Annotated in this window: 38 protein-coding genes (1 of these 38 running past the window's edge); 24 read left to right on the top strand and 14 right to left on the bottom strand. The window is 43.9% G+C overall.

Features of this window, described 5'->3' with window-relative positions:
• The 3 genes from QUF61_RS03975 to QUF61_RS03965 form a co-directional block, all read right to left on the bottom strand.
• Nucleotides 1-4,021: the 5' portion of a response regulator gene (locus tag QUF61_RS03975; RefSeq protein WP_289680582.1), read on the bottom strand. Its footprint begins 98 nt before the window's first position; 4,021 of the gene's 4,119 nt are visible here — the first part of the coding sequence; the start codon lies at nt 4,019-4,021; its stop codon lies off the left edge, out of view.
• A gap of 146 nt (nt 4,022-4,167) precedes the next feature.
• On the bottom strand, nt 4,168-5,154 hold the full coding sequence (locus tag QUF61_RS03970; protein WP_289680581.1) for an ABC transporter substrate-binding protein: 987 nt from the start codon (nt 5,152-5,154) through the stop codon (nt 4,168-4,170).
• A 715-nt stretch (nt 5,155-5,869) separates the two neighbouring features.
• Complete coding sequence (locus QUF61_RS03965; RefSeq protein ID WP_289680579.1) at nt 5,870-7,507, bottom strand: ATP-binding protein; 1,638 nt, start codon at nt 7,505-7,507, stop codon at nt 5,870-5,872.
• Between the two features lie 759 nt (nt 7,508-8,266).
• Here QUF61_RS03965 and QUF61_RS03960 point away from each other — a divergent pair.
• The 4 genes from QUF61_RS03960 to QUF61_RS03945 all read left to right on the top strand — a co-directional run bounded on the left by QUF61_RS03960 (nt 8,267) and on the right by QUF61_RS03945 (nt 13,297).
• On the top strand, nt 8,267-9,646 hold the full coding sequence (locus tag QUF61_RS03960; protein ID WP_289680617.1) for a ribulose-bisphosphate carboxylase: 1,380 nt from the start codon (nt 8,267-8,269) through the stop codon (nt 9,644-9,646).
• 85 nt (nt 9,647-9,731) lie between these two features.
• Nucleotides 9,732-10,541 (top strand): CbbQ/NirQ/NorQ/GpvN family protein, encoded by an 810-nt coding sequence (locus QUF61_RS03955; protein ID WP_289680578.1) that lies wholly within the window; start codon nt 9,732-9,734, stop codon nt 10,539-10,541.
• 96 nt (nt 10,542-10,637) lie between these two features.
• A complete protein-coding gene (locus tag QUF61_RS03950; RefSeq protein ID WP_289680576.1) occupies nt 10,638-12,890 on the top strand; it encodes a nitric oxide reductase activation protein NorD in 2,253 nt (750 codons plus the stop codon).
• A complete protein-coding gene (locus tag QUF61_RS03945; RefSeq protein WP_289680574.1) occupies nt 12,887-13,297 on the top strand; it encodes a hypothetical protein in 411 nt (136 codons plus the stop codon). Before QUF61_RS03950 ends, QUF61_RS03945 begins: the two co-directional genes overlap by 4 nt.
• A gap of 152 nt (nt 13,298-13,449) precedes the next feature.
• On the opposite strand, the gene QUF61_RS03940 is transcribed toward QUF61_RS03945, so the two are convergent.
• Entirely contained in the window at nt 13,450-14,838 is a 1,389-nt protein-coding gene (locus QUF61_RS03940) for a sensor histidine kinase (protein WP_289680572.1), read from the bottom strand.
• Nucleotides 14,835-15,365 carry an SCO family protein gene (locus QUF61_RS03935; protein WP_289680571.1) on the bottom strand — a complete coding sequence of 177 codons (531 nt, stop codon included), beginning with the start codon at nt 15,363-15,365 and terminating at the stop codon, nt 14,835-14,837. The genes QUF61_RS03940 and QUF61_RS03935 overlap by 4 nt, the downstream gene beginning before the upstream one ends.
• Here QUF61_RS03935 and QUF61_RS03930 point away from each other — a divergent pair.
• Nucleotides 15,346-15,657, top strand: coding sequence for a hypothetical protein (locus QUF61_RS03930; protein WP_177428394.1), 312 nt, complete (start codon nt 15,346-15,348; stop codon nt 15,655-15,657). The two genes, QUF61_RS03935 and QUF61_RS03930, sit on opposite strands and share 20 nt — an antisense overlap.
• Nucleotides 15,658-15,686: 29 nt before the next feature.
• On the opposite strand, the gene QUF61_RS03925 is transcribed toward QUF61_RS03930, so the two are convergent.
• The 5 genes from QUF61_RS03925 to QUF61_RS03905 all read right to left on the bottom strand — a co-directional run bounded on the left by QUF61_RS03925 (nt 15,687) and on the right by QUF61_RS03905 (nt 27,900).
• Nucleotides 15,687-17,285 carry an AAA-like domain-containing protein gene (locus QUF61_RS03925; protein WP_289680568.1) on the bottom strand — a complete coding sequence of 533 codons (1,599 nt, stop codon included), beginning with the start codon at nt 17,283-17,285 and terminating at the stop codon, nt 15,687-15,689.
• Nucleotides 17,286-17,496: 211 nt separating this feature from the next.
• Nucleotides 17,497-19,092: a DEAD/DEAH box helicase family protein gene (locus QUF61_RS03920; RefSeq protein WP_289680566.1), complete on the bottom strand. Its 1,596-nt coding sequence runs from the start codon at nt 19,090-19,092 to the stop codon at nt 17,497-17,499.
• Nucleotides 19,093-19,421: 329 nt separating this feature from the next.
• Nucleotides 19,422-21,752, bottom strand: coding sequence for a two-partner secretion domain-containing protein (locus QUF61_RS03915; protein WP_289680564.1), 2,331 nt, complete (start codon nt 21,750-21,752; stop codon nt 19,422-19,424).
• Nucleotides 21,753-21,934: 182 nt separating this feature from the next.
• Nucleotides 21,935-26,857, bottom strand: a complete 4,923-nt coding sequence (locus QUF61_RS03910; protein WP_289680563.1) for an FG-GAP-like repeat-containing protein — start codon at nt 26,855-26,857, stop codon at nt 21,935-21,937.
• Nucleotides 26,858-27,066: 209 nt separating this feature from the next.
• Nucleotides 27,067-27,900, bottom strand: coding sequence for an ABC transporter permease (locus tag QUF61_RS03905; RefSeq protein ID WP_289680561.1), 834 nt, complete (start codon nt 27,898-27,900; stop codon nt 27,067-27,069).
• 416 nt (nt 27,901-28,316) lie between these two features.
• On the opposite strand from QUF61_RS03905, the gene QUF61_RS03900 reads away from it, so the two are divergent.
• From QUF61_RS03900 to smpB, 5 genes are all read left to right on the top strand, one after another.
• Nucleotides 28,317-29,147 carry an MORN repeat-containing protein gene (locus QUF61_RS03900; protein ID WP_289680559.1) on the top strand — a complete coding sequence of 277 codons (831 nt, stop codon included), beginning with the start codon at nt 28,317-28,319 and terminating at the stop codon, nt 29,145-29,147.
• A complete protein-coding gene (rsxB, locus tag QUF61_RS03895; protein ID WP_289680558.1) occupies nt 29,147-29,725 on the top strand; it encodes an electron transport complex subunit RsxB in 579 nt (192 codons plus the stop codon). Before QUF61_RS03900 ends, rsxB begins: the two co-directional genes overlap by 1 nt.
• Nucleotides 29,722-31,308, top strand: a complete 1,587-nt coding sequence (gene rsxC, locus QUF61_RS03890) for an electron transport complex subunit RsxC (protein ID WP_289680557.1) — start codon at nt 29,722-29,724, stop codon at nt 31,306-31,308. The genes rsxB and rsxC overlap by 4 nt, the downstream gene beginning before the upstream one ends.
• Complete coding sequence (radC, locus tag QUF61_RS03885) at nt 31,308-31,982, top strand: RadC family protein (RefSeq protein ID WP_289680555.1); 675 nt, start codon at nt 31,308-31,310, stop codon at nt 31,980-31,982. The genes rsxC and radC overlap by 1 nt, the downstream gene beginning before the upstream one ends.
• 105 nt (nt 31,983-32,087) lie before the next feature.
• Nucleotides 32,088-32,567, top strand: a complete 480-nt coding sequence (gene smpB, locus QUF61_RS03880; RefSeq protein WP_289680553.1) for an SsrA-binding protein SmpB — start codon at nt 32,088-32,090, stop codon at nt 32,565-32,567.
• A 284-nt stretch (nt 32,568-32,851) separates the two neighbouring features.
• On the opposite strand, the gene QUF61_RS03875 is transcribed toward smpB, so the two are convergent.
• Nucleotides 32,852-33,271, bottom strand: coding sequence for a hypothetical protein (locus tag QUF61_RS03875; protein WP_289680552.1), 420 nt, complete (start codon nt 33,269-33,271; stop codon nt 32,852-32,854).
• A 44-nt stretch (nt 33,272-33,315) separates the two neighbouring features.
• Complete coding sequence (locus QUF61_RS03870; RefSeq protein ID WP_103919849.1) at nt 33,316-33,840, bottom strand: Smr/MutS family protein; 525 nt, start codon at nt 33,838-33,840, stop codon at nt 33,316-33,318.
• A 112-nt stretch (nt 33,841-33,952) separates the two neighbouring features.
• Between QUF61_RS03870 and QUF61_RS03865 the strand changes: the two genes are divergently transcribed.
• The 6 genes from QUF61_RS03865 (at nt 33,953) to QUF61_RS03840 (ending at nt 40,227) form a co-directional block, all read left to right on the top strand.
• Nucleotides 33,953-35,014 carry an ABC transporter substrate-binding protein gene (locus tag QUF61_RS03865; protein ID WP_289680551.1) on the top strand — a complete coding sequence of 354 codons (1,062 nt, stop codon included), beginning with the start codon at nt 33,953-33,955 and terminating at the stop codon, nt 35,012-35,014.
• Between the two features lie 9 nt (nt 35,015-35,023).
• The gene (locus QUF61_RS03860; protein WP_289680549.1) at nt 35,024-35,614 is read left to right on the top strand and encodes a histidine phosphatase family protein; all 591 of its coding nucleotides are present in this window, start codon (nt 35,024-35,026) and stop codon (nt 35,612-35,614) included.
• Nucleotides 35,611-36,960, top strand: coding sequence for an aminopeptidase P N-terminal domain-containing protein (locus tag QUF61_RS03855; protein ID WP_289680547.1), 1,350 nt, complete (start codon nt 35,611-35,613; stop codon nt 36,958-36,960). The genes QUF61_RS03860 and QUF61_RS03855 overlap by 4 nt, the downstream gene beginning before the upstream one ends.
• Nucleotides 36,961-37,539: a Uma2 family endonuclease gene (locus QUF61_RS03850; RefSeq protein ID WP_103919846.1), complete on the top strand. Its 579-nt coding sequence runs from the start codon at nt 36,961-36,963 to the stop codon at nt 37,537-37,539.
• A gap of 186 nt (nt 37,540-37,725) precedes the next feature.
• On the top strand, nt 37,726-39,750 hold the full coding sequence (gene gspD, locus QUF61_RS03845; protein WP_289680543.1) for a type II secretion system secretin GspD: 2,025 nt from the start codon (nt 37,726-37,728) through the stop codon (nt 39,748-39,750).
• An 18-nt stretch (nt 39,751-39,768) separates the two neighbouring features.
• Complete coding sequence (locus QUF61_RS03840) at nt 39,769-40,227, top strand: hypothetical protein (protein ID WP_103921295.1); 459 nt, start codon at nt 39,769-39,771, stop codon at nt 40,225-40,227.
• 503 nt (nt 40,228-40,730) lie between these two features.
• Here QUF61_RS03840 and QUF61_RS03835 read toward each other — a convergent pair.
• Nucleotides 40,731-41,003 (bottom strand): hypothetical protein, encoded by a 273-nt coding sequence (locus QUF61_RS03835; protein ID WP_103921293.1) that lies wholly within the window; start codon nt 41,001-41,003, stop codon nt 40,731-40,733.
• 90 nt (nt 41,004-41,093) lie between these two features.
• Between QUF61_RS03835 and QUF61_RS03830 the strand changes: the two genes are divergently transcribed.
• The 5 genes from QUF61_RS03830 to QUF61_RS03810 all read left to right on the top strand — a co-directional run bounded on the left by QUF61_RS03830 (nt 41,094) and on the right by QUF61_RS03810 (nt 53,756).
• Nucleotides 41,094-42,092 (top strand): DUF58 domain-containing protein, encoded by a 999-nt coding sequence (locus tag QUF61_RS03830; protein ID WP_146066826.1) that lies wholly within the window; start codon nt 41,094-41,096, stop codon nt 42,090-42,092.
• Nucleotides 42,093-43,001: 909 nt separating this feature from the next.
• A complete protein-coding gene (lpdA, locus tag QUF61_RS03825) occupies nt 43,002-44,738 on the top strand; it encodes a dihydrolipoyl dehydrogenase (RefSeq protein WP_289680537.1) in 1,737 nt (578 codons plus the stop codon).
• 50 nt (nt 44,739-44,788) lie between these two features.
• Entirely contained in the window at nt 44,789-45,484 is a 696-nt protein-coding gene (locus QUF61_RS03820; protein WP_103921290.1) for a YbhB/YbcL family Raf kinase inhibitor-like protein, read from the top strand.
• Between the two features lie 63 nt (nt 45,485-45,547).
• Nucleotides 45,548-48,328, top strand: coding sequence for a PAS domain S-box protein (locus QUF61_RS03815; protein ID WP_289680533.1), 2,781 nt, complete (start codon nt 45,548-45,550; stop codon nt 48,326-48,328).
• Between the two features lie 115 nt (nt 48,329-48,443).
• Nucleotides 48,444-53,756: an AAA family ATPase gene (locus QUF61_RS03810; RefSeq protein WP_289680532.1), complete on the top strand. Its 5,313-nt coding sequence runs from the start codon at nt 48,444-48,446 to the stop codon at nt 53,754-53,756.
• Nucleotides 53,757-53,922: 166 nt separating this feature from the next.
• On the opposite strand, the gene QUF61_RS03805 is transcribed toward QUF61_RS03810, so the two are convergent.
• Nucleotides 53,923-54,819, bottom strand: coding sequence for a TIGR01777 family oxidoreductase (locus tag QUF61_RS03805; protein ID WP_289680530.1), 897 nt, complete (start codon nt 54,817-54,819; stop codon nt 53,923-53,925).
• 377 nt (nt 54,820-55,196) lie between these two features.
• Here QUF61_RS03805 and QUF61_RS03800 point away from each other — a divergent pair, with 377 nt between their 5' ends.
• The 3 genes from QUF61_RS03800 to purN are packed head-to-tail and all read left to right on the top strand — an operon-like array spanning nt 55,197 to nt 57,430.
• Complete coding sequence (locus tag QUF61_RS03800) at nt 55,197-55,769, top strand: hypothetical protein (protein WP_289680528.1); 573 nt, start codon at nt 55,197-55,199, stop codon at nt 55,767-55,769.
• A gap of 30 nt (nt 55,770-55,799) precedes the next feature.
• Nucleotides 55,800-56,840, top strand: coding sequence for a phosphoribosylformylglycinamidine cyclo-ligase (gene purM, locus QUF61_RS03795; protein WP_289680527.1), 1,041 nt, complete (start codon nt 55,800-55,802; stop codon nt 56,838-56,840).
• Nucleotides 56,840-57,430 (top strand): phosphoribosylglycinamide formyltransferase, encoded by a 591-nt coding sequence (purN, locus tag QUF61_RS03790; RefSeq protein WP_103921284.1) that lies wholly within the window; start codon nt 56,840-56,842, stop codon nt 57,428-57,430. Before purM ends, purN begins: the two co-directional genes overlap by 1 nt.
• Nucleotides 57,431-57,671: the final 241 nt, after the last annotated feature.

Raw genomic sequence — 57,671 nt, 5'->3', positions numbered from 1 at the left:
GATCCCCTTTCATGGCTTTTGCCGTCAGCGCAATGATCGGCAGTTTACGAAACTTTGTTTGTTTGCGGATTTCCTGCATGGCTTTGTAGCCATCCATTTCCGGCATCATAATATCCATCAGGATAATATCAATATCTGAATTTTTTTCCAGTTTTTCCAGGGCTTCAATGCCATTGCTTGCTGCTAAAGCCTGCATGCCTTTTTGTTCCAGCACGGTTGCCAGGGCAAACACATTGCGCATGTCATCATCGACCATTAACACCTTTTTACTGGTGAAAATCGACTCTTTATCATGGATATTGCGCAGCATTTGGCGCTGACTCTGGGGGAGTTGTGACTCAACCTGATGCAGGAATAAAGTCACTTCATCCAGTAGCCGCTCTGGAGAATGCGCAGTTTTTACGGTGAGGTGCTCGGCAATCTCTTCCAGGCGTGTTTTTTCGACTTCATTTAAGCTGTCAGTACTATAGATAATAACGGGGAGTTGTGCCAGTTTTTCATTTTTGCTCAGGTTTTCCAGCAGTTCGAGACCGGCTAATTTTTTATTGCTGATATCCAGAATGAGGCTGTCATAATCCTGCTGCTGTAAATGCTGCAAGGCCTCATCACTGTCATTGGCATGTTCAATAATAATATCATCACTATCCACAGTTTGTAATATGGCTTGCCGGTGCTGCTCATTATCACTGATGATAAGCAGGTGTTTGGCGGATTTGCTAATAAAGTGCTCTATCTTCTGAAAGGCTTCGCCCATTTCCGTCATGCTGACAGGTTTCAGGGAGTAACCGATAGCACCCATGCGTCGTGCATCCCGTTGTTGATCTGAACCGGATACAAAATGCACGGGAATATGCCGGGTTTCGGGATTTAGTTTGATGCGTTCCATCACTGTCCAACCGTCCACCTGTGGCAGTGCCACATCCAGAATAACTGCACTGGGTTGTTGACTTTCAGCCAGTTGCAGGCCTTCGCCGCCATCTAAGGCTACCAGACACTTAAAGCCTTGCTCTCGCGCCAGATCTAAAAGGATTTTGGCAAACTTGGGATCATCTTCAATAATCAGCAGTGATTTGTCATCTTCCCCCAGCTTGTCTCTATCATCCTGAATTTCAGGTATTGCCATTTTAGTTTCATTATCTCTTGTCTCAAGTGCCACTGGCTCAGGAGGGGAGGCAGGTTTGGCAGCCGATACCGTTGAGATAGACGCATCAGCAGATAAGTTAGGTATTGCTTGCGTAGTGGCTGGTTGATTGTCAGGTGCAAGCAGTTTTGCATTCAGTTTTAAGGGCAGATATATCGTAAAGCAGGCACCTTCATTTTCTTCACTGTGCAGGTGGAATTTACCCCCCATTAATTCAACCAGTTGGCGGGCAATTGATAAACCCAGACCCGTACCGCCAAAGTTGCGACTGGTAGAGCCATCAGCCTGATGAAATGGCTCGAAAATGATTTTTTGTTTTTCCGGCGAAATGCCAATACCATTATCCGTCACACTGAAAGCAATACTTTGTTGTGGTGTCAGCGTACATCCCGATAAATCATCATTAGCATCCGGCTGGTGCATGCTCATAATTACGCTGCCTTGCCGGGTGAATTTGAATGCGTTAGACAAAAGATTATTGATGATTTGTTGCAGGCGTTGTGCATCTGTCATGATGTGGGGGGGGAGATTATCTGCCTGACGGATTTCAAAACCCAATGCCTTGTCATCTGCAACATGACGGAATTTTTGTTCCAGTGAGGCTGCAAAATCACCTAACTGTACTGTTTCTACGTGTAATTCAATACGTCCAGCTTCAATTTTAGACAGATCCAGAATCTCATTAATCAAAGTCAGTAAGTCAGAACCAGAACTGTGGATGGTATTGGCGCATTCCACTTGTTTTTCAGTTAAATTACTGTCTTTGTTATTTGCCAGCATTTGCGCCAGGATTAACAGACTGTTCAGTGGTGTACGCAACTCATGCGACATATTGGCGAGAAACTCAGACTTGTACTTACTTGCCAGCGCCAGTTCTTCAGCTTTAGTCTCAATTGCCGTGCGTGCTTTTTCCAACTTGTCATTTTGTTTACGAATGGCGCTGCGTTGTTGTTCCAGTTCGTGGGTGCGTTCTTCCAGCTCTTCGTTGGATTGGCGTAGTTCTTCCTGTTGGGTCTGTAATTCTTCGGTTTGTGATTGTAATTCTTCATTAGCCTGATGCAGTTCTTCTTGTTGTGCCTGTAAATCTCCGTTGGCCTTCTGCAAGTCAGCCTGTTGCTGCTCCAGCGCGACAGTCTGTTGTTGTAGTTGATTGGTTTGAATCTGGGTTTTTTCCAACAACGCCTGCATTTGCATACGGGATTCTGCCGTATTAATGGCAATGGCAATATTAGGCAGAATTTGTTTGAAAAATTCCAGTTGCAGTTCAGTGAAGGCTTCAAATGAAGCGATTTCTATCACCCCTTTTAATTGGCCTTCATAAAGAAAAGGTGCAACCAGAATTTCTTTGGCGCTGGATTTACCAAGACCGGAGCGCACGGCAATATAATTATCAGGGGCGTGGGTAATCACAAACAGCTTGCGCTCTAATCCGGCTTGACCGACCAGACCTTCTCCAAGATGAAACATATGCTCGCCACTTTTACGCCACACGTAAGCGTGACTGGCAATCATTTTCAAAACATCGGTTTTATCTTCACTCGTTTCCTGTAAATAAACCGCACCAACCTGTGCGTCTAAGTAAGGCACCAGAAAGTTGATAATATTTTCGGCTAAATGAATCAGGTTTTGTTCGCCGCTAATCGACTCATTTAACTGTGTTTGTCCACTTTTCAGCCAGGATTGCCGATCATTTTCTTTAGTGGTCTGGCTAAGTTTGGATGCGGTGTCATCCAGGGCATTTTTAATCTCGCCAAAGTCCCCGGCAAACTCCCGCTCCACCTTGATATCCATATTGCCTTGTGACAAGTGATCCAGCACCCGGCTGGTTTCACTGATCACGCCTTGCAGTTCTTCCGCCATTTCGTTGGAGGCTTGTTTAATATCAGTAAAGTCCCCTGGAAATTCATGCTCAATACGTACCGCCATGTTACCGCCAGCCAATTGTCCAAATGCCTGCCGGGTTTCAATGATCAACGTTTGCAGATTGTCTGCCATTTCATTGGTGGCGCTTTTAATTTTGGCAAAATCACCGGGGAAATCCGTTTTGATGCGCGCATTCATATTACCCTGGGAAAAACGTCCAAATACTTTGCTCAGTTCCGAGATGGTCAGTTGCAGGCGCTCAGCCATGTCGTTCATAGCATTAAGCAGTGTACCAATTTCATCTCGTCGGGTATGCATGGCGGCGCGCGCAGTCAGATCGCCTTCTGCAATCTGATTGGCGGTTTTCAGCGCAGTTTCCAGTGGACGGCTGATACTGCGTCCCATGCCTAATAACATAATCAACAGCGCAGTGCCAACTAATACGGTAATGCCGCTGACAATCCAGCCAGCCTGGAGGCGGGTGGTGGAGGCTTGTTTGCGCAAATGCTCCATTTCCTGGCGATGCAGATTCACCTCTTCCCGTAAGTTGCTGAGTGCCTGATTGAATAATTCACGCCCCGGCCCAAGCAGCAGGTTTTGTCCGTCACTTTTACTGAATTCCTGGCTCAGTTGCAGTACTTCTGCATATTTTTCCTGGAATCTCTGCCAATTTTCTTGAAATTCCATTAAGGCTTGCGGCAATCCGGTGTTGGCATAATTGGCGCTGACCTGTTCAAGCTGGATTTTACTTATTCCTTCAAGTTCTTTGATTTCCATTTCCAGATTTTGCATGAGCTCAAAATCTGAGGTGCTGGTATGCACAATTAGGCGCGACCAGATTTCCCAGGTGGCTTTTTCCAGTTCATTGGCCTGCACAATCGGCTCTGCTTGTTCATTGACCAGTTTATGTGACAATTTGGCAATGTCTTGGATATAAAAAAAACCGAGCGCGCCAATGATTACCAGACATACGGTAGCAGCCACCGCGCTGAAAGAGAGCTTGGTTTGAATTCGCATGATTATTTCCTTAGTTTAAGGTAAATTTGAAATAAGATTTTTTATCCAAAAATACTTAAATCTAGCGTGTACTATCAATAAATAGCGTGAGATTTTGGCGGCTTTCATCGCATTAAGCGATGAATGAAGCCTAAATTGAACTCAGATTAATTTGCTGATTCTGCGGTAACTGCTTTTTGATAAAACCTGGGTTCAATAAACCGGTTGAGATCAACTTTATCAAGAATATTACTGTCAATGGAAATATCAACGATGGTTTGAAAATCTGCTTTATCAGGCTTGAGATCACTGAAAGAAATACGATCACTGGGGTTTTGTAAACCACTGATAATATCTTTTTTATTATATGGCCAGTATTTTTTAGCCGTCATTTGCGCCACGGCTTTGGAGCCATTTTCCAGTTTGTCCTGGTCGATAAACTGTCCTGCACGGATCAGGCTTGCCACCCACTCTTCCACGGCTGCCGGGGATTGCTGCAATACTTCTTCACGCACCACGACAATACATTCCACATGATTGGGCACAATATCTTTAGTCAGTTTCATGATTTCTCCCAGCCCCTGGTTTTGCGCTTTAGTGCCAAAAGGCTCAGCAACAATAAAAGCATCGATAACACCAATATGCATGGCTTTAATCATATCAGGCGGCGCAATAATGCGGGTTTTAATATCCTTTAAAGATAAACCGTCATTGCTTAGATATTGATTCAGTAAGGCGGTATGCGTGGAAATCCGGTATGGAATAGCAACTTTTTTACCTTTTAAGTCCGCTGCGGAGTGGATATTCGCACCTTTTTTTATGGTGATCGCAGAGCCATCGCGGTGTGCCAGCAAAATAGCCCGAATATTGGAGCCTTTGTTAAAAGTATCCATAGCCAGCGGTGACAAAATAAATGCGGCATCAATCACCTCGGCTTTTAAGGCTCCGGTCATTGCACCCCAGGATTTAAATAATTTGGGTTTAATATCCACCTGTTGAAAGTTTTTATTGTCTTGTACGTGTGAGACGAGCAGCGTTAAATGATCCAGGATTGGCAGGTAGCCCACTTTAAGTGTAGTTTTAGCCGATACCGCAGTTGTCGTTGCAAGCAACATGAACGCACAGAGCGCGTTGAAGTATGTTGTAATTTTCATGTTGATTTCCCTTCTTAAAATAGTTGGAGTTGTATTGCTATTTTTAACCTGAGTTTGAGCTAAGCTCCTAAGCTTCTTCCAACACTTATATTATTTATTTTCCATGCACAAGGTTAAAACCTTCGCCTTTCAGGCGAACAGATTTATCTCTGATGTTTAACGGTAAAACTTAAAATATGGGTTTTAGCGCTAACACCCCAAAGGGGTATTTTAATATAGCCTGGGGCAGCGCCCCACTACCATTAACTTAAGAAAATATTCAGCCAGCCCCAAAGGGGTATAATATACCAGCCCAGGGCAACGCCCTGGGTGTGTAATGTGATGATACCAGGGCTCTAATTCAACAAAACAACCTACCTGGGGCGCTGCCCCAGGCTGGTATGTTTATCCCTTTCAGGGATATACTTGCTCACCCAATGAGAATAAAGCAATAATTTTTAACCAAAAGTCTTAAGTTAATGGCAGTGGGGCAGCGCCCCAGGGTAGAAAATGACACGTTTATGCCCTGAAAGGGCAGGTTAAAATGATTGCAATATTTTAATCTGCCCTTTTAGGGCGTGAATGGCACGGATACAATTCCAGGGGTGTTACCCCTGGCTATATTAATGCGCCCCGTTGGGGCTAAACAACAGGGCTTGTCCACCCTGTATCTCGGCTTTCAGCCGCCAAACGCTCTAACCCACCCGTCTTTTAGCGGGTGGTTGTTTAGTATTTATTATTTTGTTTCAGGTGTTTCAGGTGTTTCAGTTTGCTGCAAAGGCAGGGTGACGCTGAAGGTGCTGCCTTCTCTCAGTTTACTTTCTACCGTGATCTGCCCTTCCAGCATTTGTGTTAAATGTTTGGCAATTGCCAAGCCCAGACCAGTACCACCATACTTGCGCGTGGCAGAATTATCGACCTGGGTAAAGCTTTGAAATATCCGATTGACCTGCTCCTCATCCATGCCAATACCCGTATCACTGATCTGAAAACTGATCCAGTTTTCTTCTTGTTGTAAGACTTTCTGTATATTGACGGTAATTTTTCCCTGCTCGGTAAACTTATAAGCATTACTCAATAAATTAAGTAATATCTGACGAATTTTGGTGATGTCGCTGTACATACTTATCAATGTGTCATCAATAAACACATCGAATTTGTTACAGTGATTTTTTGCCAAGGGTTTGGCAAGTTCGAAGACTTCATTTAGCAAACTCTGGATACTGAATAGGCTATTGGATACGGGAACTTTCCCTGCTTCAATTTTAGAAATATCCAGCACATCATCGATCAGCCCCAATAAATGTTGACCCGCATTTTGAATTTTCTCAAGATCTTCCAGATAAGGTGAATCTTCTGTTGCATTGCCAGCCAGTTCTGTGGCTTCGCTGACATCTTCAATTAACATATCGCTATAGCCAATAATTGCATTTAGCGGTGTGCGTAATTCATGGCTCATATTGGCCATGAATTGGCTTTTAGCCTGGTTTGCTTCTTCTGCCGTTTTTTTAGCGTTGCATAATGTCTGTTCAGCTTCTTTACGCTCAGTAATATCCTTAAAAGTAATCACCGCGCCAACAACATTGTCATTTTGTATCATCGGCATAACCATGTATTCAACCGGAAAACTGCTGCCATCTTTACGCCAGAAGACCTCATCATCAACGTGATAACTTTGCTGGTTTTGCATTGCCAGGTAAATCTGGCATTCGGTGCTGAAGTAAGGCTTTCCCTGGATATGGCTATGATGAATCAAAGCATGTTGATTGTTATTGATCATATCCTCACAGTTAAACCCCAGCATTCGAGTCGCTGCGGGATTGACAAAAGTGGTGTTGCCTTGCAAATCTATGCCACAAATACCTTCTCCGGCAGAATCCAAAATCAGTGCATTTTGTTTGCTTAAATTTTCCAGCTTAATATGCGCTTGTTCTAATTCAGTATTTTTATGTTGTAGCTCAGTCAGACGCAGGTGTTCTTGCTCTATAAAACGTAAATAGATTTTAACGCGACCAATGAGTTGGGCGGTATCGATAGGTTTGGTGAGATAATCAACAGCCCCGGATTGAAAACCTTTTTGGCGAAATTCTTCAGATTTATAAGCCGCTGTCAGAAAAACAATAGGCACATGACTGGTCTGGCTCCAGGAATGGATATGCTGCGCTGTTTCAAAGCCATCCATATCTGGCATTTGTATATCCAGAATAATCAAATCCACAGGATTACCTAGTATCAGCCGCAGAGCTTCCTGACCAGAATCTGCCTCCAGAATATGAAGGTTATTAATATGTTCTTCCAGTAAGGTTCTTAAGGTAAATAAGTTGTTTTTATTGTCGTCCACCAGCAGAATAGTGGGTCTGAAAGCCAATGACATTCAATCGCTCTCTTTGATAATTGCAAATAAAATACCCCTTTCGGAGCCTACTTACATAATAAGCTTTGTAGGTTTTGAATGCTATAGGAGAATCTGAAAAACTAACGGTATTAAAGATAACTATTTAGACTCTGATTATTTTTTGCCGCAGAATATGCGGAAAACACAGAAAAGCATACCCGTTCATCTGGCATTCTGCCAGCCCTGGAGTGGGTGGCTTTCAGCCGCCCGTGCCGACTGGAGGTCGGTGCTTCGAGGGGGAGACTAAACGCTTAGCATTTTGATCCATAGGAGTGAGGATGAAATAAGTGCAGGAACTGGGCGCAGGATTTTTATTTATTTTCAAGGCGTGAAAACAGGCGCATAGCAAGCTATGTAACTGTTTTCACAATACAGAAAATGGAGAAAAAGACCAGTTTCTGAAGTTATAAAATTCTCACTCCTATAGATTCAGCGGATAGCATCATTATCGAAAATCACCGGGGCATAACTCATTGATATTTCGTAAGCCCAAATCAACTCTTGGAACTGCCTTTTAAAATGGGCAAATGGTGAGGATACATTTTATATATTTATAATAAGATGAGTGTAAGTCATTGCTTGTAAAGAAGATTAGAATTAAATGTTTCCCTAATGCAGGCAGAAAATGTATACTCATATCTCCTACGGAAATACTAATTGATTTTTATTTGGTTTTATTTGGATTAAAACCAGGTATTTCTGCAATTTTTTATAATTAAAGGACTTCTTATGGCATTATTGGATCAAACGGGTCGTTATTCCGACCTGAGCTTGAATGAAGAAAATTTGCTGGCTGATGGTAAACACATATTGGTTGCATACCATATGGAACCTGCTGAAGGTTATGGTTACCTGGAAGCTGCAGCCCACTTTGCGGCAGAATCTTCCACCGGTACCAATGTAGAAGTCTCTACCACGGATGACTTTACCAAAGGCGTTGATGCACTGGTTTACTTCATTGATGAAGCCAAAGGCATCATGAAGATTGCATATCCTATCGACTTGTTCGATCGCAATGTGATTGATGGCCGCACCATGCTGGTTTCATTTTTGACCCTGTGTATTGGTAACAACCAGGGTATGGGTGATATTAAAAATTCTCAAATGCGAGATTTTTATGTTCCACCTAAGTTGATGCGCTTATTTGACGGCCCTGCCATGGATATCTCTGATATGTGGCGTATGCTGGGTCGTCCAGTTGAAAATGGTGGTTACATCGCCGGTACGATTATTAAGCCTAAGCTGGGCCTGCGCCCTGAACCCTTTGCGGAAGCGGCTTATCAATTCTGGCTGGGTGGCGACTTCATTAAAAATGATGAGCCTCAAGGTAACCAGGTTTTCTGTCCCATGAAAAAGGTTATTCCTTTAGTGGTCGATGCGATGAACCGCGCACAGGATGAAACCGGTGAAACCAAGCTGTTCTCAGCTAACATCACTGCTGATGACCATCATGAAATGTGCGCCCGCGCTGACTACATCCTGGAAGCCTTCGGTGAAAACGCCTCTCAGGTTGCTTTCCTGGTTGACGGTTATGTTGGTGGCCCTGGCATGGTGACCACAGCACGCCGTAATTACCCTGGTCAGTACTTGCATTATCATCGTGCAGGCCACGGTGCAGTGACTTCGCCTTCTTCAAAACGTGGTTATACCGCATTTGTATTGGCTAAGATGTCTCGTCTACAAGGTGCTTCCGGTATCCATGTAGGTACTATGGGTTATGGCAAAATGGAAGGTGATGCTTCCGATAAAGTCATCGCTTACATGATTGAACGTGATGAGTGTCAGGGACCTTTCTACTATCAGAAATGGTATGGCATGAAACCAACCACACCCATTATCTCTGGTGGCATGAATGCGTTGCGCCTGCCTGGCTTCTTTGAGAACCTGGGTCATGGTAACGTTATCAACACTTCCGGTGGTGGTTCTTACGGTCATATTGACAGCCCGGCAGCTGGTGCAGCCTCATTAAAACAGGCTTATGATTGCTGGAAAACAGGTGCTGATCCTATCGAATACGCGAAAGAACATAAAGAGTTTGCACGCGCTTTCGAATCATTTGAGCATGATGCTGATGCCTTGTTCCCAGGTTGGAGAGACAAACTGGGCGTTCACAAGTAAGCTGAATCTTCAGTGAAAAAAAAGCCCCTGATTCAGGGGCTTTTTTTTCAGCCTTTCAATTTCCAAGCACCTGGTGAGAACAGTCATGAGCGACTTTGATATTGCACAATATAAAATTACCGATGAACCTTATTATGAGCAGCAGTCCAACGAAGTAAGCCTGTATGAAGCGGCTTATAAACGCCGTCTCCCTGTCATGATCAAAGGCCCGACAGGTTGTGGTAAATCCCGTTTTATTGAGCATATGGCGTGGAAACTGCAAAAACCATTGATTACAGTGGCCTGTAATGAAGATATGACCGCATCCGACCTAATTGGTCGTTACCTGCTCGACTCAGACGGCACCCGTTGGCTGGATGGCCCATTAACCGTAGCGGCTCGGATGGGCGCTATCTGTTATCTGGATGAAATTGTTGAAGCACGTCAAGATACAACGGTTGTAATCCACCCACTCACCGATCACCGTCGCACCATGCCATTGGATAAAAAAGGGGAACTGATCGAGGCGCATCCTGATTTTCAACTGGTCATCTCCTATAATCCAGGCTATCAAAGCCTGATGAAAGATCTTAAACAATCCACCAAACAGCGTTTTGTCGCTATGGATTTTGAATATCCCGAAACCAAAGTGGAAGTGGAAATTGTTGCCAAAGAAGCCGATCTGGATAATGAGACCGCAGCAAAACTGGTGAAAATTGGTAAAACAGCAAGAAATCTGAAAGGTCATGGCCTGGATGAAGGGATTTCAACCCGCTTGCTGGTTTATGCAGCCAACCTTATGTCCGAGGGTGTTGAGCCTGCCGCCGCCTGCAAAATGGCGCTGGTTAGACCGATTACGGATGATGTGGATATTCGCAGCACCTTGGATCATGCGGTTGATACGATTTTCGCATAAAAGACATTAAGCCGCTATGCTTTGTCCAATCTTGCAGGGTCAAAACTGTGTGTTTGTCCTTCTTTCAATACCGTTTGTTTGGCAGGTAATAAGCAAATGACTCCAGAAGAAATTCAGGTTTATCGTGATCAACTGCAATGCAGCTTTGCTCAACTCGAAAATATTTTTGAAGATTGTATTAACGATGCGCTGCGGCAATTAAGCCCTCAGGGGGTTAAGGACTATCTTAAAGGTGCCTCCCTGATTTGTATGATTGGCAGGGGCTTTGAGCCGGTGCTGGTTTATCTTGAAGAAATGCCCACGGTTGCTCATCAGGTTGGTGAAGACGCTTTGACCCTGGTTTCACAGACGGTCTGGGATATGTCGCGCTCCCCCAATGGCAAGGCGATTCCACTGTTTCTGGATAGCATTGCAGAAGCTGCGCGCAGACTGGGTTCAGAAGATAGCTTCAAGCATTATATCGAACTCATTGTGGAAATGATGAATGACACCAGTCGTTCTATCCATAATAACCAGAATGCAACCATCCCCAGTCCGGGGCTGCCTGAATTACTCAAACAAATTCCCTATCTGCTTAGCCAGCTATCGCTTGAAGGCCTGAAAAACTGGATGGCCTACGGTGTGCGCAATTATTATATGCGCCCGGATTATCAGGCCAGCTATTTCTGCCTGCAATCTGCGGACAGTAAAGCCATGTTGCAACGTGAGCGTCATGGCACTCTATTTATGGATAACGAGCGTAAGCTTGACGCTTACCTGAAAGCACTGTGGGATGAAACCGAACAGTTTGTGCCTTATTCCCTGGGTTTTGATGAACTGCGCAAACCCCGGCCTTATTATGATAATGTGGGCATTCGTCTGCCTGATGTCTACGACGATAAAAATAACGTGCCAGGCATTGATCGCTACCGCGCAACCATTGCCCATATGGCGGCGCATCGGCGCTGGACCAGCCCCATTATTGCCGACAATTTCAGCCCTTTCCAACGGGTTGGTGTGGAGCTGCTGGAAGACTCGCGGGTTGAATATCTGGCCATGCAGCAATACCCCGGCTTGCGCAATATCCTTAAGGCATTACACCCCGCCCCCATAGAAGGGGATTGTGAACCCCAAAAAGAATCCTGTATTCTGCATCGTCTGGCTATGCTTTCCCGCGCCATTTTAGATGCGGATCATGGTTATCAAAATCCAGTTATCAAAGAATTTGTCGAACGTTTTTATGCCGCCATGCAACAGGGCGAGTCAAGCCCCAAGGAAATGGCTTCCATCGCCATCTCTTTTATTGCAAAAACCCGGCTGCAATCGGATCAATCCCCCAATATCCGGTTTGAAAATACTGAAGTGGATTATCGTGATGACAATCGGCACATGTGGATTTTTATTGAAGAAAATGATGAAGCAGAAGATTATGATGCCACCCGCGAAACCAAAGAACAAGACATTGAAGTCGATGGTTTGCCCCCCCGGCATTATAAGGAGTGGGATTATCGCTCCAGCAGCTATCGCCCTGACTGGGTTAGTTTATATGAATCTCTGCACCCTTCCGGCTCAGCGGCAGATATTGACAAATTACTGGAAAAAAACAGCGCCCTTGCCAAAAGGTTGAAACAAATTCTTGATACCTTAAAACCACAGCAATATGTGCGGGTGCGTTATCAGGAAGAAGGCAGCGAACTGGATTTGGATGTTGCCATCCGCTCTTTGATTGATTACAAAGCAGGCTCACAACCTGATCCACGCATTAATATGAGTCATAAGCATGATGGGCGTGATATCGCAGTCATGTTATTACTGGATTTGTCACAATCATTAAATGATATTCCTGACGGCTGTCAGCAAACCATTCTGGAATTAAGCCAGGAAGCGGTTTCCTTGCTGGCCTGGGCAATTGAGCATTTAGGTGATAAATTTGCCATTGCAGGGTTTTCATCCAATACCCGACATGAAGTCCGTTATCAGCATATCAAAGGCTTCACTGAGCGCTGGGATGATGCCGTCAAGGCGCGGCTCGCTGCAATTCAGGCAGGTTATTCAACCCGTATGGGCGCTGCCATGCGCCATGCTGCGCACTACCTCGAAAAACAAAAGGCCGATAAAAAGCTATTACTGGTTTTAACCGACGGCGAGCCTGCCGATATTGATACGGATGATGAGCAGATTTTGATTCAGGATACGCATAAGGCTGTGCAGGAACTTGATCAGGACGGTATTTTTACCTATTGCATTAATCTTGATCCCCGTGCTGACGACTATGTGAAAGATATTTTTGGTGGACAATATTCAGTCATCGATCATGTTGATCGCCTGCCGGAAAAATTACCCAAACTGTTTATGAGTCTGACTAAATGATGGCAAACTCGATTAAAGTCACTTTTCGTTTTTCATTTAAAGGTATCAATTATCAACCCGCCAGCATTTTAGATCTGGATAAGTTAATGGATACCACGGGCCATATTCCCGCCCTTGATTATTTTGTTGCAAATAACAATGATATCGACACCTATTCATATCTGTTTGAAGTCATGCAAGTGTCAGATATCGAGTTTAGTGAAGCGCAGGGAGTGGCAGTAGAATTCTGTCATAAGCATGACTTTGATATACCGGGTTTTGAAGAAAAATGGCGCAAACAGCAAATTATCAATAAATTACAGCTTATCGTGCAGCAATATTTTGATACTGACAAGCAGACAGAAAATAAATCCCTTATGGATGCGCTTTTGGCAGCTTATACGCTGGGTTTGGAAACCAATGGGTGAAGATAGTTGCTTTATTCCGCTTATTTTAAGCTGAACCCAACGTAAGGTTTTTTAATAAAAACCACTTAAATTCAGTACACACTATCAATAACTTGGCCTGAGGTGGAAGCGGTTTTTTGTGCGATTAGTGCAAAAAGAAGCTTACGCCGAACTCAGCTTATCTTACCCACAGGCAACCATACAGAAAAGCAACTCCCCTTACCCACTTCGCTGCTGACTTCAATGCGCCCGCCCATTAAACGCGCAAAACGCTCACTGATAACCAGCCCCAGACCCGTGCCACCATATTGATTACTGGTTGAGGCATCAGCCTGGACAAAGGCATGGAAGAGTTTTTGTAATTGTTGTTCGCTGATACCAATGCCTTCATCAGTGACAATGAGATTAATCCAGGTTTCATTATCTTGTTGTTGCATACTGACATCGAGATCAATATTACCGTTTTTACAAAATTTGCTGGCATTGCTGAGCAGGTTTAATAATATCTGGCGCAATTTTGTAGTGTCAGTATTCACTTCACCTAAATCATCTTCCATGATCAAGTTAAACTGGTTATGATTTTTATGGATGAGTGGCTCAGCTGTGACTGCAACTTCTTCGATTAAAGCTGGAAGATTAAACACCTGTGGTGCAATCTCCATTTTCCCTGCTTCAATTTTGGAAATATCTAAGATGTCGTTAATCAGGCTTAATAGGTGATTGCCAGCCACATGAATTTTTTCCAGATCGGTAACGTCTTCCTGCCGCGCTTCTTCTTCAGCAGTTTCTCGCAGCATTTCACTGTAGCCAATAATCGCATTCAGCGGTGTACGTAGTTCATGGCTCATATTGGCGATAAACTGGCTTTTGGCTTTATTAGCCGCCACTTCTCTTTCTTTTTCTTTTTTCAGTGCGATTTTTGATTGTTCAATCTCCTGGTTTTTTAATTCCAGTGTATCGCTAAATTGAATATTTTTGATAAACTGTTGACGCAAGGACTGAATCATATAGATGTAGACGGAAACAGCCAGTACGACAAATGCGGCATGTAACAGGGTGATGCTGAAACCTTCACCGTAGTTGTAAACTTTAATCGGCATATCCAATAGCGTAATGTCATACACTTGGCAGTAACTGAAAACCGCGTGATGCACAGTTGTTGTGATAGCACCAGCAAGCAGAGGGATGAAGTCTTTGTAGCGAATCAGAAATGCCAGCGCGATAAAGACATGAAAATGCATCTCAATACGCCCTAAATGCTGCTGGATAAAAATGGCTGAGAACAACATCAGGGAAATGCCCACAATAATGCGAAAAACCACAGTACCGCGATAAAGCATATAAGCCAGCGTGGCAATCAACATCACCAGCCCACCACCGACAAAACCCAAGGTATACAGGCCATAAGCATAGGCCATGATAGTTGAGGCAGTAAACCAGTGTAAAAACAATAATATCAGCATCATTTTATCAACGTGCTGATAATCCTCAAGAAAAGCTTGGGTCAGGCGTTCTGAAAATGAAATACGTGGTTTTTTTGTAAAATGTTGTTTTATTATCATGAATTCATATCGTTATATAAGCCTTGTCTCAACTTATCAGTGTTCCAGTAAATCACTTTAATTTTCCAGTCATTATTGTATTTTTCTAATAAATAAAGCTGCTCACTATGCAGAATATCATTACTTTTGTCCATTGTTTTTATTGCAGTTACACCAAGGTTTGACTTTAGATTTTCCAATATTTGGTCAGTTAAATTAACCCCCTGGAAATGGGGATGAAAATTTTTTGCATAAGCCTGTATTGCAACTTGGGAGGCACCCGGATGTAAATTGATAAAAACCACTTGCAAAGCAACTTGCTGAGAATAATTCTGATAGATTTCAGTCAGGTTTTGTAAAGTCCGTGGGCAAACTTCGTTACAACCGGGATAACCAAAAAATACCAGCACAAAATGTGCTTCGCGTTCTAAAACAAATGGTAGTTGTGCAATTTTACCGCTATGTAAGGGAATCAAAGGCAGAACAAACAATAGGCTGAAACTCAGTAAAATCAGCAGTCCACCCAAAGTGGCGCGTGTTTTAGGCATATTTAACCTCAAAATCTGCACCGATACTGCACAAATCATTTTCATGGACGGCACACTGGAGCGTTTACAAACGCTGTTGCAACTCTCGGATGAATTTGAACAAACCATGAGTGGCAATCTGGTCGGTACGATAGCACCGGGCATCATCAACATCGCCGGGGTGTTGTTGCTGCATACTGGCTTTGGCATGGGATTGTATTATCTGAGCAGCGCGGGGCAATTGGGGTATACGCTGTATCCTCTGGCGAAACATCAGGATAAGGCGTTGGTGGAGGAAAAGCACAAAGAATAAAGCCAATAAATGGATAAACTTTTTGTGCTTCACATCCCCCAAATGCTGATTGAGCGCTGCCCCACATGACGGGCTGGGTCTTGCCAGATTTTATCGTCCCAGGCTATGCCGGGGCGGCGGTCAAAAATCAGTAAATGCGCTTCATCCGCGCCACACTGCTCGGCATAAGCAGCGGTTTGTTTTAAGCCGTCTACAACCGTGCTTTCCAGTGACTGGTAAAGGATTTTTAACTCAAACACAATGCGCTGCACTGCGCCATAATAACCGTCTTCTTCACTGATGGGCCATTCAATGAATAAATCTGTGCGTTTGCGGCCCAGGCCATATTCCCGGTTGATACGTCCGCCGCCGTTAATAATGCGTTGTAAAAATGCCTGGAGCAACAACTGTGGCCCGGCTTCCTTGTAATCAAAGCGTTCTATCCAGGCATCGGCATTTTCCCGAAAAAATTGCTGGAAAGCGCTCAAGAGTTTGGGTATGTCGATATGACGCTGCGGAGTGAGATACCAGGATTGTTCATGAGCAATGGTAATCTGCCGTGTCCAGGTTAATTCTCTGGGAATAACTTCCTGATAAATGCGATTAGAAATACGCAGTTGTGGACGAGATTCTATGAGACCTAAATCAACCACATATTGTACATCATCAGTTGGAATGGTATCTCCTGTAACCTTACCAGATAATAGCGCAGAAATTACACTATGTACTCTTGCTTCTTTAAGTTTATCAGTTAGCTGATCAAGGTGGGTAGCACGCGATTGAATCAAGTTTTCTTTTGCTTGCCAATAATCTTCCAAAGTAATAGGCACATTGCGGTCACGTAAGCGTTTATTATCCCAAGTTAATTCATAACCCAGGGCATTTACTAACCAGGGTTGTCCGTGGGTATCTTCCCATAACTGAGGAAAAATAGTTTCATCCAATATTTGCCCTGTTTCTGCCGTATGTTGCAGCCATAAATCCCGTACTTCGGATTCAGTCAAATTACCTAAACGTAACGATTTGGCTTTAATATTAAATGCACTACCACCAGTAATAATTTCTTGGTGTTGGGTATGTATCCGATAATCACGCACATCACGAACCCCACAAAGAATAATCGCTTGTGGAAAAGCAGTTGGGCGTTGGGCATAACCTGCGCGGATTTGGCGTAATAAAGAAATTAAAGTATCACCAACTAAAGCATCAACTTCATCTAAAAACAATACAGTGGGTTTTTCTGATTGTTTTGTCCAGTGTTCTAATAATGAACTCAGCAAATCATCAGTATTGATTTTCCCATGATACGCCTCTAACCAGGATAATAAATCTTGATTATCTAAATAAAGACTTGCTGCGCGGGAAATAACACTGGCAATTGTATTGATACCGCGTGTCACTTCATTTCTAGCTATTTGTGCTGCTTCAATATTGGCATATAAAGCATGATAGTTAGCTTGTTTATTGAGATGAAACATCAGTTCTAATAAACAAGTGGTTTTTCCAGTCTGGCGTGGAGCATGTAATACAAAATAACGTTCTTGTGCAATCAATGCTTCTATATTATCAACATCAATCCTTTGCAGAGGATCAATTGTATAGTGTTTGCTGGGAACCGAAGGCCCGGCATTGTTAAAAAACTTTTCCATGATGAGTTAACTCTATACTGGATTTATTATCTTTCTCAAGTATAACCTGTTGCATTATATGGGGTTTATTTATTTTTACAGGTTTATATACCGTTAAATGACGAGACTTCATTGACTACCGTTTACGAAAATATCAGTGCTGGTTTGCCAAAAGACAGGATAAAGCCCTGGTGGCGGATAAGCCAAAAGATAAATAAATGGATATGTTTTTTCACATCCCCCAAACGCTGATTGAGCGCTGCCCCACATGACGGGCTGGGTCTTGCCAGATTTTATCGTCCCAGGCTATGCCGGGGCGGCGGTCAAAAATCAGTAAATGCGCTTCATCCGCGCCACACTGCTCGGCATAAGCAGCGGTTTGTTTTAAGCCGTCTACAACCGTGCTTTCCAGTGATTGGTAAAGGATTTTTAACTCAAACACAATGCGCTGCACTGCGCCATAATAACCGTCTTCTTCACTGATGGGCCATTCAATGAATAAATCTGTGCGTTTGCGGCCCAGGCCATATTCCCGGTTGATACGTCCGCCACCGTTAATAATGCGTTGTAAAAATGCCTGGAGCAGTAATTGCGGCCCGGCTTCCTTGTAATCAAAGCGTTCTATCCAGGCATCAGCATTTTCCCGAAAAAATTGCTGGAAAGCGCTCAAGAGTTTGGGCATGTCGATATGACGCTGCGGAGTGAGATACCAGGATTGTTCATGAGCAATGGTAATCTGCCGTGTCCAGGTTAATTCTCTGGGAATAACTTCCTGATAAATGCGATTGGAAATACGCAGTTGTGGACGAGATTCTATGAGACCTAAATCAATCACATATTGTACATCATCAGTTGGAATGGTATCTCCTGTAACCTTACCAGATAATAGCGCGGAAATTACACTATGTACTCTTGCTTCTTTAAGTTTATCAGTTAGTTGATCAAGGTGGGTTGCACGCGATTGAATCAAGTTTTCTTTTGCTTGCCAATAATCTTCCAAAGTAATAGGCACATTGCGGTCACGTAAGCGTTTATTATGCCAAGTCAGTTCATAAGCTAAAGCATTTACTAACCAGGGTTGTCCATGCGTATCTTCCCATAATTGGACAAAAATATTGTCATCAAAAGTTTGCCCGGTTTCGCCTGTGTGTTGCAGCCATAAATTCCGTACTTCGGATTCAGTCAAATTGTCTAAACGTAGAGATTCGGCTTTGATATTAAATGCCGAACCACCAGTAATAATTTCTTGGTGTTGGGTATGTATCCGATAATCACGCACATCACGAACCCCACAAAGAATAATCGCTTGTGGAAAAGCCGTTGGGCGTTGGGCATAACCTGCACGGATTTGGCGTAATAAAGAAATTAAAGTATCACCAACTAAAGCATCAACTTCATCTAAAAATAATACCGTAGGTTTATCAGAAACCTGTGTCCAATAAGTCAATAAACTTGTCAATGAACCGCTGGCATTTGTAGTTAATAAATCACCTACTTTGTCCTGCAATTGAGTATTATTCAGATAGATACTTGCATGATGTGCTATTGCATGACAAATATTGTTCATGGCATTTTTTACATCGCCACGCAAAGCCTGTGCTGCTTCAATATTGGCATATAAAGTTTGATATTTGCCTTGTTTATTGAGATGAAACATCAGTTCTAATAAACAAGTGGTTTTTCCAGTCTGGCGCGGGGCATGTAATACAAAATAACGTTCTTGTGCAATCAATGCTTCTATATTATCAACATCAATCCTTTGCAGAGGATCAATTGTATAGTGCTTGCTGGGAACCGAAGGCCCGGCATTGTTAAAAAATTTTTCCATGATGAGTTAACTCTATACTGGATTTATTATCTCTCTCAAGTATAACCTGTTGCACTATCTGGCATTTATTTATTTTTACAGGTTTATATACCGTTAAATGACGAGACTTTATTTTCCATGCACAAGGTTAAAACCTTCGCCTTTCAGGCGAACAGATTTATCTCTGATGTTTAACGGTAAAACTTAAAATATGGGTTTTAGCACTAACACCCCAAAGGGGCTTGTCCGCCCTGTATCTCGGCTTTCAGCCACCAAATGCTCTAACCCACCCGTCTTTTAGCGGGTGGTTGTTTAGTAGAGGTAAAAAAGTTCTTCGGAGTTTTCAGCACCTATTCTATCTTCCAAGGTAAAGCATCCGGCGGCGCTACTGCTTGAATGTTACTAATACGCATCCTGCTCACCTCATCTAACCCACGCCATTCACAAGCCTGCATTACTTGATTGCGCATATCCAAAGGCTGCACCTGCAACACCAAAGCTTCACTCACATCCAAATCAATGGCATTAAACACAATCTGACCATCGACTTGTTTCTGGGAAGATGCATCCACTAAACTGTCCGTAGACTGTGCCAAAAAATCAGCGGTTAAAAAAATATTGCCACCATTGCCACCGATAGCACCCGCATTAATTTCACTATGCTGCAAAACTGCAAACTGTGGTTGATTGATTTTAATATTACCACCATTACCTTCTTCGGCACTGACATTGGTTTTCACTTCACTGTTTGCCAGATACAGATAAGACAGTGAAGACAGCGTGATGTTGCCACCATCAGATTGTGTGGTGGAGGTATGCAGGCTGCTGTTTTGCATTTGGATAACACCGTTGTCAGTATCAATGTATAAATTACCGGCATCACCCAGGTTCAGTTTTTCAATTGTCCTGACTGCCTTATTTTCAGAACCTGGGTTATTATCGCCAGTATTGACAATGTTATTACCGGAACTGGTGGCTATAACAGCATTTTCTGTTAACTGAGTAAGTTTTGAGTTAATAAGAATATCCCCACCTTTACCCGCTCCTAAAGTCTCTGTGCTTAATCGCCCATGTTGAGCAATGTTTATTTTATCCGCATTGATAATAATATTGCCTGCTGCACCTGTATTTTGCGTACCAGCCTGAATAAGCCCGTTATTTTCTATTATGAGCAAAGGCGCATCAACCATGATTTCTCCACCTTTCCCGCTAGAGAATACATTACTGAGTAACGCAGAGGGGTAGTTTTTATCTTTTCTCCCGTTGATATAAACGGCTTCTGCTGCGTTGATTTTTAATGCACCTGCATTGCCGCTGCCTTCAGCCTGAGTCCTGCTTCCTGCAATCACTGACAACTGTCCGCCGGAATTAACATTCAAGGTTTTAACCTGAATATCAATATTACCAGCATCACCATTTCCCTGTGTATCCGAACGTATGTCTGCACCATCTGCAACCATCAGCGCAGGGGTTTTTATTATAATTTCTCCGCCCTTACCGGTGCTGCTTACCGCGGTTGATAGCCCACTACTGAAACCTAAAAACTGACCGGAAACTTCTATCGATTTATCGGCTTCAATATCAATGTTTCCAGCATTTCCAGCAGTATCACTGGAACTGGTGATTTTTGCCTGATGCAATTTGATATTCCCTGCTTTTACAATAATATCTCCAGCATTTCCTGTACTACCCGGCCTGTCTACAGCCTGGGCGGTTACTCTTGCGCCGTTACGTAATATCAAGGTTTCTGTGGCATTAATTTGTATACCACGACTGTCTTTTCTCCCTCGCGCATCTGCAAAAATATAAGCATTATTCAGTATGATTTTTCCACCTTGTATCAAGACCCTGCCGCTACCTGAACCGCTGACCTCCACGTTAGCAATTTTTCTTTCAAGACTTTTCTCGGCAAGCGTATCATCCGTTATGCGGATTGTACCGAACCGCACAGAATCCGTATTTATCGTTTCCGATGGATTTATCGAAACTTCTCCCGCTGAGGCTATGCTGATTAGCCGTATCTCTCCCCCCGATGCGGCGATAAAACTGCTCAGTATCAAACCCTCTTGCATTGCAGCATAGCTATCCTGAAGTTCAATATCTCCACCAATAAAAGCCAGTGTTTTACCTGCGGGTACCAGTAAAAAACTTTCTTGTTTGACAATGCTGGCAGGCGCATCTTGATAAAAACCAAAAGCGGCAGGTGGGGCTGAACTTAAGTGGCTGTTTTCAGGAAAAGCCGTCTCAAAACGGACATTATCTGTTAAGCGTAGATAATCTGCCGTACTGGCATACAATGAACCTTGCAGGTTCAAACGTGCGTTTGGCCCAAACTTGATGCCCGCCGGGTTAAAAAAATACATATCCGCATCAGGAATCAAAGACACCAGACTGCCGTCAAGATACGAAGCCGCTCCACCGGTGACACGGTTGATAATATTTTTAACAGTATCCGGGCCGGAAAATACCGCATTCTCACCAGTGCTTAGATTGAATGTTGCAAAACTGTGAAATAAGTTGCTGCCTTTTTGCTGTCCCAAATCAGCCTGGATATATAAATTTGGCCCTGATAAGGTTTGTCTTTTACCGAGACTATTATCCACTGTGATTTCAGCATAAGCGTAAGCAGTGCTTATGATAAGTGGAATAAAAGCAAAGATTTTGGATAAAGTTTTAATCATTTCAATCTTGCTGATAAAGAAATTGCTTATATTGCGGCTGAGGACGGGCTAATATCAGCGTGGAAGCCTGGGTAATCACTGGAGAAATCATGGTAGCTATAAACTCAACTTTAGATAAAACAGGCTTTATTATAAAACCTGTTTTATATTAAGGAGCTTTAGGTTAATGGGCAATATACAAGCTATGGAACAAGCACCACATCTTTCAAGTCCAAACTCAAAGTCACCGGTTCCATATCCGTCAAATACATTTTCACCCGGAATTTCTGCACTGAACCATCAGGAAATGGTACTTCCACCAGTGGTAACAACAATGTATTAGCTCCCGCTTCTAATGTACCAAAAACCGCTTCATTGTTGATTTGTTGATGCACGGATTTAAGTGTTTCAGGCAGTAAAATAAAACGTGCAACATTACCTTCCATACCTGCCAACGCCAGCGTTAAGCTAAAGCGTTCCCTATCCATTACATTCAGTGCAGGAATATCCAGTTGTAATTGCTCAGGCGAATAAACGGATAAAGGTTCCTGGGCAATAACAACTTGATTATTAGGGGGAACTGAGTCTTGCGTCAGTGTTAATGTCGTCGGCTGAAAACCAAGCGCACTCACGCTGATATCAATTGCGGGTACACTGGAATTTGGTAAAAAAATACCCTTGTTTCCTTGTCCGATAGATTCAAGTTCATTTTGTGAAGCCGAAGGCCTTACAGTAACAATAGGCACTGGATCTATGCCGAGAACGCCTACAACACTATACTCCACTGGACTCTCACCCCAGCCCTCACCGGGATTATCTGGCTTGAATGAGCGAATTTCACTGCGTGTCAGTTCGCCATAGCAGTCCAGCGCTTCAACCAGCCAATAATAAGTCATCTGGTCTTTCAGTCCTTCCCTAAATACTTTGGCTTGCTCATCCCAGACTAAAGCATCACCACCTATTGCACTCATGGAACGGTGTAAATCATCCTGCCGATAAATAACAGATTGCATAGAAGCGTCTGTGGCAATTACCAGATTATAAGTGACTAAACAGGCTTCCGGGTCTACGCTGTCCTGCCAATCAAACAGCAAAGCTGTTTGCGGATTTTTACCTGTTTGCGTTTTGCCATTGGCATCTGGGAACAGCAGACTAAATGTGCTGGGCGGTTGGTTATTCTGGCTTGCGGGAAGCCGTTTATAAACCACGGAATGACGGATAGGGGAAATATCTCCTTTATGAACCACGCGGCCCTGATTATCCAGGGTTTGTGTGGTGATATCATGGATATAATACAAAATGTCATAACGTCCGGGTTTGTCGAAATACTCATAAGCAAATTCAAAACGCCCGGTTGCTTCATTGAGTTTAGGAAAATACCCTGGCAAATCAATTTCTATCTGCTCACTGGCAATGAATTTATCATTCCACAACAGTTCCAGCGGTAAGGGTTCGCGTATCTGTATTGCTGCTGCTTCAGTCCGGTTGAAGTCATTCACACCTAGCCACAGCAAAGCTTGGTTTTTATTCTCTGGTAAAATAAGGGTTTCCGTGACCTGGGTAATATACAGATTTTCCCAGTTAATCTTGCTATATGACGCGCCCACGCCCAGTTTAATCTGTTGCGCAAAGTCGCCATCACCGCCACTGTACAACACATTACTGCCACTCCTATCGCCGTTATCATCCAGCAGAGGATGCTGTGCTGCGTCGTCATGGAAGCGGTTAGTAAAATCACTGAGCAAGCTGGCACTGTTACGGGTAAATAATTCCGTATCATGGGTTGCGCTTATAAAAGCAGTGTTCAGATTATCACCAGCGCCCAAACGTTGAAATAAGTTTTCCATGAAATACTCACCGTTGCGGATACCATCGGCTTCTAACGGGCCTTTATAAGAGACTTCATCACCTGTGGCACTGGTAATAATAATCCGCCCTTCCCCAGACAACTCAGGAATAAAACTGCCGGAATAACAAGCACCCAGCATTACGATACGTGGACTTGCCAGTGCTTCCGGCGTTTCCAGATTCGCCTCCAGATTTTCCAGCCAGGTATTTAATTCTTGTGGCGTAATGTGTTCATAATTTAATATGAAAGCACCAGGATTACCGTGATCGACCATAATTATATACAAAGGTGCGGGGGAACCATTCAGGCGTTGCGCGGCCCAATTTTCCACCTTATCCTGCAAGTCCGCCTTGTCGGGAATGGCATCAACGCCAGTTTGCGTATTGTCATAATTAAAGTGATAAATATTTTCATCATCAAATCCGCGTTCTTTCAACTGCCGCCAAATACGCAACAAGGTTTTATTATGCGCTGCCAGCCCTTCCTCATCTTTGACTTTGCCTTCCACTAATATCGCATAACCTGCCGACTGCCCCACTAATATTGATTGCTCCAAAGACTGCGAGGACTCTAAAGCGGGACTGCCATCAAAACGGGAAAGGAATTGGTATTGCCCTTTTTGTTCAAAGATCGGCAAATTTTGTGTATCAAAATAAAAAAAACCAAGGCTGTCAGTGCTTGTTTCCCATGTTGTCTCAGTATTATCAGACGCGATGACAGTCAAAATTACAGATAATCCTGTTAAATCATCATTGGTAGCCGGATAACGATTGACCTTGCCTGCCAAATTGAAATCACCTTTGTTTTCTAAAGTTGGTGTGCTGGCTGTTAAAGAGATTGCAGTAAAGTTGCGGTTATGAATATTGATGCTGTGGTCACTGCGATGACTGGTTTCATCTACAGCCCGCACTGTAATCGTATAAATACCTTGTAAGGTGATTGCATTAAAGTCATAACGCCAGGTTTCTTCTTGCGGCGCAGGTAAAGTCAACCAACGTGGGTTAGCAGACAAGGGGTTTTCCACACTGTCAGTCAAATAGAGTATCCCGTCAGCCGTTTCTACCTGTACTTGCAGTTCAAGGTGATGTAAACCTGTACCGTTATCAAAAGCTGTTCCCTGGATACTGGACAGATTTGTCTGGGTAGAATTTTGGGGCGGGTAAGTAATTACGATTTCTGGTGGTGTGGTATCAATCGTATAGGTTTCGGTTTTGATTTCACCTAATTGGCCTTGCTCATTAACTGCCGAAAAATTTAAGTTGGTGTTGGCCTTAATAATAATTTTATCAGAGTACTTGGGAGATTCTAAACTGGGAGTTGTGCCATCAAGCGTATAATGAATGGCTGTGCAGGCGGTACAGCTTAAACCAACCGCTTGAGAAGTTGCATAAGTATCACCCGGTGGCAAGGCCTTTATTGAACTGCCAAGGTTTTCAAAAAAGTGGATAGAATGTTCAAGGTTGCTCCATTCACCTACAATGGCATCCAGATCACCGTCATTGTCAATATCTCCTAAAGAAACTCCTGTAATAGTGGCAAATTCAGAAACTATATTGGGAAATATACCCGTTGGACTTGAACGGTGAAAAAAAACAGGATTTTCAGCTGTATTGATATACTCATAATAATGCACGGCTTGATCAGAACTTGATATAAACAGATCGCAATCGCCATCTTTATCCATATCTGCAAAAGCAGGTCTGACAAGTGAGTTAAATTTCATACGACTTAATGGGTTTTGAGTTTCGTCCTGTTCAATAAAGCTAGGTACATAAGGTGTTCCTATATTTTTATAAAATAAAAGATGGCCTTGATTAGTCCCTATCACAGCATCAAAATCTCCATCTTTATCAATATCACAAAAAGCAGGAGCCGCAGGTATACCACCTTGTAAGTTATAATAAGCTTGTAGTTCGACAAGTGATAATGGATTTTCTGCATCAAATTTCTCTATAAATTGAGAAGATGAGTTGCTAGTAATATTTTCATAAAATTGTATAGTTCCATTAATATTACCAATAAATAAATCAGTATCATTATCTTTGTCTATGTCTAAATATACTGGATATTGATAGACTGCACGGTTGTCATACTGTATTTGAATAGGGCTTTCAGATTTAATTTTTTCTATGAATCTAAGACCCATAGAGTTGCTAACATTTTGATAGAAAGGAATACCCGATTGAGGATTTAATAAACCAACGATAACATCTTGATTCCCATCTTTGTCAAAATCAATAAAAAATGGTGCAGGTCTTTGCCCTATACTGCTATTAAAACTATTGAGTGGGTTATTTTCACCAGTATGTTTAATAAACTTCTGTTCAGAAAAAATATGCTTATCCACATTTTCATAATATACACCACGCAAAAAAGCATCTAAATCACCATCAGCATCTATGTCACCAAATGTGGGTATGCTATTAGATAATAAACTGGATTCTGAAAAAGGATTAATATTACCAAATTGTTCTATGTATTCTGGTTTAAATATAGAACCTATATTTAAATAATAACGTGTTTGACCATTATCTTCTCCAATAAAGAGATCCAAATCTCCATCCTGATCAAAATCAATCAGAGACGGTGCGCTTTTTCCGCTTAATGGTGTTTCATAAAGCCGGTTTAATGGATTATTTTCACCCGTAACTTCAATAAAGTTAGGTGATTTAACAGCTCCTGTATTTCGGTAAAATTTTACTGTCCCCCCTTGCTCTCCAATGAATGCATCTATATCGCCATCATTATCAATATCTCCAAAAGTAGGTACACTAAAAAAACCAACATCCATGCTATCAAATGGATTTTCTATATTTGCTTGTGCTTCAAAAACCGCTTGTTGAGGACTTCCTTTGTTTTCATAATAAAAAATTTTTCCCTGCTCATTTCCAACAAACAGATCTAAATCGCCATCCTTATCAAAATCAACCAAGGCAGGTGTAGCACCGCTGTCTACATCGACAACAGGAGGAAGTGTAGCATCAGGCCCGTAAAAAGGATTACCACGAGCATAACGTTCTTCCAAATTCACATACAAGGCGTTCCCTGTGTTTTCATAATATAAAATTCTGCCAAATTGGCCTATGGCTAAATCCAAATCACCGTCATGATCAAGATCAGCCATTGCCCCACCTGAAACTGTGGAGCCTGTCATGGTAGTGATTTGTGGGAAGTAAGCAGAAGAAACGGACTCAAACTTTGGAACGGCTGCAACTTCCAAGCTAGTGACTAATATCGCCAGTCCCCATAAAAACAGACTTAATTGTTTGTTGAGCATAAGTGATACCTTAATCCTGAAAATGCTGCAAAACTATTCCGAGGCAATGCCTGCATATGCCTGCATCTCAGAATAAAGCTCATCAGAGATATTGTGTTGCTCTCTAAATAAATTGACACTTTCTGCAATGAGCAACTTTTTCAAACCTTGAAGAAAAAAGTGATGTGTAATTTTTCCTTATGGCGGATGGCGGCTTTGCCTTATTCGCCTTACAGCATTTCCCGCACATGCGGTTCAGCGCGGCGAAACAGCATCCAGGCAGGCCCCAGCAATAGCAGCCAGAGTATAACGGGGCGCAGAATATGGTACCCGTTCCACGTCATATCCTGTAAGCCGCCGTGAATTAGGCTCATGATGTCAGCAAAAGGATTAATCACCAGTACCCATTGCATGGCATCTGGCATCATGTCCGGTTTGTATAAAATCGGTGTGAGATACATGGTCAGGGTGATAAAAAAAGGAAAAATCTGTCCCAGATCTTTCAGGAATATGCCGATAACCGCAAGCAAATAAACCAGTGGAATCAGCCACAACATTAAAACCAGCATATTAAACAGGGCCAGAGGCGCAGCCGCAGGGCCAATCATTAAGGTGGCGGTGATGACGTTCACCAGGGTGTAAATCAAACCGGACATGAGCAAGGGTATCAGCGGTAATATTGCCAGGGGAAACAAGGCGCGTTGGTATAAACTGGCATATTCCTGAAATACGGTCAGGCTGCGAGATAAGACATCGGCAATAAAAAACCAAGTCAACATACCAACAATAAAATATTCTACAAAGGATACCCGGCCTGGAAAACGTATCTGTAGCACCATATCCATTAAAAACCAGAAGCCCAGTAATTGCAGGCCGGGTTGTAGTATTAACCAGCCTGCACCCAGCACGGTGCCGGAAGTGCGTCCGGCAATATCACGTTTTGCCAGCATCCATAGCAGTGAATAATGTGCAAAAGCATATTGCAGAGGTTCAATGAGGCCATTTTTGGTGGCAAAAAACCAACTTCGAGGCCAACTTAGAATGGGGGGCAAAGGATTGCTCAATGGTCTTAATCCATTTAATGTTGTAAAAAGATAAGGGGTATTACGCAAAAGTTTTTTTTGCAGGTTTTGAAGATTTGAAACGCAAAAAAACTGCTTTTACTGCATGCTGATTTTCATTTGTACCTTGCTAAGGAGCGAGAATTTTATAACTTCAGCAACTGGGCTGGTCTTTTCCTCCATTTTCTGCGTTGTGAAAATAGTTACATAGCTTGCTATGCGCCTGTTTTCACGCCTTGAAAATGAATAAAAATCCTGCGCCCAGTTCCTGCACTTATTTCATTCTCACTCCTAAACCCTAATATTTGCGTAACGCTTGACTGTAAATACTGAAGAATTCTCTACTTCTTGCTAAACTATGATGTCATATTAGGTTCCACAGCTTTATCTGTATTTTAACATTTTTTAAGGAGTGAGCGATGCGTACACCGATATTCCTGATTTCCCTGTTATATTTGGGTCTGAGCCTGACGCTCAATGTCCAGGCAGATGTGACCATGACCTTGACAGCGCCTGATGGTAAGGCGGTTGGCGGTGATTATTCAGGTCAGGGCATTGCGACCTGGTCAAATGGTGATCGTTACGAAGGTGAATTAAAAGCAGGTAAGCGTCATGGCAAAGGAATTTATACCTGGGCAGACAGTAAAGATCAATATGCCGGAGAATATCTCAATGGCGAGCGTCAGGGGCAGGGTAAATATACCTGGACTAATGGCAACCGCTATGAGGGGCGCTGGGAAAAAGGCGAACGCACCGGCAAAGGCATTTTTGCCTGGAGTAATGGTAATCGTTATGAAGGCAGTTTTGTGGCGGATAACCGTACCGGTAAGGGGAAGCTGGCGTGGAATAATGGCGATGTCTATACCGGTGATTTTAAAGATGATGAGCGCACGGGTAAAGGCGTTTATATCTGGAAAAATGGTGATCGTTATGAGGGGGGATACCTGAATGGTCGCCGTCATGGCACCGGCTCCTATACCTGGAAAGAAACCGGCAATAAATATGTGGGCGATTGGGAAACCAACCAGCGTACGGGTCAGGGTATTTACTCCTGGAAAACTGGAGAGCGTTATGAAGGCGCGTTCAAAGATGATCAGCGTCATGGCCTTGGCACCATGTTTTCCGCTTATGGTGATCGTTATGAAGGTGGCTTTGAAAATGATAAACGTCATGGTGATGGCAAGATGATCTGGGCCAATGGTGCGATGTATGAAGTTAAGTTTGAACATGGTCAGCAAGTAAAACGCTGATGTTTGTCGCATTAATGGTTGCTGGTGGGCTGGCACTGAGCTTTGGGTTGATTCTGGGTTATGCCTCGGTGCGCTTTCGGGTTGAGGGTAATCCGGTGGTGGATCAGCTTGATGAATTGTTGCCGCAAACCCAGTGTGGCAAGTGCACTTATCCCGGTTGTCGTCCTTATGCCGAGGCGATAGTGAATGAGGATGCCCCTATTAATTTATGTTCGCCTGGTGGGGAAAGCACAATGTTAAATATTGCACAGCTACTGGATCGCGAACCCTTGCCGATGGATGAAGTGGTTCAAGAAGAAAAACACAGGCTGGCAGTCATTAATGAAGATCTGTGTATTGGCTGCACCTTATGTATTCAGGCCTGTCCGGTTGATGCTATTTTAGGGGCATCGAAATTGATGCATACCGTGATTGCGCAGGAATGTACCGGTTGTGAGCTTTGCCTGCCACCCTGTCCGGTTGATTGTATTGACATGGTGGAAGTACCCATGACCCCCTCAAGTTGGTCATGGCCCAGCCCCGAACAATCGCCAAATTTGATAAACGGCACATCTGTTGAGGAGTCCACAACCTCATGAGTCATCATTTACCCCCACTTTGGAAATTTCATGGTGGCGTGCATTTGGAAAAATGTGCCAATCTGACGCATACGCAGATTGTACCTGCTGCTTTACCTGAAAAACTAACCGTGCCGCTGAGCCAGCATTTAGGCGAACCTGCAACACCGATTGTACAAGTTGGCGATAAGGTATTAAAAGGCCAGGTCATTGCGCAGTGTCTGGAGTGTTCAGAAGACACCGTGACGGCGCGGATTCATGCGCCGACTTCGGGAGTGATCACCGGTATCGCTGCGTTGCCGGTACCCCACCCTTCCGCTTTATCCGCACCCTGCATTATTATTGAGCCGGATGGTAAAGAGCAGTGGATAACACTAAATCCGGTGAAGACTTGCGTTAATCTGACATCAGAGGAATTGCGTCGCACCATTGCGCAATCGGGTATCGTGGGTTTGGGTGGTGCAGGATTTCCTTCACATTTAAAAATTAATCCCGGTGATATTCAGACTTTAATACTTAATGGCGCTGAATGTGAGCCTTATATCACCTGTGATGATTGCCTGATGCGCGAGCGTGCAGAGCAGGTGGTAATAGGCACACGTATTCTGGCGCATGCCCTGGGTGGGGTGAAACGCTGCATTATTGCTATTGAAGATAATAAACCAGAAGCTATCGCAGCGATAAAAGCGGTATTAGACAGTGATGATGGCAAGTATCAGATTTCCACTGAGCAACTGGATGTGATTTCCGTGCCGGCGCGTTATCCTATGGGTGGGGAGCGCCAGTTAATCCGGGTGTTAACCGGACATGCGCTGCCACGCAGCAACCTGCCGCGTGATTTTGGCATCGTAGTGCATAATGTGGGCACGGCGGCTGCCATTTATCAGGCGGTTAAAATTGGCAAGCCACTGATTTCCCGGGTGGTGACGATTACTGGCGATGGCGTGAATACGCGGCAGAATATGGAAGTGTTGCTGGGTACGCCGATGTCAGATTTATTGGCACAATGTGACGTTAAAACGGATGTCAGTGGTTTAATCATGGGGGGGCCGATGATGGGTTTGGCTTTGCCCAGTGCCAGTTTACCCATTATTAAAACGACCAATTGCTTGATAGCATCTGCACAAACTGCAATTGATACTGTAACGCCTGCGATGCCTTGTATCCGGTGTGGTGCTTGTGAACAGGTCTGTCCTGCTGAGTTATTGCCGCAACAACTGTATTGGTATGCCAAGGCCAATGATTTTGACAAGGTGCAGCGTTATAATTTGTTTGAATGTATTGAATGTGGCTGTTGCGCTTATGTCTGCCCCAGTCAGATTCCGCTGGTACAATATTATCGTTATGCCAAAGCCGCTGTGCGTACCCGTGATGCTGAAAAATTACAGGCGGAGCGTGCGCGTGAGCGTTTTGAATTCCGTAGTTTCCGTCTGGAGCGAGAAAAAGCAGAACGCAAAGCGCGCCATCAGCAAAAACGTAATGCCTTGAAAAAACCGGTAGCGGGTGCAAAAAATGTGGTAACGGATAAACAAGCGGCAATTGCTGCCGCGCAAGCGCGGGTTAAGGCGAAAAAAGCAGCTAAACCGGATAAAACGGACGATTAATGTTAAGTATTCCCAATTTACCAGAAGCTGAACGCCCCCGGGAAAAACTGCTAAAGCATGGCCCAAAAGCACTTTCTGATGCGGAATTGCTGGCTATTTTTTTGCGTGTGGGGGTGCGTGGTAAAACAGCTATTGATCTGGCAGAAGAGTTACTGGAGTCTTTTTCGAGTTTACGTAACTTATTATCTGCGGATTTAGAACAGTTTTGCCAGATTAAAGGTATGGGACCTGCAAAATATATTCAATTGCAGGCAACCCTGGAACTATCCCGGCGTTATTTTATAGCCGAGATGCAGCGCGGTGAATCTTTTAGCAGCCCGGATCACACCCGGCGCTTTTTATTGGCAAAGCTGCATACGCGTCCACATGAGGTGTTTGCCTGTTTGTTCCTGGATACTAAACATCGGGTCATTGCTTTTGATGAGTTATTTTATGGCACTATTGACAGCGCGGCAGTGTATCCCCGAGAAGTTTTAAAACGTGCACTGGCACATAATGCCGCTGCCGTTATTTTTGCGCATAATCACCCTTCCGGGGATGAGCAACCCAGTCAGGCTGACATTAGTTTGACACAACGCTTAAAAACAGCTTTGGATTTGGTTGATATTCGGGTACTGGATCATTTTGTGATTGGTGATCGCGCCTTATCCTTTGCTGAGCAGGGCTTATTGTAGGTTTATCTGTTTACCAACTGCTTCTGTTTCACGCTGATTATTGATGGTATGTGCTAGATTTCAACATTTTTGGATAAAATATCTTATATCGAATTCAGGTTAACTATGAGTAAAAAAAGTAAAAAAACTGCCCAGAATAGTCAGACCATTTGCTTGAATAAAAAAGCAAAGTTTGAATATTTTCTGGAAGAGCGTTTTGAGGCAGGACTGGTATTAGAAGGCTGGGAAGTGAAAAGCCTGCGCGCAGGTCGTGCCCAGCTCAGCGATGCCTATGTTCTGCTCAAACATGGCGAGGCCTGGTTGCTAGGTTCATTGATCACGCCACTGGCAACGGCATCCACGCATATTCAACCAGATCCTTCGCGCACCCGTAAATTATTACTGCATCGTGATGAGCTGAGTAAACTCATTGGCGCAGTAGAGCGCAAGGGTAAGGCTTTAATTCCAACTGCCATGTATTGGAAAAAAGGTCGGGCAAAACTGGAAATTGCCCTGGCTTCCGGTAAAAAAGCCCATGATAAACGTGATACCGAAAAAAATCGCGATTGGCAGCGTGAAAAAGAAAGGATTATGAAGGGGCATTAAGCAAGCTTTGTCTTAATTCTACAGGTGTCTTATTCTACAGGTGTCTTTTTTCAGCCTTGTTGCCAAAATTGAGATGAAATATAGAGGAAATGCGTCTTGACAGAAAAAAGGTTTACTCTTAAACTAATAAATGTGGACGTAATGAGCATTTAAGAAGGGGCTTCACCTGGTATTGGCCTCTCTTGGTGGACGGCAAGCCTTCAGGGGGCTTGTAGGTAGGACACGTAATGGTGGACTCTGACCCTTAAAGCTAAAGAGTTGCTGCTACTACCACACATAATAATTCAGCGCACGGTACCAATTCTGGTACCGTGTGCATTTTTCCCCTCAAATGCGGTTACAACAGAGTAAAATATCTTGTTGTTTGCATCCTGCTTTTTTTCAAGGATTGCTTGTCCCAGTGTTGATTTGACAACCGCAACCCTATGATTTCCTCTGATGTTATTAAACTCGCAATAAATAGGAGAGCCAGGCTGTAGAATATCTGCAACACTCCCCCAATCTTGATAACCTTTTTTGATTAAATATTGCTTGTGCTCCGCCCATATATGGTTTACACCAAAGCCTCTATTAGGCCCTCTATGCTTCCCCACTCTTAACTTGATAAAACCTTCCTGAAATTCAGGATACTTTTCCATATGTGGAATAAATCCAAAGTCATTATCTTTGGAATAAGGATTTTGTATAAATGTATTGTTACTCAATGACCGTCATCCTTTCCATTTTTTTATTTATTATAATACATTTGTCATTGTTTCAATAAAACATAAACTGCCCCGGTGCCGCCATCTACCGCGCGCGCCGAGCAAAAAGCCAGTACTTGATCATATTGCCGCAGCCAGTGGTTAAGCTTGTTTTTTAGTACTGGTTGTTTCTGCCAGGAGCCATTACCTTTGCCATGAATAATACGGGCGCAGCGAATATGATAAAATGCACAATCATGTAAAAAATCGGTAATCGCAACACGCGCCTCTGGCACTGTCAGGCCATGTAAATCCAATTCCCCTTCCAGACTGTATTGTCCTCGCCGCAGTTTACGCAAAACCCCATGTTGCATACCTGAGCGTAAATAGATTAACTCCTCACCGGTTTCCAGATCGGCAGGATCATAATGATCCGAGAGTAATTCACGACGTACCTGCTCATTATCCTGCATTTGTTGGCGAGGCAGCGGCTTGATTGCTCTGCGATAGGGATGTATCCGGTTTTGTTTGAGTGGTTTAACATCACCAACTAATTGTCGGAATAAGTTATTGTCCTTATCTGTACTCATTTTATATCAGCCATTCAGGCAATTGTTATACGCAATAGAAATCACCTTAGTCAAACAGGCGTGAAAAATGTATGATAACCTTGGTTTTCATTTTTGTTGACAGAATTTAAGTATGGAACATCAAAAAATATTCACATTAAGCCGCATACTGAGCTTAATTTTACTGGCTTTATTAATAGTGACGGCGATCACCTTTAATATCAATAAACCCAGAATTATGATTTTGCACAGCTATCATCCTGATTATGCCTGGACCCGTGATGTTAATGTGGGCTTGAATCGTATTGCTAAAACCTGGAATAATTATTCGCTTATCTGGCACCACATGGATACCAAAAAGCATAATGATCCAGAATGGTTGACCAAAGCCGGACTGGTTGCGCGGCGAGCTATTGATAAATGGGAGCCACATGTTTTGATTGCCGTTGATGATTATGCGCAGAAACTGGCGGCAAAATTTTATGTGGATGACCCTTCCATTAGCATTGTATTTGCCGGGGTGAATGGCTCGATTGAGCCTTATGGTTATGTGGGTGCAAAAAATGTCACAGGTATTTTAGAACGCCGTCAGTTAGGGGCATTAAAAGAAACCCTGTTATCGCTTAAACAGGTAGGCAAAGTTGATACACTGGAAAGCAAAAAAAATTTACGCTTGTTTTATTTGATGGATCCCTCAGTATCGGTTAAACGCAATCAGAAAGCGATTGAAGAATATGCCTGGAAGCCTTTGCAATATGCCGGTTCCAAAGTTGCAAAAAATTATGAACAATGGCAGCAAATTATCCAAGAACTTGAGGGGCAAGTCGATTATGTGGTGTTAGCCAATTATCGAAAACTGCCGCGTTCCAGTACGGATAAAACTTTTGTGCCACCTAAGGAAGTCATGTCTTGGACTGAACAAAATGCAATAATGCCCGTCATTGGCTTAAACGTATTTAATGTGGAAGATGGTGCTATGCTGTCTGTTGGTGTATCGCCTTATGAGCAAGGCGAAGTGGCTGCGAAAATGGCAGAAAAAATTATTAATAAAAAGATTCAGGCCAATCAGATTCCTGTGGAGAGCAGCCAGCAATTTATTATTGCCATGCGGGAATCGGATGTTAATAAAAGGCAGTTAATCGTACCCTCGATTTACGAAGCCTTCAGCCGTGCTACTGCAACTTATTATGATTGAGTATATGCCATGTTACTAGTTATGATTCGACATTTACCCACCGTTTATAACCAGCAAGGTTTGCTGCAAGGTCTTAAGGATGAGTCTATTTTACCTTTAGCCAAGGAAGCACAACGGCAAGTGGCAGGAAATCAACAGCGTTTAATGGATTTAGCGCCTTTTGACAAGGTATTGGCCAGCACCTTAAAACGTACGATAGAAACAGCGCAACACTATCAATTTAAAGGTGAGTTGCAACAAGAACCATTGCTCAATGAACTGGATTTTGGACAGTTTGAAGGTAAAGCACGGGTTGAAATGTTAGCTGAAGTTGGTGAAGACTGGATTGATAAGCCTCGGGATTTGGTGTTTGGTGAGCCTTTTATTCAGCTTGAGCAACGGGTTTGGTCTTTTTTGGCAAAATATCAGCAGTATCCACGGGTTTTAGGTTTTGCTCATGCCGCTTGGCTGCGCGCCTTATTATCAGTGATTGAAATTGGCAGTATTCAAAATATGAATCATTTTCAAATTGCCAATAATACCCTGGTGGTTGAGAAGGTCAGTCTAACCCGCTTGCAACAGGCACAAGACATCGTACAACAATTTGCTGATAAAAAATGAAATCACCATTACAACAGGAATATCAACAGCGCAGACAACAATTCATGCGCAAATTATCAAAACAGGCGCAGGGCGCGGATGTTGTCGCGGTTATTCCCAGCGCACCGATGGCGATCATGCACCGCGATGTGGAATACCGTTATCGTCAGAATAGTGATTTTTTTTATTTAACTGGTTTTGATGAACCCAATGCAGTAGCGGTATTAGCGCCAGGACAAAAGCATGAATTTGTATTATTCGTGCAAGCCAAAGATCCTTTAATAGAAACCTGGTCCGGTCGGCGCATTGGGGTGGAGCAAGCGCAAGTGCTATATGGCGCGGATCGGGCCTTTAGCATTAATAAACTAGATAAAGTATTACCACGTTATTTGCAACGGGCAAACCAGCTTTATTACATCGCAGATATTGATGAAAAACAGGATCAACGGATATTTTCACACTGGAAACAACAGATTCATGCCTACCCGAAAACCGGGCAAGGTATATTGGGCCTGACAGATGCCGGCAGAGTGTTGCATGAGATGCGCATGCACAAAAGTCCGCTGGAAATTGCGCAACTACGCAAGGCCATGGCGATTTCCATCGCGGCACATCAGCAGGCGCATCACCACTGCGTACCCGGTAAGCACGAATATGAAATCCAGGCGCTGATGGAGCAGCTATTTCTGAGCGCTGGCGCGGAAAGTTTTGCCTATCCTTCAATTGTGGCTTCCGGTGACAATGCTTGTATTTTGCATTACATCAACAATAACCACAAAATGGCACAAGGCGATTTATTATTAATCGATGCTGGTTGCAGCGTGGGTTATTATAATGCTGACATTACCCGCACCTTCCCGGTAGGTCAACGCTTTACCCCGGAGCAAAAAGCTTTATATGAAATTGTGCTGGCTGCCCAGCTTGCCGCAATTGATGCGGTAAAACCCGGTCAGCGTTTCCATAAGGTACATAGTGCAGCGGCAAAAGTGATTACCGAAGGTTTGTTGGAACTGGGTTTGCTACGGGGAAAACTTAAGAAATTAATTAAAAAACAAGCCTGGAAAAGTTTTTTTCCGCATGGCACCAGTCACTGGCTGGGTCTGGACGTGCATGACGTGGGTTGTTATCGTGATGCCAAAAATCCAGATAAAAAATCCCGTAAACTATGCAGCGGCAACGTGCTGACCATAGAACCCGGCATTTATATCGCGCCGGATTTTATCCCGGCAAAAGGCCAGCCAGAAGTTGCCGATTGCTGGCGCGGCATCGGCATTCGGATTGAAGACAATGTGCTGGTTACCAATAAGGGGCATGAGGTATTGACCGCTTTGTTGCCTAAATCCATAGGCGCGATGGAGCGAGCGTAAATGTCTGCTGCAAACAACTTACAATCACCACCTGATGCAAAAGCATATCTGGCAAGCGAGCGCAAGGCCAAAGAACGTCATGAATTTGTGGATGGTATTATTTATGCGATGTCAGGGGCCAGTGAAGCACATAATTTAATTACGGCTAATATTACGTCAGAATTACATTTCCAGATGAAATGCCGTCCTTGTAAGACTTATTCCAGTGACATGCGCGTCAAAATTGATACTGCCGGTCATTATGTTTACCCGGATGTAATTGCTTTATGTGACAAGGCCAAACTGGAAGATGCGCATGGCGACACCTTGCTCAATCCCGCAGTGATTTTTGAAGTACTTTCAGAATCGACTGAAACTTATGACCGGGGACGTAAATTTTCTTTGTATCGGGAATTGGGCAGTGTCCGGGAATATTTATTGGTTGCGCAGGATAAGCAACATATTGAACATTACCGTCGTCAGGCGGATGGGCAATGGCTGTTGCGCGTGCTTGATGAAGCAGATGGAAAAATAAACCTGGAAAGTTTGGATTGTACGTTGGAAATGGTGGATATTTATGCCAAGGTGGCATTGAAATGAGTCAGATTGCCTCACATGAGTTATGCAAAGCTTCTTTTTTGCACCTTAAAGGTACAAAAAAATTACTTTTTGCGCCACACTGATTTTTGCTTAGTCTGAGAAGACGTAAACCTGAAACAACCGGATTATTTAACATTACTTCTTAGAAGCAAGTAATAATTTTACAAAATTTTATCAAAAACAAATATGAAAAAAATAATCTCTCATACCTTCTGGCTGCTGCTGTTATTGAATACGCCACTGACGTTTGCCCAGCAAGTCACCTTAAATCTCAAGCAGGTTGAAATCGAAACCCTGATTCAGATGGTCTCGGAAGTTACCAAAAAGAATTTTGTGGTGGACGAGCGGGTTAAGGGCAAGGTGACGGTGATTTCCGCCAAACCCATGGATGAAAAAGAACTCTATCAGACTTTTTTATCCATCCTCAGCGTACATCAATATGCCGCAATTCCCAGTGGGCATATTATTAAAATCGTGCCGGAAGCACTGGCAAAATCCAGTAATACGCCATTGACCCAGCCCTCAGACCAAGCGGGCGATGAAATCATTACCCAGATTATTAAAATCAATCACATCAGCGCGGCGCAGTTAATTCCCATTTTGCGTCCATTAGTGCCACAGCAGGGGCATATTGCAGCACATCCTGACAATAATATGATTATCCTGTCGGATCGGGCTGCTAATGTGAAGCGCATGGTGCAGATTATCCGTCGCATTGATCGCGCTGATCACGATGAAGTGGATGTGATTATGCTGCAACATGCCGCCGCCGCAGAAGTGGTGCGTTTGATTGATAATCTGGAACAATCCACGCGGGCATCGGCTAAAAACAGCGCGCGTAAAGCCAGGGTGATTGCCGATGAGCGTACCAACAGTGTGTTAATCAGTGGTGAAAAACCCGACCGTCTGCGTTTAAATGCGCTGATTACCCATCTGGATACACCTTTGGAAGCGGTGGGAAATACCCAGGTCATTTATCTGCATTATGCTGAGGCCAAAGACCTGGTTAGCGTCCTGCAAAGCGTCAGTGATAATATTACCGGGGTAAAACAAGCCGGTGTTGCCAGCAGCATGGTAAAAGTATCCGGCGCACCTGCAAAAGCCGGGATTGCTCATGCTAAAAAAATGAACACCAGCATTCAAGCGGATGAATCCACCAACAGCCTCATTATTACCGCTGCTCCTGATGTGCTGCTTGCTTTAAAATCAGTGATTCGGCAACTGGATATACGCCGTGCTCAGGTGCTGGTGGAAGCGGTGATTGCTGAAGTGGAGTCCTCCAAAACTCAGGAATTGGGCGTACAGTGGATCATGCCAGGCTTAAACGGCTCCAGCGGCCCGGTAGGTATTATTAATTTTGGCAGTCCCGGCGCAGGTATTGTGGATTTAATTGCCGGTATTGAAAACAATACCCTGGCGGGTAACAGTGCGATTAATGGTGCAAATTTTGGCGCTGGGCGTTATAAGAATGGGGTATTGGATTTTGGCGTGTTACTAAGCGCCCTGGCTTCTGATCGCAGCACTAATATTTTATCCACGCCGTCTCTGATGACACTGGATAACCAGGAAGCCTTGATTCATGTTGGGCAGAATGTACCGTTTATTACCGGGCAATACACCAATACCGGCGCGGCTAATGGTTCAGCCAATCCGTTTCAGACCATACAGCGCGAAGATGTGGGCGTAAAACTTAAAGTCAAACCACAGATTAATGAAGGCAATGCGATTAAGCTGGAAATTGAACAGGAGGTTTCCACCATTGTACCCAATCAGGCAGGTATCAGTGCTTCTGATCTTGTCACCAATATCCGCACCTTAAAAACCACGGTGATGATAGAAGATGGTGGCATTCTGGTGCTGGGGGGCTTGATTGATGAAACCCTGACCGATACCGAGCAAAAAGTGCCAGGTCTGGGGGATATTCCGGTATTAGGTGCGTTATTTCGCTCGCAGGGGCTGACTAAGGTCAAACGTAATTTGATGGTTTTCCTGCACCCGCGTATCGTGCGTGACCCCGCAACAGAGCGTCAAATCAGCAGTGATAAATACCGGATGATGCGCCAGACCCAGCAAAATTTACAGACCAGTGGTGTACCCTTTACCCAGATGCCTGATATTCCGGTCTTACCCGACATGAGTCAGTTTTTAAGGGTATTACCCGGCGATGAGCAACCTGTTGTCTTACCACCGCCAGCAGCCCCTGCCTCTTAACATGATGAGTTTTTTATTATGAATAAATATTGGATTGTATTAAGCCTTTTATCCCTGTTATTAACCGCCTGCGGCCCCACCTATAAAACCGATGTGCAGTATATTCCACCCGGTGACGTGCGTGGGAAAAATTGTGCTCTGGATTGCCAGGAACAAAAATCCAGTTGCCAATACAGTTGTGATCGGGCTTATGATGACTGCATGGAAAAAGCCCGTATGCAGGCTAAAATCAATTATCTGGAAGCGCAGGAAGATTATCTGCAACGCAAGGAACAGTGTCTGGATCATGCTGAGCATTGGCAGGATGCCAAAGATTGTCGTAAGCGTTCAGCACCCGTGCAGAGTAGCTACATGCACAGCTATCAGTGCGATAAAAATTGTAATTGTACGGTGGATTTTGAAAGTTGTTTTCAGATTTGTGGTGGTCAGGTGTTAAAAACCACGCGTTGCGTTAGTGGTTGCGAAGAAAATAAATAACTTGAGTTCAGTGCAGGCTCGATCAGTGCTGAAAAGTGCTGAAAAGTACTGGCACTTCACGTCAAGTTATTGATAGTGCTTAGTAGGTTTATAGATTTTCAGTTCCTGCATTCCCAGCTTGAATGCTGGCAACACCTCAAAAACCATCGCTGTCAGGAAATTATTTGCCTGAAAATCTATAATTACTTGCAAGCTTTTTTTGCAGTTTTTAGCTGGTCATTACTGCAATTTCGTTTACTGGTACCCACGCACCATTTTTTACGTTTATCCCAGGAAGATATTTTCCGGGTTTTACCATCTGAGCAGCGGACATTATAAATGTAATATTTCCCCCCTATCAGCGCATTGCCTTTGGAAGCATATTTAATATCTTTGGGCGTTGCAGCAAAACCTGAAACACTGCTTAAATAGATTAAACAGGTCAGTGCCACATAAAATATCTTGTTTCGGATCATCCTTTTTCTGCCTTCAATCAGTAACGGAGCACAAGTCCATGATGGACATTATTTTTTCTGGCGGCACGCCATCTGGGCGGCTTTGAGTTGATCATTGGTACACTTCCGGGAAGTACCCACGCACCATTTTTTGCGTTTATTCCAGGAAGTGATTTCCCGTTTTTTACCGTCCGAACAACGCACGGTATAAACAGAATAGCGAACCCCAAGCACGTTTGTACCTCTGGCACAATAATTAATATCAGTGGGTTGCCCCGCATAACTCATATTTGCTGCAAATAACAATGCCATCGCAGTGATGGCAAGCAAATAGTTTTTCATTATATTCTCCTCAACACATTAATTTGGTTGATAATCATTCTAAATGATGGCTGGTACCAAGAGGGAAATTCAGTATAGCATAAGCTGAAATTGTTCTATGATATAAGTCATCCTGAACTGAGTAAAACTTTAACAACTTCTAGCAACTTAAATGCCATAGCCATGAGCAGTAAAACACAAACCCATAGTATTCATTTAACTCAAAAACATATTTTTGTACTGCCAACCCGTCAGGGTTTGTTGTTTGGCCTGATACTGTTTTTTATGCTGTTAGGTTCTATCAATTATGCAAATAGTATGGGATTTATGCTGACTTTTCTACTCTCTGGCATGGCATTGGTTTCTATTTTCCATACTTGGCGCAATTTAGCGCATCTGCGTATTCAAGCGGGCAGTGCGCCACCATTTTTTGCTGGCGAGATGGGTTATTTCGTGTTGCTATTTCATAATCATCAGCAGCCAGCGCGTCATGGGCTCAGCATACAACAATATCCTAAAAAGCAAAAACCATTAACGCCTTTATTATTTGATTTGGGCGCTGATCAAACAAACCAAGTTCATCTTTCCGTGCCATTGCAACAACGTGGCCTCCAATCAGCTGGCAGGTTACGCCTGACTACACGTTTTCCGCTGGGTTTATTTTATGCCTGGAGTTTGCTGGAACTGGAGTCAGCACAAGTACTTGCTTATCCAAAACCAGAAGGTGACATGCCCGTACCCAGCGGTATTCTGGATCAGCAGGGCAGTCAATATGAGCATGGCAATAAAGGCGATGACTTTACCGGCTACCGGGACTACCATCCGGGGGATTCTCCGCGACATATCGATTGGAAAGCCGTGGCACGCGAGCAAGGCTGGCTGATTAAACAGTTTGGCGGTGAAGCAGGTGACAGCCATTACTGGTTTGACTGGGACAGCGTGGCGCATCTGGCAGATAAAGAGCGCGCCTTGTCTCAACTATGTCGCTGGATATTATTAGCCGATGCGCAGAATTTGCGTTATGGTTTGCGTTTACCAGGGTATGAGCTGGATTTGGATCAAGGGGAAAATCATAAGCATTTATGTTTGGAAGCTTTGGCTTTGTTTTGACAAGTTTGGGTGCTGATTTTTTTCGATGTAAAATTGTATTTTATACCGTATGAAGTAGCCAAAAATAGCTACTGAATGCTCAAATTTATAACTTGAAATGGTATATTTTTAATATTAAGCACTAAAATTCATGTTTAATATAAAATATAAAAATATCACTCCATATAAATCAATAGGTTATAAAATACATCTTATAGAATCAGCACCCACAAGTTTTAGACCTAACGTAAGGTTTTTTAAGAAGAAATAGTTAAATTTGGCACGTACTATCAATAAGTTGGCATGAGGTGGAAGCGGTTTTTATCCGCATAGTGGATAAAAGAAGCTTACACCGAATTCAGCTTAGATTATTTAACATTTAACCTGAGCCTAACGTAAGGTTTTTTAAGGATAAATAGTTAAATTTGGCACGTATTATCAATAAGTTGGCATGAGGTGGAAGCGGTTTTTATCCGCATAGCGGATAAAAGAAGCTTACGCCGAATTCAGCTTAGATTATTTAACCTGAGCCTAACGTAAGGTTTTTTAAGGAGAAATAGTTAAATTTGGCACGTATTATCAATAAGTTGGCATGAGGTGGAAGCGGTTTTTATCCGCATAGCGGATAAAAGAAGCTTACACCGAATTCAGCTTAGATTATTTAACCTGAGCCTAACGTAAGGTTTTTTAAGAAGAAATAGTTAAATTTGGCACGTACTATCAATAAGTTGGCATGAGGTGGAAGCGGTTTTTATCCGCATAGCGGATAAAAGAAGCTTACGCCGAATTCAGCTTATTTATTCTCAAGCGCAGACCAATAATGTCTGCTCTGTTATTATTACACAATCTGAATTTGACGGAAGTGGCTTTCAGTGTAATAACTACTGTTAGTCTCGCAAAACCATCTACTGATTAACCCAAAGGAAAAAAATGAGTACCATCGTTGAAGTACGTGTCCCGGATATTGGTGATTTTAAAGACGTGGAAATCATTGAAATTTTTGCACAAGCTGGTGACGCCCTGTCGCTGGAAGACTCCATTGTTACTTTAGAAAGTGACAAATCAGCGATGGAAATTCCGACGCCTTATGCCGGAAAAGTGGAAGAAGTACTGGTTAAACTGGGGGATCAGGTTTCTCAGGGTATGCCACTGCTCACCATGTCAATTGAAAAACAGGTGGAAACAGCAAGCGCTGCGCCAGCATCTGCGGCAACGAGCGCCACTGCCAGCAAGCAAAATACTGACTTACAGGCAGATGTCGTGGTCTTAGGTGCCGGGCCTGGTGGTTATACGGCGGCTTTTCGCGCTGCTGACCTGGGTAAAAAAGTGGTGCTGGTAGAACGCTATGCTTCATTAGGCGGGGTTTGCCTGAATGTCGGCTGCATCCCTTCCAAAGCCTTATTACACGTTGCGCAGGTGGTTAATGAAAGTCAGGAAATGGCAGAACACGGCGTGCAGTTTGCCAAGCCCGATATCAACCTGGACACATTGCGCGGCTGGAAACAAAAAGTGGTCAAGCGTCTCACTGGCGGTCTGGGCAATCTGGCAAAACAGCGTAAAGTCACTGTGGTGCAGGGTGAAGGCCAGTTTATTTCAGCCAAGCAACTGCGCGTGGAAAATGAATCCGGGGCGCAGGTGATTGGTTTTGAACATGCGATTATCGCCGCCGGTTCACAAGCCACAAAAATCCCCGGCTTTCCTTATGATGATGAACGCCTGATGGATTCCACGGATGCCCTGGAATTAGCGGAAGTGCCGAAAAACATGCTGGTGGTGGGTGGCGGCATTATCGGCCTGGAAATGGCGACCGTATATGACGCGCTGGGCATGGGCGATTGCAAAGTCAGCATAGTTGAACTCAGTGGCGATCTGATTCCTGGTTGTGACCGCGATCTGGTCAGGCCCTTGCAAAAACGCATCAGCAAGCGTTATGAAGCAATTTATCTCAATACCCGTGTTACCGCGATAGAATCCCAGGCAGAAGGTCTGAAAGTCTCTTTTGAAGGTGATAAAGCCCCGGAATCCGCTGTCTATGATCGGGTATTGGTTGCCGTAGGCCGCCGCCCTAATGGGCCTAGAATCGGCGCGGAAAATGCGGGTATTGAAGTTAATGACATGGGCTTTATCCCGGTCGATACGCAGATGCGCACCAATATCCCGCATATTTTTGCTATCGGAGATATTGTTGATAACCCCATGTTAGCGCACAAAGCTGTACACCAGGCCAAGGTGGCTGCCGAAGTGATTTGTGGTCACGATAAGGTCGTGTTTGACGCCGCCATTCCCAGCGTGGCTTACACCGATCCGGAAATTGCCTGGATGGGTGTGACGGAAACCGAAGCCAAGGCGCAGGGCATTGCTTATGAAAAAGGCAGTTTTCCGTGGGCTGCCAGTGGTCGTTCGCTCAGTATTGGGCGTGATGAAGGTTTAACCAAACTACTGTTTGATCGGGACACAAAACGTCTGATTGGTGGCGGTCTGGTCGGCACCAACGCCGGGGAATTATTGGCGGAAGTGATGCTGGCTTATGAAATGGGCGCGGATGTCGAAGATATTGGACTGACCATGCACGCCCACCCCACGCTCAGTGAAACGGTGAATTTAGCCGCAGAAATGGCAAGTGGTACGATTACAGATTTGTATGCGCCACGCCGTAAACCCTGGTAAATAAATTCAGGTGAAATACCAATCTAATTTTTAAGCAGAGGAAATTTGCAATGAAAAAAATGACGTTTATTCTATCTTTAATGCTCTATTCATTATCTGCATGGGCTGTGGATGAGGCTGAATATGATGTTACGACCAGCATTCTGACGATTCCATCTGTAAAAATAGCTGAATCACGCGTTTATGATGCACAATTACAGCTTAATGCTGATGGTCTTTTTAGTCTTCTTAGCTATTCAGATACAAATCCAAATGTATTTACCCTCAGCAGTCCGGCAATTAGTAATGGTGAACTATTAAGTCAATACCAATGTGAGGAGAAAACCAATGGCGTGGAAAGCTCGATTCCTCTGAGTTGGTCAAATGTTCCCAGTGGTACCGCAGCATTAGCGGTAACAATGGTGCATTATCCAAATTCAGATGATACCAGTCAGCCTAATGCTTATTTATTATTGTGGGGTATCGATGCTTCAGTCACTGAAATTGAGCATGGTGCTGCTGATGATGGGCCTTGGTATTTAGGGGCAAATAAGGATGGTAATATGGTTTCCTACACTTCTCCCTGTTCACCAAGTACCGGCTCTCATGAATATACACTGAATATTTATGCACTGTCAGAAACACCAGGCAGTTTGCCGACAGAAAATTCATTAAATGTCAGCTATGATGTGCTGATGCAGGCAATTGACACAGTTGAAGTATTAGGTACGGCAAGCATTACTTTTGATAGTGTTACAGTAGATTAGGAGCCTTGTTCTACTTTGTGAGTATGCCTATATTTTAATTTTAAGAAATTACAGGCATAAGCCATGTTTAGATTGGATTTGATTCGCGGCAAACTGATAAAACTGGCTCTTACGATGTTTGTTGCCATACTCTTTACCGCCGGGAGCGGCGGCTACATTATCTACCAGACATCCATTTCAGAAACCGCGCAGCGGCTCACCGAAACCGCAAAAAGCAATGCCCGCATGATTGAGGAAGTTGCATATTTTGATAAAGCCCACTCAAAAGAAATGCATTCCGGGGCAAGCAGCTTCGATGCAACCTTGAGTCAGGTTAAAGCAGCGCATGAGCAGATAAGGTTCGGTCAGAGCGGTGAATTTACTTTAGCTAAAAAGCAGGGAAAGCAGATTGTATTCCTGATGAGAAATTATCTTGCAGGCATGGATATTCCCAATCCGGTTTCATTAGACAGAACCGATAGAGCGGAACCAATGCGCAGAGCCTTATCAGGAAAGTCTGGCTGGATGATAGGGAATGATTACCGGGGGGTGCATGTGATGGCAGCCTACGAACCGGTTGATATCCTCAACCTCGGTATTGTTGCCAAGCTTGATATGCAAGAAATTCGTGCGCCATTTATTAAAGCAGGCATGGTTATTATTGCTTTTGCCATACTGATAAGCCTTTTTGCTCTAAGAATCTTTTACCAAACCAGCCGCCAGATATCCGATAAGTTTGAAGACAGTAATCGGCAGTTCTCCCGTCTGGCAAGCAATGCAAAAGATGTAATCTATCGAATGTCGATACCTGACGGTCGATATGAGTATATAAATCCAGCCTCTAGCGAACTGTTCGGCATCACGCCACAAGCATTCTATAACACTCCAAAAAAAATTCAGGAACTGATACATCCAAACTGGCATGCTTATTTCGATGAGCAGTGGCAAAAACTTCTAAATGGGGATATGCCGCCTACCTATGAATTTCAAATTGTCACGCCATCTGGGGAAACCAAATGGATTGTTCAACGTAATGTTTTGGTCACAGATGACAGCGGCAGGCCTGTAGCGATTGAAGGTATTGCCAGTGATATCACCGAGCGCAAACAAGCCGAGCAAGCCCTGGCAAAGAGTGAAGAACGTTTTTCACTCGCGATGCAGGGTGCCAACGATGGCTTGTGGGATTGGGATATGCAGACCAATGTGATCACTTATTCTGTGCGCTGGAAGTCGATGTTGGGATATGCCGAAAATGAGTTGGAAAATAAATTTGCCACATGGGAAAGATTGGTACACCCGGATGATATCAAGCGCGCTAAACAGGTCATTGATGATTACCTGACTGGAAAAGTGCCTAAATTTGAGCTTGAACACAGAATGCTTCATAAAGACGGGCACTGGGTGGATATTCTGGCTCGGGGTTTCGCCATTCGTAATGAATCAAATGGAACCTATGTACGTTTTGTTGGAACGCATGTTGATATTACCAAGCGTAAGCAGACGGAGCAGGCGTTACATCAAAGTGAAGAGCATTTCAGGGAACTTTTCACGGGAAATAAATCTGTTGAACTTATTATCGATCCTGATGATGGTCGCATCATCGAGGCAAACCGGGCGGCAGAGAAATTCTATGGATATAGCCAGGAGCAGTTATTAAACTTGAGCATTTCCGATATCAATACACTGTCAAAGGAACAGATAGGTAGAGAGATGGCACGGGCCAAACTGGAAAAAAGTGATCATTTCATATTCAGGCATAGACTGGCTGATGGGGACATCAGGGATGTGGAAGTATACTCCGGCCCTATTCACTGGAATCAAAAACAAGTCCTGTATTCAATTGTGCATGATATATCTGATCGCAAACGGGTGGAAGTGGCGAAGGATAAGGCTGAAAAGCATGCCAAAGGTGTGATTGAAAATGCCAGAGATGGGTTTGTTGCCATAGACAGAGAAGGTATCGTTATCGACTGGAATCCTGAAGCGGAAAGGATGTTTGGTTTCAGCAGCGAAGAAGTGATTGGACAGCTATTATCTGACACAATTATTCCGCTGGCGCAAAGAAAAGCGCATATAGAGGGCATGAAACATTACCTGGCGACAGGTGAAGGGCGACTTATTGACAAGCATATAGAGATCACCGCGCTTCACAAAAATGGCATCCTGATACCTGTAGAGTTGACTATCATCCCGTTAGCACTTGGTGATACAGTCACTTTCAATGCATTTATTCGCAACCTGACTGAAATAAATAAAGCCAAAGATAAAATTCTGCAAAACATATCCACGATAAGAAAGGGTTTAAAGGGAACAATCGATGTTGTCTCCAAAATCGTAGAGGCCAGAGATCCGTACACAGCAGGCCATCAACATCGCGTGTCACAACTGTCGAGAGCCATTGCGCAAAAAATGGGACTTGATGACGAGACAGTTGAAGGAATCAGAATTGGTGCTACTATTCATGATATTGGCAAGGTTCAAATCCCGTCAGAAATATTAAGCAAGCCCGGCAAGCTTTCCCAACTTGAATACAAGCTTATTCAGTCACATCCTGGAGCTGGTTATCATATCCTGAAAGATATCGAGTTTCCGTGGCCCATCGCAGAGATTGCATATCAGCATCATGAACGGATCGATGGTTCTGGTTATCCTCAGAGGCTAAAGGGCGATGAAATATGCTTAGCAGCAAGAATTGTTTGCGTCGCGGATGTCGTGGAGGCTATGAGCAACCATCGACCTTACCGTGCCAGTTTAGGGATAGATGTCGCGCTGGAAGCGATTCAGGTACATCGAGGAACAATGTTTGATGAAGCTGTTGTCGATGCATGCTTGTTACTTTTTTCTGAAAAAAAGTTTTCCTTCTGACCTGGAAGTGAGGGCATGAGCATAAGAAGCAAGCAAGGCTTGATAGCGGCTGATATGATATACAACTTAGCTTAAGTTATAAAAAATGCTGCCTTAGTGGCATATTGGAGGACATGTGAATCCCAGCATTTCACAGCAAAACTTACAATTTTTATTTGAGGGAAGTAACAGCATTGTTTATCTGTATCAGGCACAGGAACAAGCGAGTCCTCGCATTATAAAATTGCTCAAAGAAGAATACCCCACGCCGCAACAAGTCATGTGCCTGAATAATGAATATGAAATCAGCCGCACACTGACGGGAAAAGGCATTCGACGGGCGCTGGAGCGGGTGCAAGTGGATGGTATGGATGGCTTGGTGCTGGAATATTTTGAAGGTCAGCCACTGGATGAATTTCATAGCTCAGATTTGGTGGATCTGCTGGAAATCAGTATTGAGATTGCCAAATCCTTGCAAAATCTGCATCAGCAAAATGTGATTCACAAAGATATTAATAGTCATAATATTTTACTTAACCCGCTGAATAAACAGGTGCGCTTAATTGATTTTGGTATTTCTTCTCAAATTGATACCAAAATTCAGCACTTAGGCAACCCCCATGTGCTGGAGGGGACTTTAGCTTATATTTCACCCGAACAAACCGGACGCATGAACCGGATACTCGATTATCGCAGCGACCTGTATTCTCTGGGGGTGACGCTGTATCGCTTATTTAGCGGCAGGCTGCCATTTGATAAGCAAGAAGCAATGGAACTGGTACATAACCATATTGCCAAACGTCCATCACCACCACACCAATTTAATGCAGACCTGCCCCCCGTTATTTCTGAGATCATCTTAAAATTATTACAAAAAAATGCAGAAGATCGTTATCAATCTGCAGCGGGTTTAGCCACTGATTTACAACACTGTTTAAAACAATGGCAGGAGAAAGGGGATATAACGCCCTTTCTTCTGGCACAGGAAGACAATCTGGGAAATTTCAAAATTCCCCAGAAACTCTATGGTCGTGAGAGTGAGCAGCAACAATTGCTTGATGTCTTTCAGCAAACCTGCCAGGGAAATTTGGAGTTTTTGCTGGTTTCCGGTTATTCCGGGGTGGGTAAATCCGCCTTAGTGCATGAAGTCCATAAGCCAATGGCGGCGCAGCGCGGGTATTTTATTGCCGGGAAATATGATCAATATCAGCGCAATACCCCCTATTCTGCCATCAGTCAGGCCTTTGCTGAATTTTGTGATCTGCTGCTGACAGAAACGCCCGAAGCATTAGCCCGCTGGAAAAAGCGAATTTTAACAGCGCTGGCTCAGCGCGGACAGATTTTATTAGATGTCATTCCTGCTTTGGAATCCATTTTAGGTAAGCAGTCTCCTGTTGCGGAAGCCAGCAGCGCAGAAGAAGCACAAAATCGCTTTAATCAGGTTTTTTGTGATTTTATGCAGGCTATCGCTCAGGCAGAACACCCTTTAATCTGGTTTCTGGATGATTTGCAGTGGACTGATAGCGCTTCATTACAACTCTTACAAACCTTGTTGCTGCATCCAGAATTACAATATGTCTTTATCATTGGCGCCTATCGAGATAATGAGGTAGATGCCGATCACCCCTTGCTGCGTATGTTGCAGCACTTAAACAAACAAACCCGTTCCTTTACCACCATTAAACTCGATAACCTCAGTCAGCCTGATGTCGCACAATTACTCAGTGATAGCCTGCATCAAACTGAGAATATTGAAACACTCAGCGATTTAATTTATGACAAAACAGCCGGTAATGCCTTTTTTAGCATAGAATTTTTAAAATCTTTATATCAAGACCAGTTACTCAGTTTTGATTTTCAGCAGCGTTGCTGGCATTGGGAACTCAGTCAAATCCAACAAAAGGAAATGAGTTCCAATGTGGTTGAGCTGATGGCAAATAAAATTGCGGATCTCCCCCAACAATGTATCACCAGTTTGAAATTAGCCGCATGTATCGGCAACCGCTTTGATTTACAAACCCTTGCCAGCGTGCAAAGTTGTGATTTGCACAGTGCTTTGCAGTCATTATGGCCTGCGGTCAAGGTGGGTCTGTTGCTCCCTTTAGATGATAATTACAAACTGGTACAGGCCACGGTGAAAACCGATGGGCAACATAATGCAGCATTTCGTTTCTTGCATGATCGCGTGCAGCAGGCAGCCTACGCCTTAAATGATGAAACAGAAAAAACCACGCAGCATCGACATATCGGTCAATTATTGCTCAGTGTTGCCAATACCCCGGAACGCCTGGATGAGCGTCTATTTGAAATTGTTGGTCACTTAAATATTTGTGCTGCATTGCTGGACACCACGCAAACACTGCAATTAGCTGAACTCAATTTACAGGCTGGACACAAAGCCATGAGCGCATTAGCCTACAGCAGTGCGCAAGAAATACTCAGTGCGGGTTTATCTGCCATTCCCAGCAAGCAACCCTGGCTGACGCATTTTGAATTAAATTTTGCGCTACACAATGAATTGGCATTATGTGAATACCGTAGCGGTGACTTGGCGCGGGCGGAACAGCACTTTCAGAATTTGATGGAACATGCGCAAACACCGCAACAAATCAGTAAGGTTTTCGGTGAAGCTGTCTATCTGTATAGCACCATGAATCATTATGATATAGCCGTTGACTTAACCCGCAAAGGACTGGCGCGCTTAGGCATGGATATGCCCGTGGTAATTGACAATGATGTGATTATGGCTGAGTTTGGACTGGCAATGCAGAGCCTGGGCGAGCGTCAGGTCTTTGACTTATTAGATGCTCCCGCAATGACAGAGGCAAGTAAAATTGCCCCCTTTGGTATCTTAACCCTGGCTATCCCCCCCACCTGGTTAGCCCAGCCGCCTGCTTTTGCCTGGACTGTGTTACAGATGGTCAAACTCTCGCATCAACATGGTAATCTCAGCACTTCTGCACTGGGTTATGGGATTTATGGCTTGATGTTGTGTGGAGAGCCGGAACAATATGCCCTGGGTTATGACTATGGGCGCTTATCACTGGAAATGAACAAGCGTTATCCCAGTTTATTTGTACGCGGTACGGTACATTTTTTCTTTAGTAACTTCGTTCAACATTGGTGTAAACATAAAAAAGCCAGCATCCCGTTACGCCAAATCGCCCATCAGGGTTGTAGTGAAAGCGGTGCTTACGTTTATGGCGTGTACAATGTTATTTTCTCTTTTTTTCAGCCGTTTTTCTCAGCGCAAACACTCCAGGATACCCAGCAGGAATATCGTCAATATCAACCTTTTGTCGAGCGCGTTAACGACCGTGACGTGAGTGGCGTCCTGCGCCTGTTGCTGCAACTGGGAGACAGTTTGCAAGGCTTCAGCGCAACGCCGAACCAGTTGAGTGCGGAAAATTTTGATGAGCAGGCTTATGTGGAAGAATTACAGCAGCGTGAATATGGTAACGGCTTGTGTTATTACTACTTCACCAAACAGGTTTTGCACTTCACTGCCGGAGAATTTGAGCAGGCTCTGCAAGCTGCGGAAAAACTGGAAGATTTTTATTTTTTTATTCGTGGACTGTATCAACAAAGCTTATTTCACTTTTATCGCGCCCTGAGCATTATTCAGCTTTATCCACACTTCAATGCCGAACAACAAACCCATTACCGCACACTACTCGATACAGATACAGAAAAATTATGTAACTGGCAAACTCATTGTGCTGATAATTTTGCTTATCAATATTTTCTTGTACAAGCTGAAACCGCCCGTTTAGACGGGCAGGCATTAGAAACCACCGCGCAATTATACGAACAGGCCATTGCTGCTGCTGGAGAAAATGGCGCGCAGATTTGGGCGCATCTGGCTTTAGCCAATGAGCTGTGCGCTCAGTTTTGGTTAAGTCAGGCATTATCAGGGGCTGCGGTGCATTATCTGCGTGAAGCCCATCATTGGTATCGCTTATGGGGTGCAACACAAAAAGTATCCGCTCTGGAAAGTCACTATCAGCGGTACTTACAACACCATAGCAGTGCAACAGGCACAAGCAACGGCACTTTGAATCACAGCTTAAGCTCCACCCGCTATACACACACCTTAGATTTGCAGGCGGTCTTTCAAGCAGCCAGTGTTTTTGCAGAAGAGATTGTATTAGAACAACTACTGGATAAACTCATCCGTATTTTGGTAAAAAATGCAGGCGCGCAACGTGGTGTTTTAATGTTAGATGAGCAGGGAGAATTAAAAATTCAAGCCTCCTGGTTAGCTGACTCAAAAGAAACCGGGGTATTACAAAATACGCCCATTGGGCAAAGCACCGATCTGCCACAGCGTCTATTGCAATATGTATTACGTACCAGGGAAATGCTGGTATTAGATGATGCGAGCCTGAACAGCGGCTATAACAACGATAGCTACATCAAAGGAAAACAGATTAAATCCATATTTTGTATGCCAATATTGCATCAAAATCAACTTAATGGCGTGCTTTATCTGGAGAATAACCTGGTATCCGGTGCATTTACCCCTGATCGTCAGGAAGTGCTGAAACTGCTTTCCTCTCAAGTGGCTGTCTCATTGGAAAATGCATTTCTTTACCGGACATTGGAAAATCAAGTGGAGCAACGCACCCAGGAACTTGCCAATGCCAACGCGGAAATCAACACCTTAAATCAGCAATTGCAGGCAGAAAACCAACGCATGGGCAGTGAGCTGGATGTGGCGCAGCACTTACAACAAGTGGTATTACCACGGAAGCAGGAATTACAGCAGCTTTCCCAGTTAGATGTTGCCGCCTGTATGCGTCCCGCTGATGAAATTGGCGGTGATTATTATGATATTTTGCAACAAGATGAACACATCAAAATAGGCATCGGTGACGTGACCGGGCATGGCCTGGAAAGCGGCCTGATCATGTTGATGGTGCAAATGGCGGTGCGCACTTTACTGAGCAGTGGTTTTACCCAGCCTGAACACTGTTTAGCCATACTCAATCATGCACTTTATGGCAATCTGCAACGCATGGGTAGTGATCGTACCCTGACCCTGTGCCTGCTGGATTATCATCAGGGCGATCTGGAAATCAGTGGTCAACACGAGGATATTTTAATTATTCGCGCAAATGGACAAATTGAAGAACTGGATACCTTTGCCCTGGGTTTTTTTGTTGGACTCTGTGAAGACATCACGCCCTATATAAAAAAATATAAACTACACTTAGATCCTGGCGATGGTCTGGTACTTTATTCTGACGGCATTACGGAGGCTATGGATGCTGAGCGCAAGCTCTATGGCATACAACGTTTAAAAAATATTGTTCAACAATATGCGCAAGATGATGCAACAAGCATTCAAGAAGCGATTATTGAAGACGTGCAATCACATTTAGGCGGCACCAAAAAAAGAGATGATATTACCCTATTGGTGTTAAAGCAACGTACCTGCCACGGCTAGCAACTTAAGCCCACATGATTACCCATAGCTCAGGATAGGCTGGGAGTGCTTGCCGGACAGTTTTCAGTTGAGGTTTAATAGAGCTAATTGCGCGGCAGGCGAATGATGCGGGGCTGGTCGGGCTAATTATCATCTAATAAAAGTCGTGTAAAAATTACTATGCGGTTCAGGTGCTGTTGAGTACGCGGTTTAAAGCCTGCTTTAAGTCTGTATCCATAAAAATATAACCGGCCTGTTCCAGTTTTTTTGGATACACCCGGCTGCTGGATAATAATAAAGCATCTCCCATTTCACCAAAAATCAGCCGTACCATAAACGCGGGTAAGGGTAAAACGGTGGGTCTGTGTAATACCTGTCCCAGCATTCGGCTGAACTCGGCATTATTGACTGCTGTTTTGGAAGCCAGGTTGACCGGGCCGCTGAGTTGTTCGTTGCTTAATAAAAACCGAATCATGTTGATGATTTCCGGCAGGCTGACCCAGCTCATATATTGTTGTCCTGAGCCAACCCTGCCGCCCAGCCCCAGCTTAAATGGCGTGAGCATTTGTCGTAAAGCACCGCCTTTGGGGCTTAATACGATACTGGTGCGCATGTGAATGGTACGAATGCCTGCGTCAGTGGCGGCTTGAGTTGCCGCTTCCCAGCGTTTGCATATTTCAGCTAAAAAACCACTGCCTAAGGGGCTGTCTTCATCCACGGATTGCGCACCGGTATCACCGTAAAAGCCAATAGCGGAGCCGGAAATAAAAAGCTTGGGTGGTTGGGCTAGTTGCGCCAGTGTATTTGCTAATAACAAGGTGCTTTGCTCGCGGCTGTCGATAATCAGCTTTTTTCTTGCCGCAGTCCAGCGTCCATTGGCAATATTTGCCCCGGCAAGGTGAATAACCGCATCAATGGGTTTGGTTTTATCCCAATGAATCATGTTTTTATCAGGTTGCCAGCTAAAATCAGCATCTGCTTTTAGCGGGCGTTGCATGATGAAAAGCTGATGCCCATCCTGTTTTAATGTCTGTTGTAAAGCGCTACCAATCAACCCGGAGGCACCTGTGATTAAAATATTCATAATTTTTCTCCCGCTTACATCTTTATTGATGTTGTTATCTCCAAATAAATCAAGTGATAAAAACGGGTGCGCTATGGTCTAAGGAGTGAGGATGAAATAAATACAGAAACTGGGCGCAGGATTTTTATTCATTTTCAAGGCGTGAAAACAGGCGCATAGCAAGCTATGTAACTGTTTTCACAACGTAGAAAATGGAGAAAAAGACCAGCCAGGTTGCTGAAGTTATAAAATTCTCACTCCTAAGTGTTGTATTTGCTTAATTAGCTGGGTTCGGTGTAAGCTCGAACCACATAAAAGGTACTGAAAATCACTTAATACCTCAGCCTGAATGAGGTCTTATATAAGAGACTTCGTTATTCTATTTAAATGCAGATTTTATGCAAAAAATATTATTGTTAGAATCCAATTGGTTACCACAGGAGTCGCGTTTGCTGGCTGATGTTTATCAGCGGGTTTTACCTGCTGATTTGATGCAAACTCAGGCATTAATGGCTGATTCGTGTCAGCAGGTGTTGTTAGATTTTATCCGGCATCCCGCACGGCAACGAGGGCCGCATTTGATTATCTTAAGTGCTCATGCGCAGTATGGGGATAAGCGTGAGTGTTGGTTTCGAGGTGGTGATAGTCGATTTGATTTGAATGTAGTGTTGAAGGCTTTGCGTGGGCAGTTAAAACGTAGCATTCTATTGCTGGATGCCTGTTTTGTGGGACAGGATGTGCAGCGTTTGCAGCAAAATTGTGGCGCTTTGGGGGTGATTGGTTTTGCCGGACCTATCAATTGGACGGCTTCCAGTATTTTTAATATGGCTTTGTTGCGTCAATGGCAGGCGGCAGGGCTTTGGCAAATGCAGCGTTGCAGTCCACGGCGTCCTGAAAAAGTGATACAAATCATGCAACAACAGGTCTATAAAGTCATGATGCAGCAGTTACAGGTAAATTTTACCTTCTAAAGCATATGCCTGGCTTGTTATAATTCTTTTATGAATACACAAAAAACCTCTTTGAGTTATCGCGATGCGGGTGTTGATATTGATACCGGTAATCGCCTGATCGATCGCATCAAACCAATTGCTGCCCGTACCCAGCGTCCCGGCGTGTTAGGCGGCTTGGGTGGTTTTGGTGCATTATTTGAAATTCCTCTGGATCGTTATAAGGAACCGGTGCTGGTTTCGGGTACTGATGGCGTGGGTACCAAGTTGCGGCTGGCGATGCAATTAAATCTGCATCATACCGTTGGCATCGATCTGGTTGCCATGTGTGCCAATGACCTGATTGTACAAGGTGCAGAACCACTGTTTTTCCTGGATTATTACGCGACCGGTAAGTTAGAGTTGGAAGTAGCGACCCAAGTTGTGGAAGGCATTGGGCGCGGCTGTGAACTGAGTGCGATGTCTTTAATCGGCGGTGAAACCGCAGAAATGCCGGGCATGTATCAAGACGGTGATTATGATCTGGCTGGTTTTTGCGTTGGCATTGTTGAAAAGTCGAAAATACTCGATGGCAGCAAGGTACAGGCTGGAGATGTATTAATTGCCCTGGCTTCCAGTGGCCCGCATTCCAATGGTTATTCTCTGATTCGCAAGGTGCTGGAAGTGTCTGGCGCTGACCCGGCAATGGCATTTGAAGGTTCAAGTTTGGGTGAAACCTTATTGGAACCCACCCGTATTTATGTACAGTCCTTATTGAAACTGTTTGATGTGGTGGATGTTCACGCTTTAGCGCATATTACCGGCGGTGGTTTGCTGGAAAATATTCCCAGAGTATTACCACCGGGGATGTGTGCAAATATTCAGCGCAACACCTGGGACATGCCGCCCGTGTTTAACTGGTTGCAGGAGCAGGGGAATATTGAAGCTCAAGAAATGCTGCGCACCTTTAACTGTGGCGTGGGTATGGTGCTCTGCGTTCCGGCAACCGCGCAACAACAGACGTTGGATACGCTGGCAGCAGTGGGTGAAACGGCTTGGGTAATCGGGGAAATTACTGCCGATGCGCAGCAAACGATAGTGATTGACAAATAATGATGGGACATCAACTTCCTCTTTCCGTGGTTATTCTAATATCTGGACGCGGCAGTAATATGGTTTCGATTATTGCCGATGCGGAAAAAGCGGATGCACCTTATAAGGTGTTGGGCGTGCTGAGTAATCGCCCGCAAGCGGCTGGTTTGCAACATGCTAAAGTAGCAGGTATTGCAACTGCGGTACTGGATCATACGCAATATGCCAGCCGTGCTGAATTTGATGAGGCCCTGGCTGAGCGCATTGAGTGCTGGAATCCCGACTTGGTTGTACTTGCCGGTTTTATGCGGATTTTAAGTCCTGGCTTTGTTAATCGTTATGCAGGGCGTTTGATTAATATTCACCCTTCTTTATTACCTGCGTTCCAGGGATTGGATACTCATCGTCGTGCCTTGGAAGCGGGTGTCACAGAGCATGGGGCAACCGTGCATTTTGTGACTGAAGAGCTGGACGCTGGCCCGGTTATTTTGCAGGCACACGTACCGGTTTATCAAAATGATACAGAACAGCTGTTGGCAACTAGAGTTTTAGAACAGGAACATGTGCTGTATCCACGCGCTATTCGCCACCTTGCAGCCAGTAAAGTTTAATTAATTGTAAAAAACTGTAAAAAAGGCTTGACGGTGTTTGGCAGGCCTGTATAATGCGCCCCTCTCTTACAGAGAACGCAAAACAAGCAGCGAAAGCAGATTGAATTGTGGGAATGTTTTAAGAGAGGTTGAAAACAGTTTTTGAATTTTAGTTTTGAATTAAAATAAAAAAGCAGTTGACAACGAGAAAGGGGTCTGTATAATGCGCCTCTCTCTTACAGAGACAGCAAAACAAAGGTGT

Source organism: Candidatus Venteria ishoeyi, assembly GCF_030378065.1.
In the GTDB taxonomy this organism is placed as follows: domain Bacteria; phylum Pseudomonadota; class Gammaproteobacteria; order Beggiatoales; family Beggiatoaceae; genus Venteria; species Venteria ishoeyi.
The sequence above is the reverse complement of the archived record's forward strand: the minus strand, read 5'-3'. Positions and strand labels throughout refer to the sequence as shown.

Excerpts from the sequence above, each read along its gene's own strand:
- QUF61_RS03805 (WP_289680530.1), bottom strand. The coding sequence starts at position 54,819 with ATGAATATTTTAATCACAGGTGCCTCCGGGTTGATTGGTAGCGCTTTA.
- QUF61_RS03870 (WP_103919849.1), bottom strand. The coding sequence starts at position 33,840 with ATGAGTACAGATAAGGACAATAACTTATTCCGACAATTAGTTGGTGAT.
- QUF61_RS03945 (WP_289680574.1), top strand. The coding sequence starts at position 12,887 with ATGATGGCAAACTCGATTAAAGTCACTTTTCGTTTTTCATTTAAAGGT.
- QUF61_RS03835 (WP_103921293.1), bottom strand. The coding sequence starts at position 41,003 with ATGAAAAACTATTTGCTTGCCATCACTGCGATGGCATTGTTATTTGCA.
- QUF61_RS03815 (WP_289680533.1), top strand. The coding sequence starts at position 45,548 with ATGTTTAGATTGGATTTGATTCGCGGCAAACTGATAAAACTGGCTCTT.
- QUF61_RS03865 (WP_289680551.1), top strand. The coding sequence starts at position 33,953 with ATGGAACATCAAAAAATATTCACATTAAGCCGCATACTGAGCTTAATT.
- QUF61_RS03860 (WP_289680549.1), top strand. The coding sequence starts at position 35,024 with ATGTTACTAGTTATGATTCGACATTTACCCACCGTTTATAACCAGCAA.
- QUF61_RS03970 (WP_289680581.1), bottom strand. The coding sequence starts at position 5,154 with ATGAAAATTACAACATACTTCAACGCGCTCTGTGCGTTCATGTTGCTT.
- purM (WP_289680527.1), top strand. The coding sequence starts at position 55,800 with ATGAATACACAAAAAACCTCTTTGAGTTATCGCGATGCGGGTGTTGAT.
- QUF61_RS03840 (WP_103921295.1), top strand. The coding sequence starts at position 39,769 with ATGAATAAATATTGGATTGTATTAAGCCTTTTATCCCTGTTATTAACC.
- rsxB (WP_289680558.1), top strand. The coding sequence starts at position 29,147 with ATGTTTGTCGCATTAATGGTTGCTGGTGGGCTGGCACTGAGCTTTGGG.
- QUF61_RS03820 (WP_103921290.1), top strand. The coding sequence starts at position 44,789 with ATGAAAAAAATGACGTTTATTCTATCTTTAATGCTCTATTCATTATCT.
- rsxC (WP_289680557.1), top strand. The coding sequence starts at position 29,722 with ATGAGTCATCATTTACCCCCACTTTGGAAATTTCATGGTGGCGTGCAT.
- QUF61_RS03965 (WP_289680579.1), bottom strand. The coding sequence starts at position 7,507 with ATGTCATTGGCTTTCAGACCCACTATTCTGCTGGTGGACGACAATAAA.
- QUF61_RS03915 (WP_289680564.1), bottom strand. The coding sequence starts at position 21,752 with ATGATTAAAACTTTATCCAAAATCTTTGCTTTTATTCCACTTATCATA.
- QUF61_RS03855 (WP_289680547.1), top strand. The coding sequence starts at position 35,611 with ATGAAATCACCATTACAACAGGAATATCAACAGCGCAGACAACAATTC.
- QUF61_RS03940 (WP_289680572.1), bottom strand. The coding sequence starts at position 14,838 with ATGATAATAAAACAACATTTTACAAAAAAACCACGTATTTCATTTTCA.
- QUF61_RS03935 (WP_289680571.1), bottom strand. The coding sequence starts at position 15,365 with ATGCCTAAAACACGCGCCACTTTGGGTGGACTGCTGATTTTACTGAGT.
- QUF61_RS03900 (WP_289680559.1), top strand. The coding sequence starts at position 28,317 with ATGCGTACACCGATATTCCTGATTTCCCTGTTATATTTGGGTCTGAGC.
- radC (WP_289680555.1), top strand. The coding sequence starts at position 31,308 with ATGTTAAGTATTCCCAATTTACCAGAAGCTGAACGCCCCCGGGAAAAA.
- QUF61_RS03920 (WP_289680566.1), bottom strand. The coding sequence starts at position 19,092 with ATGGAAAAATTTTTTAACAATGCCGGGCCTTCGGTTCCCAGCAAGCAC.
- QUF61_RS03850 (WP_103919846.1), top strand. The coding sequence starts at position 36,961 with ATGTCTGCTGCAAACAACTTACAATCACCACCTGATGCAAAAGCATAT.
- QUF61_RS03950 (WP_289680576.1), top strand. The coding sequence starts at position 10,638 with ATGACTCCAGAAGAAATTCAGGTTTATCGTGATCAACTGCAATGCAGC.
- purN (WP_103921284.1), top strand. The coding sequence starts at position 56,840 with ATGATGGGACATCAACTTCCTCTTTCCGTGGTTATTCTAATATCTGGA.
- QUF61_RS03925 (WP_289680568.1), bottom strand. The coding sequence starts at position 17,285 with ATGGAAAAGTTTTTTAACAATGCCGGGCCTTCGGTTCCCAGCAAACAC.
- lpdA (WP_289680537.1), top strand. The coding sequence starts at position 43,002 with ATGAGTACCATCGTTGAAGTACGTGTCCCGGATATTGGTGATTTTAAA.
- QUF61_RS03800 (WP_289680528.1), top strand. The coding sequence starts at position 55,197 with ATGCAAAAAATATTATTGTTAGAATCCAATTGGTTACCACAGGAGTCG.
- QUF61_RS03910 (WP_289680563.1), bottom strand. The coding sequence starts at position 26,857 with ATGCTCAACAAACAATTAAGTCTGTTTTTATGGGGACTGGCGATATTA.
- smpB (WP_289680553.1), top strand. The coding sequence starts at position 32,088 with ATGAGTAAAAAAAGTAAAAAAACTGCCCAGAATAGTCAGACCATTTGC.
- QUF61_RS03955 (WP_289680578.1), top strand. The coding sequence starts at position 9,732 with ATGAGCGACTTTGATATTGCACAATATAAAATTACCGATGAACCTTAT.
- gspD (WP_289680543.1), top strand. The coding sequence starts at position 37,726 with ATGAAAAAAATAATCTCTCATACCTTCTGGCTGCTGCTGTTATTGAAT.